Raw genomic sequence first — 57,671 nt, forward strand, 5'->3', positions numbered from 1 at the left:
GGGGGGGGGGGGCCCGCGGGGGGGCGGGCCCCCCCCCCGCCGGGGGGCGGCCCCCCCCCCCCCCCGGCCGGGTCACGGGGTGTAGGTCACGCCCGGGTAGTCGGCCTGCGCCTGGACGAACTGCGCCTGCCAGTCGGTGGGCCAACCGCCGAACGCGGTGGTGGCCAGAGGTTTGAGGTTCACGCCGGCCGCGCCGCTCCAGAAGTGCACGAACTCCCCCCAGTTGAGGTCCCGCGCGTAGACCCCGTCGAACTGGTGAAAATGCTGGGAGAGCAACTGGAAGAACTTGTTGAGCACGACCTTGCCACCGTAGTTCTGGTAGATCGGGTAGAACCAGTCCCGGAACCAGTAGGTGTTGGCGACCGGGAAATTGTCGGAGGTGAGCAGCTTGGCGTTCTTCCAGCGGGTGGCGTCGGTGGTCCGCCCGGTGCCGACGTAGCAGTCGTACTGGAATATCTCGGCCCACTTGCTGTCACCCCAGATGCCGTACGCGGGTGAGCCGTTCACGCCGAACGCGGTGAACTCGACTGTGTGGTTCATCTCGTGGGAGACGACGTCCTCGTTGAGGTCGGTGTTTCCCCAGCCGCCGCCGCTCATGTCGTTGACGTCGCGGAATGCCGTGTTGGGGTCGAACTGGCTCAGCGCGAACCCGCCCGATCCCGCGTCGTCGTGCAGCACCTCGTACAGCCGCTGGCCGCTGAGGTTGCCGTAGTTGGCCTGGACGTACTCCCAGATCTGTTTGGCGTAGTCCTTCACCCAGGTCAGGTCGGTCGAGGCCAGACCCGGATCGCGGTAGATGGCCACGTTGGCGTCGTAGTAGTAGCGGGTGAGCGTCTCGTTGGGGGCGTGCCAGGTCTCGGTCCAGGTGGTGGCCGGGGTGGCGCTGAGGGTGGTGGTGTCGGCGGTGGCGTAGCTGGAGTTGCCGGCCACCCCCTCGGCCCGCAGCCGGTAGTAGTAGTGGGTGCCCGCCGGCAGTTTCAGGTTGTGGTACTTGGTGGTGCTGGCCGGCAGCACGTACGCGGTGCTCCAGGTGGTGCCGTTGGTCGAGCGTTCCAGCCGGTAGGCCGTCTCCCACCGGGTGTTGTCGGTCCAGGTGAGCTGGATCTGGTCGGTGGCGGCGGTGGCGACCAGTCCGGTCGGCGCGGCCGGCGCCGGGGTGGTGGCGGTGGTGGTCCCGTAGATCTGCCACTCGCCGATCTGCATGTTGACCGACCCGTTGGTGGCGGTGACCCGCAGCCGGTAGTACCGGTAGGCGTTGGTGTTGCCGAACGAGTAGGTGTTGCGGTGGAAGCCGGTGATGAACGTCTGGTTGCTCTGGGTGTCCAGCGGCGTCCAGCTGCTGCCGGTGGTGGAGGCCTCGAAGACCCAGCTGCGTGGGTTACGGTCGGGCCAGTCGTTGGCGGAGGTGACGGCGTAGCTGGTCACCACGGCGGCCGTGGTCGCTTCGAACTGGATCCAGCCGGCGCCGCTGTAGGTGAAGTACTTGCGGTAGGGCGTGTTGTCGACGATCTTGTCGATGCCCTCGAGGCCGGTGGTCCCCCACTGGTCGGTGATGGTGCCGGGGGTGTCGGTGATGTCCACCGCGGCGGCGAGGTGGACACCGGCGAGGTGGCTCGGGGTCCCCGCGAGGAGCAGGACGATCGCGGCCACCGCGGCGAGCAGGGGCAGTGCCGTGCCCGGGGGGCGGCGGCGGATCGGGTCAGCGCGCATGGAGTGGGTTCCTCTCGGCGTGGTCGGTCCTGACCGGTGCGTGCCGGGAGTCGATGCCACCTCCCGGTGACCCCCACGCACGCGACACCACGACCCGCCCGGCGTTTCTCGGGATCGGTCGTGGAATAGGTGGCGGGGAATTGCTCCGGAATGCCTTCGCCAGAAGCTTGACGAATCGGCCGCGCGACACCGGAATAGCATTCGATGTGGATACCGCGACCGCTCCCCGTTGACCGCCTGCGCACCGAATACTAGTTGCGGCATAGCAAGTGGTCAATGAGATTTCCTTCTCATCGATAAGCGGGAAATGCATTTACATAGATATCCCACCCGTGGGAGGCAACCCGGGACGGCAGCCGGGGCCGGGGCACCCCCCGGCGACCCGGCCACCAGCCGGTCCGGGCGCGCGGCGGGCCTGGCCGGCCGTCGTTCACCCCTGCCCCGCGTGCCGTGCAGCGGCCGTTCATCCTCCTCTCGGAGGCTTCGTCACCGACACGGTCGACATCCGGATCACGTGGAGGGCTCCGCAGTGCAGCACAGGGATTCCGAGGACGCCACAGGCGGTCAGCTGTCACGCCGCCAACTGGTGAAATACGCGGGCGTCGGCGCGACGCTCGCCGCCGCCGGCCCGTTCGTGGGGGTCGAGGCGGCCCACGCCGACCCGGACCGGCAGGATCAGGCGCAGGCCGACCCGGGCCGGCCCGACAACCGGGTCTGGCGGGCCGGCGACCACCACATCCACTCCGAGTACAGCGGGGACTTCGACACCTCGACGAACCCGCCGACGTTCCGCAAGGGCGCCGACGCGGTCTACCCGATCGTCACCAACGCGATCATGGCGAAGAACTTCGGGCTGACCTGGGCGATGTGCACCGACCACGGCGGGCCGACGCACTCCAAGGTGAACCTGGAGCAGGCGTACCCCGATCTGCTGCGGTCGCGTCGCCTGGTGCCCGAGGTGTTGCAGTTCTGGGGGATGGAGTTCGACGCCCCGGCGATGGACCACCACACCCTGATGATCCCGCGGCACGCCGACGAGGCGAAGCAGCTCTTCGAGCTGGAGAGCCGGTTCGCCAAGCGGGACCCGTTCCCGGCCGACCCGGGCCGGGACACCGAGGCCAAGATGGTGGAGTTCCTCAAGGTGGCGCGGAACATGCCGCACAAGCCACTGGTGATCGCCCACCACACCTCCCGTTCGGCGACCGGGCTCGGGGTCTACGGCCAGGACCTGCCGCACGAGTTCCGCAACGGCAACGACGCGGCCCCGGACGTGTACGTCGGCTTCGAGGGTGCCCCGGGCCACCAGGCGGGCCCGCTCAACGGCAGCGCGCGCGGCGGCTACGGCAACCACCCCACCTACGGCGGCTACGACCAGGCGACCGCCCGGGTCGGTGGGCTGTGGGACGCGCTGCTCGGGGAGGGGCGGCACTGGTGGATCACCGCGACCTCCGACTCGCACGTGCACTGGACCCGGGGCGGCACCGACTTCTGGCCGGGTGAGTACAGCAAGACCTACGTGCTGGCCCGGCAGGAGTACCACGACATCATGGACGGCCTGCGGCACGGGCGGATCTTCGTCACCACCGGCGACCTGATCAACCGGCTCGACGTCACCGCCAGCAGCCAGGGGCACTCGGCCGGGGCGGGCGAGACCATCACCGTCAGCCGGCGCAACCGTACCGACGTGGACGTCGTGATCCGGTTCCGGCCGCCGGCCGGGACGAACGGCAACGGGGACCGCCCGCAGGTCCGGCGGGTGGACCTGATCGTCGGGCAGGTCACCGGACCGAGCGTCGACCGAGACGCCGACACCAACCCGACCACCGCCGTGGTGGCCCGGTTCGGCCCGCGCGACTGGCAGCAGCAGGGCGCGCAGTACGTCATCCGGCACACCCTGCGCGACGTCGGGACCGACAGCTACCTGCGGGTACGCGGCACCAGCACCGACGAGGCCGAGCCGCTCGCCGACGGGCTGGAGAGCCCGTGGAGCGACCTGTGGTTCTACTCCAACCCGGTGTTCGTCCGGGTGCGCTGACCGCCCGGTCCCGGCCCGCCGACGGCGGGCCGGGACCGCCCACACCCGGTCGACGACGGTGAATATGATCCGGCGTACGGCGCGGATCTTCCCGGGCGGACGAGAGTCCAGGGTGGACGCCGAGTCGCCATCAAACGTCCGTATTCGAGCGGGTGTGGGGCAATTGGCGAATCGCGTACCGGCCCCCGGTTGTGAATCTTGACCACCCGAAAGCGCAGGTCATACGCTCCGGGCACCCTTGGTTCATTTCCCGGGAAGGGAAACGAAACGCCTCATGCGAACGCCGATAATCCGCTCCGCATCGCTTTCCCGCCAGCGGTTGGCCAGCGCCGCCGCCATCGTCCTGCTGGCCGGCATCACCCCCCTGGTGGTCGGCCCGCCCGCCGCGGCGGCACCCCCGACGACCTGCAGTACCGATCCCACCGACCGGCTGGCCTCGGTGCCCAGCCCGGAGAGCTTCCTCGGCTTCCCGCTCGGCACCGGCCAGGAACGGGTGGTCACCAACGAGGAGGTGCGGGGTTACCTCACCGCCGTGGACACCGCGTCGAAGCGGGTCGTCACCGGCGTGATGGGCACCAGTGTGCTCGGCCAGCCGCTGCCGTACGCGATCGTGTCCAACGAGCGCAACGTGCGGCCGGCCGTGCTCAAGGGCATCGCCGAGGACGTCCGCTCGCTGCGCGACCCCCGGGTGCTCGGCCAGCAGCAGGCCGGTGAGATCGCCGAGGCGGCGCCGGCCATCGTCTGGGTGACGGCCAACGTGCACGGCGGCGAGAAGAGCGGCACCGACGCCGCCCTCAAGACCCTGTACGAGCTGGCCGCCGGCCTGTCCTGCGAGGTCCAGCAGCGCAACGACAACCTGGTCACCATCATCGTGCCGACGCAGAACCCGGACGGCCGCGACGCCAGCCGCCGGCAGAACGAGTACGGCTTCGACATGAACCGGGACTGGTTCGCCCGCACCCAGCAGGAAACCGACGGCAAGCTCGAACTGATGCGCAAGTATCCGCCGCAGGTCTTCATCGACGCGCACGAGATGGGCGGCCGGCAGTACTTCTTCCCGCCCAACGCCGACCCGATCCACCACGAGATCTCCGGCGAGGCGGTCGACTGGATCAACCGGATCGGCGAGGCCAACAAGGCCGGCTTCGGCTACAACGGCGCATGTGACGCCACGGTGACCACGGAGTGCTATTTCAACTACTCCACCTACGACCTGTTCTTCATGGGGTACGGCGACACGGTGCCGGCCGCCGGCTTCGGGGCCGCCGGGATGACCTTCGAGAAGGGCAGCTCGTCGGCGGTGGCCGACCGGGTGCAGCAGCAGTTCCACACCCAGTGGTCGACGCTGGGTTGGGCGGCGGCACACAAGGTCGAGGTGCTCACCGGCTGGTTCAAGATCTGGAAGGACGCCCTCGCCCAGGGCCGGGCCGGCACGTTGGAGCCCAACGAGGTGGTCCAGCCGACCAACACCGTGCAGTTCCCGGTGCCGGCGCAGACCGTCCGGTCGTACTTCCTGCTGCCCGACCGGCAGCTCGCCGACGCCCGCCAGCTCGTCGAGCGGCTGCGCCGGATGGACGTCGAGGTCTACCAGGTGAAGAAGGCCGTCAAGCTGCCCACCGCGAAGCTCTTCGGTGGCCGTTCGGCGACCAACCTGACCGTGCCGGTCGGGTCGTACTGGATCCCGATGAACCAGCCGCAGAAGCACTGGATCCAGGCGATCATGGGTGAGGACCCGTACACGCCGTTCCCGTACTTCTATGACGTGTCGTCGTGGAGCAACCCGCTGCTGATGGGTCTCAACGCCGTCTACACCGGCGCGGACGTCAAGCCCAACGCGGAGCTGATCGACAAGATCCAGAACACCGGTGGCGGCAAGATCCTCGCCGCGCCGCCGTTGAAGGGCTCCTACACCTACGCGCTGGACTCCGCCGCCGCGGCCGAGTTCACCTTCACCCTGCTGGGTCAGGACGTGCAGCTCGTCCGGGACCTCGACAGCGGCGAGGTGGGGATGCCGGCCGGCGCGTTGACGCCGGAACTGAACACCACGGCCAAGAAGCTGGGCGTCACGCTCACCCCGTACACCACGGCGGCCGTCGGCACCCCGATCAGCCGGCCGGACGTCGGCCTGTTCCAGGGCACCGGCATCTCCACCACCTCCGGCTCGCACGGCGAGGCCCGGTACGTGCTGGGCAAGCGGTGGGGCCTCGACCTCACCCCGGTCACCACCGCCGACATCAACGACAACACCCCCGCCTTCACCGGCCGCACGGTGCTGCTGGTGCCGGACGGCAGCAACGCGACAGGTGGGCTGACCGCGACCGGGCAGGCCAACCTGCGCGCCTGGATCGCCCAGGGCCACACCTACCTGGGCCTGCGCAACGAGGGCACCCGGATGGCCCGCGCCGCCGGTCTCACCTCCACCACCGAGAAGCCGAAGCCGACCGGCTACACGGTGATCGGCTCGCACCTGCGGGTCGACGTGGACCCGGACAGCCCGGTCGGGCTGGGCCGGCCGGCGGAGGACTTCGAGTTCAACAACAACGACCCGATCCTCACCCCGAGCAGCACCGGCCGCAACGTGCTGCGTTACCCCAGCGGGGACACCTTCTGGGCCAACGGCTACACCGTGCAGGGTGACGCGCTCAAGGGCACCGTGGCGGTGGTGGACGAGCCGACCGGCGCCGGTCGGGCGGTGCTGTTCGCGTTCAACCCGCTGTTCCGGGCGTACAACGAGAGTGGCCTGCACCTGGTGGCCAACGCGCTGCTCTACCCGGGTGGCGGCCCGGCGGCCCGGACCGCGTCGCCGGTCCCGGTCGACCCGGCCCGCGCCGCCGCGGCGGCGGCACCGGTGGCGGAGAACCTGGGCGGACAGTGGCGGCCGTTCACCCTCCAGGTGGCCGCCGGTGACCTGGCCCGCGCCGAGGCGGTCGTGCAGCGGTACACCGACACCGCGCGGGTCACCGTGGCGGGCGGCTCGGCGTACCTGGTGATCCCCAACCCGGCGGGTCTGCAGGTCGACGAGCACCCGTTCCTGGGTGACCTGGTGCGGACCCTGCGGGCCGAACAGGTCCCGCTGCGTTCCGTGGTGGGTTAGCACCCGTCAGGGTGGTGGCGACGCCGCACGGCGTCGCCACCACCCGCCCGGGCATCCCGGACGATCCGGCCCGGTGGCGAGCCGGCCACCCGCCCCGGGGCACTCCGCGGGATGCCCGGGCCGGTCACTCGCCCCCGGGCACCCCGCGCGGAGCCGGTGACCCGACATCGGCTAGGAACGGTGCATGCCCCGCTACCTGCTGTTTCCCGGCCGACATCACCTGCTGACCCGGTTCCAGGCCGACTATCTGCACCGGCTCGCCACCGGTGGTCACCACTACGCTGCCGCCGGCGACCACGCCGGTGCCGACGCCGGGCCGACCGGCACCGCCGGCCGGGTCACCGACGACGAGGCCACCGTGGTCTGGGCGGTCACCTCGGCCAACCACGAGAACACCCGCCGCAACCCGGTCCCCTACCACCGGCGGGAGGCGGCGATCGAGCGGTTCAGCGTGCTGGCCGGACTGCGGTCGGTGGTGGTGCCGGTCTTCGACACCGCCGAGACCGACCGGTTCGCCGAGGTGACCCTGAAGAACGTCGCGGCGACCGCCGGCCTGGAGCTGACCCCGGCGAACACCGTCGTCGCCTGCTCGACCCCGCAGGTCGCCGCCATGTACGCCCGGCTGGGGTTCCCGATCGCCGGGGTCGAGGCCGACGTCGACCCGACCCCCGCCCGGCCCTGGGACGTGCTGCTGGGGCTGGCCGCCGACGACCCGTCGTGGCGGGAGCTGGCCCACCCGGCGACCCTCGACGTCTACGCCCGCTACCGGCTCGACGACCTGGTCCGCTCGGTGGTCAACGATCCGGTGGTCGGGGACGAGGGCGGGTTGACCGCCACCCGCGACTACCGCACGTACGCCGAGGCGTTCGCCGACGCGGCGCAGCGTAAGTGGGCGGCGGTGCGCGAGCACGTACGGCCCGGCCGGATCGTCGACGTCGGCTGCGGCGCGGGCGCGGTGCTGGAGCTGGCCGACCGGGAGCCGACGCTGCGCGAGAGCGACCTGATCGGGGTCGAGGTGGCCCGGCACCTCTACGAGGAGTGCGTGCACAAGAAGGCGCAGGGCTTCTTCGCCAACCCGAACGTGTTCTTCTACCGCCGCAACGTGCTCGGCGGGGCGGTGTTCGCACCCCGCTCGGTCGACACCACGATGACCTTCGCGCTGACCCACGAGATCTGGTCGTACGGCGATCAGATGGCGTCGCTGCGCCGGTTCGTGCAGGCCATCTACGACCACACGGTGCCCGGCGGGGTGTGGATCAACAGTGACGTGTGCGGACCGGACGGCCGGGATCGGACGGTACGGCTGCGGCTGTCGACGACCGACGGGGCGAACCCGGCCCGGCCCCACCCCGACCTCGCGGCGCTGCCGGCCGACCAGGTGGCCGAGCGGCTCGCCGGGCTGTCGACGCGGGCCCGGTTGGACCAGTTCGCCGTCGACTACCGGTTCCCGTTCGGGTTCCGCCCGGTCGACGACGGCACCGGGGCGGTGGTCGAGCTGCCGCTCGGCTCGGCGATGGACTTCCTCACCCGCAAGGACTACACCGACAACTGGCTGTCGGAGACGCAGGAGGAGTTCTGCGGGCTGGAGTGGGCCGACTGGAAGGCGCTGCTGGCCGACGTGGGCTTCGAGGTCGACCCCGCCAGCGGCTCGTACCGCAACGACTGGATCGTCACCCACCGGCTCGCGCCGACCGCCGAGCTGTCCGCGCTGGACGGCAGCCCGCTGGACTGGCCGGTGACGCACGTGCTGCTGGTCGCCCGCCGGCCGGTCAACACCTGATCCGGCGGGAGACGGAAGGCCGGGGGCGGGGGGGAATCCCCCCCCGCCCCCGGCACCGCCGTCAGGAGCCGGTCAGGACAGGAACTTGTCCAGGGCGGCCTCGATGGTGCCGCTGTCCGGGGCCGCGTACGCCTTCATCGTCGTCTTGTTGTACGAGATGAAGCTCGGGCACCGGGTGGCCGGGGCGTTGACGACCCCGCCGTCGCCGATCTTCTCGGCCGTCTTCGCGGCGAAGAAGGTCAGCTGGTAGCGCGAGGAGATGTAGGAGACGCTGACGTTCTTGCCGTCGCTCGCCTTGTAGTCGCACTTCTTGGGCGCGCCCTCGCTGCCCGGGACCATCGACATGCAGCCGACCACCGACACGGTGGTGAAGTCGGCCGACTTGGCGTAGTACCGCTTGTCGGAGCCGACCAGCTTCGACGACCAGAACGTCGGCCGCTCCGGGTTGTTGGAGAAGACGTACGCCTTGGCGGTGGTCGGGCCGCTGTAGGTGGCGGCGTTGAGGATCGGGCTGCCGTCGCAGACCGACGACAGGTCGCTGGAGTAGCGCGCAGTCACCGCGTTGTTGTTGTTGTTCGGCTGTTCCGGCGACGACTCGGACGGCTGCGCGGTCGGCGGGGTGTCCGTGCCGCTGCCGGTCCCGGGCCCGGGAGCGGTGGTCGCGACCGGGTCCGGCGTCGGGTCGGCCTCGTCGTCACCGACCAGGGCGAGCCCGATCCCGGCGCCGCAGAGCGCGAGGATGAGGACCACCGCGCCGACGATGAGGCCGATGACCAGGCCCCGGTTCGACTTCTGCGGCGGCACGGGAACACCGAACTGCGGGGCCTGCCCGTACTGCGGGGCCTGGCCGTACTGCGGGGCCTGGCCCGGCTGGCCGTACGCCGGGTAACCGGCGGGCGGGGCCGGCGGCCCGCTCCACGGGGTGACGTTCGGATCCGGCTGTTCTCCGTACGGAGGGTGACTGTTGCTCATCTGAAGCCCTTATCGCTGTCGACGGTACCCAGGCACTGGATCATCGGTCAGGGTAGTGAGCGGCACAAACCGAGGCGCTCGTTGTCGGGTGGCAATCAACCCCGGTCGACCACGCGGGGTGAGACGAGGTAACGGTGTGTGTCCGGTGGTGTTTCGTCGGCGGGAACGCCGCCACCGAAACGGGAGCGCTGGGCGCCGAATGTAGGGCACGGAAAAGGGATTCGGCCCGGAACGTGCCTTCCGTGCCAGCCACTGCGAGAAGGGTTCACAATGTGACGTAGATCATTGCTCGCCATCTCGGTGATCGGCACCCGCCGGCCGCCCGGCCGACCGTTCGCCACGGCTCACCACCTCGGTGGCGGTCCGGACCACGGCCCGGTCGAGCAGCCGGCCGGCCGCGTCGGTGGCCACCCCTGAACCCTCCCGACCGGCCCGTTCCCACGCGTCGAGCACCGCTCTGGCGGCGGCCACCTCTGCCACCGTCGGGGTGAACGCCGCATTGATCGTCGCGAGCTGACCCGGGTGGATGGCGGTGCGGGCCCGGAACCCCTGCCGCAGCAGGATGCCGGTGGTGCGTTCCAGCAGCTGTGGATCACGCAGCGCCGTCTCCACCGGGCCGACCGGCGCGACGATCCCCACCGCCGCAGAGGCCACCACCACCTGCGACCGGATCGGCGCGAACTCGGCCCGGTCCGGCCCCGGTTGCAGACCCAGCTCCCCGGCCAGGTCCGCCTCGCCGAGCCCCAGCCGCAGCACCCGTGGCGCAGCCGCGACCTGCGCGACGGTCAGCACGCCACGGGCGCTCTCGACCAGGGCTACCACACCGAAGGTCCGCTCGGCGAGGCCGAGCCGACGTTCCGCCACGCCGAGCACCCGGTCCACCTCGCGCAGCAGCTCCGGCTCCGCCTTCGGCACCCACACGCCGGCCGCCGCCGCCGACAGCACCGCCACGTCCGCCTCGACCTGGTCGCTGTTGATCCGGACCCACCGCTGCCCGGTGTCGGGCACGTCGGCGAGGGCGTCGGCCACCGTGCGGCGGGCGTGTTCCTTGCGGGCCGGGGTGACCGCGTCCTCCAGGTCGAGCACGAGGGCGTCCGCCCCCCGGCCGGAGGCCTTGGCGATGAGGTCCGCCCGGTCACCCGGGACGTACAGGTAGCTGCGCGCGACGGGCCGCACCACGCCCCCTACCGCGCGGTCCGGGCCACGTAGCGGCCCTGCGGGTCGCCGGTGACCTTGCCGTCGACCAGGACGTGCGCGCCCCGGACGAACGTGTCGGTGACCCGGGCGGTAAGGTCGAACCCCTCGAACGGGGTGTACTCCTGGGTGGACTCGGAATCCTCCGCGCGGACCGTCCAGGCGCTGTCCGGATCGACCAGGCACAGGTCGGCGTCGTACCCCTCGGCGATCGCGCCCTTGCCGGCCAGGCCGAACCGCCGGGCCGGGTTCCACGAGGTCAGCGCCGCCACCCGGGACAGCGGCAGGCCACGCCGACGGCCCTCGGTCACGAGCCCCGGCAACAGGTACTCGGCCCCGCCGAAGCCCGACTTGGCCAGGAAGATGTCGTCGCGGGGCTGACCGAACTTGACCTCGTCCTTGCAGCAGGCGTGGTCGCTGACCACCCAGTCGACCCGACCGTCGAGCAGGTGCGCCCAGAGCGCCTCCACGTCCTCGCGGGGCCGCAGCGGCGGGTTCACCTTGCCACCGAGGCCGTGCGCGGTGGTGATGTCGGCCAGCAGGTGCCCGATGGTGACCTCCCGCCGGAAGTCGATGTGCGGGAACGCCTCGGCCATCCGCAGCGCGGCGTCGAGCGCCTTGGCCGAAGACAGGTGCAGCAGGTTGACGTTGGGCAGCCCGGTCTCGTGGGCCAGGTACGAGGCGATCGACACCGCCAGTCCCTCGGAGTGCGGCGGCCGGGAGGCGTGGTAAGCCTCCAGCCCGGTCAGCCGGCCCTCCTGCTCCACCTGCCGGGTGTAGGCGCTCATGATCTCGGCGGTCTCGCAGTGCAGCGACAGCGAGATCTGCGCCGCCAGGTCGGGGAAGCGTTCCCGGGCGGCCTGCACGCCGCGCATCACGAACTCGAAGTGGGCGTAGTCGTACCGCTCATCGTCGGGGATCATCAGGAAGGAGTTCTGATCGGCCGAACGACCGTGCAGGCCGTGCCCGCCGTAGAACATGAAAATCTTGAAGGAGGTCACCCCGAACCGCTCGACCAACTCCGGGATCTCCCCGATGTGCTCACGCATCATCGGGGCGAGATGGAAGCCGTAGTCGATGTGCGACCGGCCCTCGCAGGCGGCCAGCACCTCCGGGAAGAAGTCGGCATACCGGCCACCCCGGTTGAGGTAGTACTGCCCGGTGCGCATGTACGTCAGCGCCGTGGTGACGCCGCCCTGGGCCGACGCCCGGCTCTCCGAGGCGGTGTCCTCCCCCAGCGGGTTGTAGATGCCCCAGTGCTGGTGGGCGTCGACGACACCGGGGAAGGCCAGCCGGCCCTGCCCGTCGAGCACGGTGGCGGCCTCCCGCGCCTCGATCCCCGGGGCGACCCGGCTGATCCGGCCGTCGGTGATCGCCACGTCCACCGGTTCGGCGTCGGGCCGGTCGTGCCGGACCACCCGGACGTCGCGCAGCAGCAGGTCGTAGGTGCTCATGCTTTCACTCCTCGGGGTGTGTCGTGGGTGGCCACCGCGGTGGCCGCTGCCGGTCCGGCCGCCGCGAGCCGCCCGGTCAGTCGCCGGACGTCCGGGGCCCGGTCCAACCGGCCGATCTCCTGTTCGACCGACGCGGCGACCTCCTCGGGCAGCCGGCCGGCGACGTTGTGCCGGAACTTCACCGCCAGCTCCGCGCGGGACAGGGGGCGTTGCGGTCCGCCCCGGTTGGTCAGCACCTCCTCGGTCCACTCCCGCCCGTCGCGGGTGACCACCCGCAGGACGGCCGGGAACTGGTACGGGAAGATCCGGTCGCAGCGTGCGTCGGGCACCACCTCCACCCGGTCCATCACCGCCCGACGGGACTCCTCGACCGCGAGGGCGTCGGTGAAGTCGTCCGGGCCGACACCCAGCACGCCACCGCCGTGCAGCCCCGCCGCCACCGCGTACGGGCCGCTGAACTGCGCCTCGTAGCCGGTGGCGGGGCGGCGCTTACGGTCGATGGGCTGACCGATCGTGCGGATCACCGGGGTGGGCACCCCGAGGGTCACCTGCGCCACGTCCTGCGGGGTCACCCCCCGCGCCCGCAGGGCCAGGGCGGCGTCGATGGCCGCGTGGGTGAAGTGGTTCGCCGGGTACGGCTTGAAGAAGATGTCCGGCACCGCCCAGTCGACGCCCAACCCACGGACAATCTCCGCCGGGTCGTACTCGCCGCGCAGGAACGCCTCGAAGAAGCCGAAGCGCCCCTCCAGCACCGTCGGTGGGCCGGTGATGCCGTGCCGGGCCAGGCTGGCGGCGGTGACCGCCGAGTGGGCCGCCCACCCGCAGTGGATCCGCTTGACCGTGCCGCCGGTGCGGTTGGCCTCGATCAGGCCGGCGGCCATCGAGGCGGCCACCCCGAGCGCGTCGAGGGTCCGGTCGCCGTCCAGCCCGAACAGCCGGGCGGCGGCCACCGCGCCACCGAGGGTGCCGCAGATCGAGGTGGCGTGCTGACCATGTTCGAAGAAGACCGAGTTGCCGGCGGACCGGTCGTAACCGGCCATCCCGAGCCGGACGCAGACCTCCAGGCCGACGGCGATCGCGGCGACCGTCTCCGCGCCGGAGGCACCGGTGAGTTCGGCGGCGGCGAGCGCGGCGGGCACCACCGACGCGCTCGGATGCAGCACCGACGGCAGGTGGGTGTCGTCGTAGTCGAGGGAGTGCGCCAGCACCCCGTTGGCGAAGGCGGCCAGCGGGGCGGGCACCGGGGTGGGCAGTCCGATCGCCGTCGCCCGGCCCAGGCCACCCTGCTCCCGGACGTGCTCCAGGGCGGCCCGGCTGGTCGGCAGGTCGACCGCGGCCACGCAGAGGCCGACGACGTCGAGCACCCGGTTGCGGACGCTGTCGACCACCTCGGCGGGGAGGGCGGTGGCGGGGGTCTCGGCGGCGAAGACGGCGAGTTGCCGTCCGAGGGTCGACTCAGGCACGACCGACCACCGCCAGTGGCCGGACCGGGGAGCCGGTGGCGCCGTACAGGGCGAGCGGGGCCATCAGGAAGGTGAACTCGTGGACCCCGTCGCGGGCGATCTCCTCCAGCGCCATCGTCTCGATCAGATAGATGCCGTGCTCGACCAGCAGCACCCGGTGTGCCGGCAGGGCGCTGTGTCCCTGGCCGGGACGCAGGCACTCGAAGGCGATGGTGTCCGCACCGGCGGCGTGCACCCCCGCGGCGGCCAGCCATTGCGCGCCCGCCGTGCTGATGCCCGGCACACCCGACTCCCGGCCGACGTACCGGCCGGGGTCCTCGTCGTCGAAGTGCCGACCCCAGCCGCTGCGGATCAGCACCACGTCGCCCGCCTGCACCGGGGTTCCCTGGCGGCGTACGGCGGCGTCGAGGTCGGCCGGGGTGATCTCGTAGCCGGGCGGGCAGTCCGGCAGGTCGAGCGCGGCGGGGACGTCGAGCAGGACACCCCGGCGCACCATCGGCGCGACCGTGTGCACACCCAGCTCGGTGAACCGCCCACCGGCCTGGGCGGCGGCGGCGTCCGCGCCGCCGTGCAGCCGGCCGTCGTGGGAGACGTGGGCCAGCGCGTCGACGTGGGTGCCGACGTGGGTCCCCATCACCAGCAGGTCGTTGGCGGCGGACCCACCGTCGGCGCGGACCATGTCACCGTGCCGGCGGGGCATGCTGAGCCAGAACGGCGGATGGTTCGGCGACTGCGGCATGCCGATCGAGAGCTGCCGGCCGAGGTCGTAGATCGCTACGCCGGCGCGGACGGCGTCGAGCAGCCGGTCGGCGTGTCGGGCGGTGGTCGTCACGGTTCCTCACGTTTCAGCGGGTTACGGCCACACCGTCAGGCGACGATGTGGCGGGCTCGGAGGTCGGCGAGTTCGGCCGGATCGCAGCCGCACTCGTCGACCAGCAGGGAGTCGGTGTCCGCGCCGAGGGCGCGGCCGGTGAAGCGGACCCGTCCCGGGGTGCCGGACATCCGCCACATCACGTTGTGCATCCGCATCGGCCCGAGGTCGGGATCGTCCACGGTGGTCAGCATCTCGGTGGCTCGAACGTGCGGGTCCTCGACGATGTCCCGGGCGTCGTAGACCGGGGCGACGGCGGCGCCGGCCTCGGTGAACGCCCGGGTGACCTGGGCGCGGGTCCGCGCGGCGATCCACCCGCCGACGTGGGCGTCGAGTTCGTCGGCGTGCCCGGCCCGGCCGGCCCCGGTGCGGAACCACGGTTCGTCGATCACCTCGGGGTGCCCGACCAGCCGCAGCACCCGTTCGGCGATCGCCTGGGCGCTTGTCGACACGGCCACCCACGCGCCGTCACTGGTGCGGTACGTGTTGCGGGGCGCGTTGTTGACCGACCGGTTGCCGTTGCGCTGCTCGACGATCCCGAGCTGGTCGTAGACGGTGGGGCCGGGGCCGACGGCGGTCATGATGGGCTCCAGCAGGCTCATGTCGATCACCTGCCCCGCACCGCCGGTGCGGTCCCGGTGCCACAGCGCCATCATCACCGCCGAGGAGGCGGCGATCCCGCAGATGCTGTCGGCCAGCCCGAACGCCGGCAGTGAGGGTGGGCCGTCGGCGGCGCCGGTGAGGTGGGCGAAGCCGCTCATCGCCTCGGCGAGGGTGCCGAAACCGGCCCGCCCGGCGTACGGGCCGGTCTGCCCGAACCCGGTGATCCGGGCGATCACCAGGCCCGGGTTGACCCGGTGCAGCTCCTGCGGGCCGACCCCCCAGCGTTCCAACGTGCCGGGGCGGAAGTTCTCCACCAGCACGTCCGCGCGGGCGGCCAGCCGCAGCAGCAGGGCGGCACCCTCCGGGGCGGACAGGCTCAGCCCGACGGTGCGCTTGTTGCGGGAGATCTCCTTCCACCACAGCGGATGGCCGTCGCGGGACTTGCCGTGCCCGCGCATGCTGTCACCGGCGGTCGGATGCTCGATCTTGATCACCTCGGCGCCGAAGTCACCGAGGATCTGGCAGCACAGCGGACCGGCCAGGATCGTCGACACGTCCAGCACCCGCAGGCCGGTCAGCGGCCCGTCACCGGGTGGGGCGGCACCGGGCCGGTCGGCGGCGGACCGGGTCGGGTCGGGTCGGTCGTCGGTCGTCGTCATGACGTCCCCTCTCCCCCGCCGGAGCGCGGCATCGGCGGCCGGAAGCCGAGTTCGGCGGAGATCTCACCGGCGGCGGCGGCCACCAGCGCGCCGTGCGCGGCGCAGACCTGCGGGGTGAACCGGTCCTGCGGCCCGCACAGCGAGATGGAGCCGAAGACCTGACCGGTGCCGTACCGGACGGCGGCGGCGACACTGCCGGCCCCGTTCTGCCGCTCGCCCAGGCTCACCGCGTACCCCTGCCGGCGGATCCGGGCGAGTTCGGCCCGCAGCAGGTCCGGGTCGGTGATCGTCGACGGGGTGACCCGGTCCAGTGGCTGCCCGAGGTACTCGTCCAGCTCGACGGCCGGCAGCGCGGCCAGGATCGCCTTCGACGACGACCCCGAGTGCAGCGGGTGGCTGGTGCCGAGGGAGACCGACATGCGCACCTCGTGCGGGGAGAGCACCTGGTCGATGTAGACCCTGATCCAGCCCTGCCGCACCGACAGGGTGGCGGTCTCCCCGGTGCCCCGGACCAGCCGGACCAGGTACCGCCGGGCGATCTCCGGCACGTCCAGCGCCCGCAGCGCCGCCAGGCCCACCGCGAGCGCGCCGGTGCCCAGCCGGTAGCGCTTCGTCTCCTCGTTGAAGCTGAGGAAGTCGTCGGCCACCAGCTCCTTGAGGATGCGGTACGCGACCGCCTTCGGCAGCCCCAGCTCCCGGGCGATGGTCGACACGCCGAGGGTCTCCGGCGCCCGTCCGGCGATGATGTTGATGACGTCGAGCGCCCGCCCGAGACCGGAGCGGACCGGTCTGTCGTCCCGGGCGATGACGGGGGTGGTGGTCATGTCAGTCCTCACTGTCGACGTACGCGGGGTGGGCATGGACCGCCGCTCACGGTGGCGTCACGGGGGTGCCCGGCGGCAATCCTCGCAACTGTCGATGTCGTTCCACCGCCACCACGAGCGCCACCGAGGCGAGCACGACGACGCCGGCGAGCGCCTGCCGGCCGGTCAGCCGCTCGTCGACCACCACCATGCCGAGCAGGACCGCGATCACCGGGTTCACGTAGGCGTACGTGGCGACCAGTTGCAGCGGGGCACGGCGCAGCAGCCAGGTGTAGACGGTGAAACCGACGACGGTGCAGACCAGCATCAGGTACAGCCAGGCCAGCCAGGACCGGGTGGTCACCTCGGCGGGGCGCAGGTCGTGCCACTCGCCGGCGAACAGGCCGGCGACCGCCACGCAGGCGCCGCCGACCAGCATTTGCCACCCGGTGCCGACCAGGTGGTCGGCCGGCACGGCCAGCCGCTGGGTCAGCGTGGAGCCGAGCGCCCACACCACGGTCGACGCCACGATCGTCGCCATACCCGCCAGGTGCAACCCCTGGCCGGGGGCGGCGACCAGCAGCAACGCCAGCCCGGCCAGTCCACCCAGGACCCCGGCCACCGCCGCCGGCCGGGGGCGTTGACCGGAGCCGAGCCGGATCAGCAGCACCCACAGCGGCATGGCGGCGACCAGCAGGGAGGCCAGTCCGGAGGCGACGTACTGCTGACCGACGGCAAGCAGGGCACTGCCCGCGCCGACCATCAGGACTCCCCCGGCGGCGACCCCCGGCCACTGGGCCCGGGGCAGCCGCAGCCGGCCCGGCCCACGCCGGACCGCCACCACCGTGCACACCAGCACCCCGGCGGCCAGGAACCGGCCGGCGGTGGACACCATTGGCGACAGGCTCTCCAGGGTGATCCGGTTGCCGAGGTAGGTGGAGCCCCACAGCAGGTAGACCGCGCCCAGACCGGCAGCCGTGGCGGCGGGCTCACCCGGACGGCCGGGTGCCGCCGGTGGCCGGGCGGCCACGACGGTCGCCCGGTCAGCGCAGGCCATCGGCCCGGACCCCCGTCCGTGGGTCGGCCCACGGGGTGTAGGTGCACCCGGGCCGCCGGCCGGTCACGGGGTCGCCACCTCAACGTCGAGCTGCCCCGCGACCGCGTCGGCGAACGCCTCGGGCTGCTCGTCGGCGACGAAGTCGGTGCCACCGGGGATGGTGACCAGCGGCGCGTGCGGCAGGGCGGCGCGCACCACCGGGGTCATCCGGTCGACCAGGTCGTCGGCCCCGTGCAGCAGCACGGTGGGCACCGCCGCCAGGGCGGCGGTGTCGAGGGTGTGGTCGAAGACCGCCCGGTAGGCGGTGGCGTAGTCCGGCCCGGTCATCAGGTACTCGGCGACCTGCCGGTCCGCCTCGTCGGGCGTGAGCCGGGGATAGAGGCCGTACACCCGGTCCCAGATCACCCGCAGGTGTGACCCGTCGCGGTCCGGCCGGTAACCGGGGGCGTAGCCGGCCTTCTTCTCGGCCCGCTCGGCTGGGGCGTAGAGCGGCAGGCCCTGCAGGATCAGCCGACCGACCCTGTGCGGGGCCCGCAACGCCGCCTCGGCACCGATGGTCGCGCCGGTGTGCTGCCCGAGCAGGTGCACCCGGTCCAGCCCGAGGGAGTCGGCGGTCTGCCACAGCGCGGTGGCGTACTCGGGGATCGACCACGGGTGCGGTGGTGGGTCGGACATCCCGAAGCCGGGGGTGTCCACGGCGACGACGTGCAGGCCGCGCGCGGCCAGCGGGGCGAGCGCCGCATCGTAGGTGGCCGACGACAGCGGCGACTGGTGCACGATCAGCAGGGTCGGCCGGGCGGGCGGGCCGGCCTCGCGGTAGTGGACCTGACCCCAGGGCAGGTCGACGTAGCCCCGACGGGCGGTGCCACGGACCCGGCTCACCGGGTCACCGCCAGGGCGGCCATGACCTCGACGACGTGCTTGATGCCGGCCCGGTAGTCGTCGAGCCGGATGTTCTCGTTCGGCCCGTCCACCCCGGAGTCGGCCCGGGACACGCCGACGCCGACGATGGGCCGACCGGCCAGGGTGCCCTGGTTGCCGATCCACTGGGTGTACGGCTCGATCACCGGTTCGGTCCGGTAGACTCGCCGGGCCGCGTCGGCCACCAGGGCGACGAACGGGTCCCGGTGGTCGGTCATGTTCGGCCGGCTGGTCGCCATCACCTCGACGTCCAGATCCCCGAAACCGGTCGCATCCAGGTGGTCGCAGACCGCGGTCAGCACCCGCTGTGGGTCCTGACCGGGGACCAGCCGGATCTCCACCTTCGCCGTGGCGGTCGACGGGATGCCCAGGGTGACGTCGTCACGCATGTCACCGCCGGAGATCCCGGCCACCGTGAGCGTGGGGACGGTACGGATCGCCACCGCCGCCTGCCGGTCGTCGAGGCCACCGGCGAAGCTGGTGACCCCGGCCCGGCGGCGCAGGTAGTCCCCGTCGAACTCCACCTCGGCGAGCAGTTCCCGCTCCCGGTCGGTCAGCGGGCGGACGTCGTCGGCGAAGCCGGGGACGGTGACCGTGCCGTCGGGGCGTTGCAACCGGGCCAGGGCGGCGGCCAGCCGGGCGGTGGCCGCCGGCAGTAGCGCGGTGTTCTGGCTGGTCAGGTCGCGGGGCAGGGTGCGGGCGGTGAGCCGCAGGTAGAGCACGCCCTTCTCGGCCAGTTTGAGCAGCGGGCGGTCCTGCCCGTCCACCCAGGAGTTCTCCCACAGCGCGCCGTCGCTGGTCAGCCGGTCGGCGTGGGCGTCGACGAACGAGCCGAGGCCCGGGCTGTGCAGCCACTTCTTGCCCTCGAAGATGAACCGGCTGGTGACCGGGGCGGGCAGGCCGGCCAGCCGCCAGGCGGCCACCGCGTGGATGCGGGACATCAGGGCGCCCTTGTCGTCGGCCACCCCCCGGGCGTACAGCCGGCCGTCGTGGATCTCGGCGGCGTACGGCGGGCTGATCCAGTCGGCGTCGTCACCGGCCGGCTCCACCTCGACGTCGTAGTGGGTGAAGTGCAGCAGCGCCCGCTCCCCGTCGCCGGGCATCTCGGCCAGTACGTACGGGTAGGAGTGCTCCCAGTCGACGAGGTCGGCGTGGCCGCCCCAGCGGCGTACCGAGTCGGCGATGAACTCCGCCGTGGCGAGCATCTGGTCCGGTTCCTGTCGACGGCTGCGGATCCGGCAGAGCTGCTGGAGTTCGGCCACGAACTCGTCGAAGTGGGCGTCCACCGCCGCGAGCGCGGCTGCGGTGTCGGGGTGTGCCATGAGGGGTTCCTCCCACGGGGTGGTCCGGTCGGCGGTGCGGCTGCCGACCGTCAGTGGATGGTGACGCCGCCGTCGACGAAGAGCGTCTGGCCGGTGACCATGGCGGCGGCGTCACTGAGCAGGTAGGCGACCGCGTTGGCGACGTCGGCGGGCTCCGCCATCCGGCCCAGCGGGATGGTCGCCAGCTTGTCGGCGAGATAGCCGGCGTCGCCGCGTACGTCGGCGGTCATGTCGGTGGGCACGATGGTGGGGCCGACCGCGTTGACCCGGATCCGGTCGGGCGCCCACTCCAGTGCCAGCACCCGGGTCAGGTGCAGCACGCCGGCCTTGCTGACGCAGTAGCCGACGGTGTCGAGCACCGCGATGTGGCCGTTGGTGGAGCCGATGTTCACCACCGACCCGTGGGTGTCCCGCAGCGCCGGGTACGCGGCCTGGCAGACCCGGAACGTGCCGGTGAGGTTCACGTCGAGCACGGTGCTGAAGTCCTGCTCGCTCATCGTCGCGGCCGGCCCCCGCCGGACCACCCCGGCGTTGTTGACCAGCAGGTCCAGCCGGCCGTGCCGGTCGAGGACGTCGGCCACCAGGTCGACGCAGGACCGGCCCGACCGGACGTCCACCCGGTGCCGGCTGTGCGGCCCGTCGGAGGTGGGGGTGTCCCAGGTGTCGGCGACGTCGGCGTACGCCACGGTGGCCCCCCGGGCGGCCAGGGTGGCGGCGATCGTCGCGCCGATGCCCCGGGCCGCCCCGGTGACCAGCGCCACCCGGCCGTCGAACCGGTTCGGGTCGTCCGTCGGGACGCTCATGCCCCGATCACCTTGGTGTCCTCGGCCCAGAACGCGAGCCGTCGTTGCAGCAGCCGGATGACGAAGTGCGCGACCAGCCCCATCAGCGACAGCACCACCAGCACGGCGAACATGCCGGCGATGTCGAAGTTGTAGTTGGTCTGCAACAACAGGTAGCCCAGCCCCTCCTTGGCGCCGATGAACTCACCGACGACCGCGCCGAGGATGGCGAAGACGATGCCGATGTCGAGGCCGGCGAAGATGAACGGCAGCGCGCTGGGCAGCCGGACCATCCGGAAGATCTGCGACCGGCTCGCGCCGAACACGGTGAGCATCTGGATCCGGTCGGCGTCGGCGGCCCGCAGCCCCTCGATGACGTTGACCAGCATCGGGAAGAACGAGATGACCGCCGCCATCACCACCTTGCTGGTCAAGCCGAAACCGAACCAGAGCACGAACAGCGGGGCGAGGGCGACCTTCGGCACGGTCTGGAACGCCACGATGTACGGCATCAGGGTGGCCTCGACGACCCTGATCTGGGAGATGAAGGTGCCGAGCAGGACCGCCGCACCGACGCCGATGGCGAAGCCGAGCAGCGACTCCTGGGTGGTCACCCAGAAGTGCCCCCAGAACTGGTCGTCGGTGAGCTGCCGGTGCAGCGCCTCGGCGATCTGGGAGGGGCGGGGCAGCACGTACTCGTCGACGTCGAGCAGTTGGGTGCCGTACTCCCAAACGAGCACGACCACGACGAAGACCGTCGGGACGAGCCACAGCTGGGGACGGTCCCGCAGGTCGGACCGCCGCCGGGCCGGCTGCGGGCCCGGCGGTGCGCCGGGGGACGGCTTGTCGCGCACATCTGTCGTTGCCATGGCGGCACCTCGTCAGTCGATCACGCCGGCGGCGTGGAAGTGGCGGCGGATCCGGTCCACGTAGACCCCGGCCCGGTCGGAGGACATGACGCCCAGGTCGCGCGGGCGGTCCAGGTCGATGGGCAGCACCTCGGCGATGCGCCCCGGGCGGGAACTGAGCACGACGACCCGGTCGGAGAGGAAGACCGCCTCGGGGATCGAGTGCGTCACCAGCACCACCGTCTGGTTGCTCTCCCGCCAGATGCGCAGCAGCTCGACGTTCATGTACTCGCGGGTCATCGCGTCGAGCGCGCCGAACGGCTCGTCCATCAGCAGTACGGCCGGGTCGTGCACCAGCGCCCGGCAGATGCCGGCCCGCTGCTGCATGCCGCCGCTGAGTTCGTGCGGGTACTTCCGCTCGAACCCGGTCAGGCCCACCATCTCCAGCAGTTCCTGGGCGCGTTGCCGGTGCCGGGCGGGATCCAACTTCTGGATCTCCGCCGGCACCATGACGTTGTCGAAGATGGTGCGCCAGGGCAGCAGGGTGGGCGCCTGGAACACCATCCCGACCTCACGGAGGGGTCTGACCACCTCGGTGCCGGCGATCCGTACCGTGCCGCCGGTCTTCGGGCTCAACCCGGCCAGGATCTTGAGCAGGGTGGTCTTGCCGCAACCCGACGGACCGACGACCGAGATGAACTCGCCGCGCCGGACGGTCAGGTTGATGTCGCTGAGTGCCTGGGTGGGTGCCGACCGGCGGGGCTGGTACTGCTTGTCCAGGCCGGCCACCTCGATCCAGGAGTCCTCCGACACCGTGGCCGGCTGCTGCTCCCGGCGTCCCATCGCCTTGATGGCCATCGCGTTCCCTTCCGCGTCCGCCGCGCGCTACTGGGCGGGGTAGTTGGCGGCCTTGTCGAGCACCGCGGCCTTGTCGAACTGGTTTGCGCCGGAGAGCAGACCCGGCTCCCACACGTCGCCGAGGGGAACGTCACCGGTGATCTGGCCGGCCTCCTTGGTGTACGCCTGGGTCTTGGTCCACTCCTGGTCGCTGATCGCACCCCAGTCGCCGAACTGATCCGGGCTGCCGGACGCCGGGGTGGCGGTCTTCAGCCAGGCGGTGAGGCTCCTGGTGTCGGCGGGCAGCTGCGCCGCCGCGTCCTTACCGGCGAGGATCTGCGGGAACACCTTGTAGCCGATCCGCATGGCGGCCTCCGGGTTCTTCGCGGAGAAGAGCATCGCCTTGTACGCCGCCCGCAGGAACCGGGTGTAGACGTCCTTGTTGTCGTCGAGCTTGCGGGCGCCGACGGCGAAGCTCAGCGACCGGATGCCGTCGAAGGCGTCGGGGTTGTCGAGGTACTTCAGCGTGGTGCCGGAGTTCTCGATCACCGCGTACGCCTGGGTGTAGAGCGCCAGCACGTCGACCTTGCCGTCCTTGAGCGCGGCGGCGGCCTGCGCGCCGACCCCGACGGGCAGCAGCTCGACGTCCTTGGCCGGGTCGAGGCCGGCTGCCGCGACGTAGGCCCGGGCGTACGGGGCGGAGCCGGACGCCAGGCTGATCACCCCGATCTTCTTGCCCTTCAGGTCGGCGCCGCCGGTGAGGGTGCTGTCCGGCTTGACCGCCATCACCCAGGGCCAGTTCTGCACCAGGCCGCCGATGGCCTTGACCGGGACGTTCTTCTGTACCGCGCCGAGGATGGAGCCGGTGTCGGCGGCGGTGAGGTCACCACTTCCCGAGGCGACCGCCTGGAGCGCAGCGACCGAGCCGTCCGTGTTGATCGTCTCGACGGTCAGCTTCTCCTCGTCGAAGTAGCCCAGCTCCTTGGCCACCGCGTACACGGCGACCTCCTCCTTCGGGCCGATCACCGCCGAGGCGATGGCGAAGGTCAACTTCGCCGGTGCCCCCGCCTCGGTGCCCGACTCGTCACCGGAGCCCCCGCATCCGGCCAGCGTCACCGCGGCGACCAGCGCCGCCGGCAGCAAACCCCACTTGTGCTTCATGTCGATACCTCGTCCTCGTTCAGGGAAAGGGCTGGTCAGCCGCGCACAGCAGCGACGGCCGGGACGGATCGGTGCTGGTGTGGGTGGGTCGGACCGACGCCGCCACGGCGGGCGGGAGGCGAGGACCCGGGTCGGTGGATCAGCGGGACGGGTCCCGCCGCGCCACGGTGTCGGCGAGGTCGTTGTAGACGTGCTGCTCGACGATCAGCCCGTCGCGCAGCACGAACACGTCGGCGTAACGGATGTCGTCGAAGCCGGCGCCGTCGGGCCACTGCCCGTACAGCCGGCCCAGGGAGACCACCGAGACGGCGTCGCCGTCGGTGCCCACCAGGTAGCGGTCGCGGTGCTTGCGCACCCACCGGTAGGTGCCGGTCGCGCCGGCCACCAGTTCGTCGAGGTTGCGGTAGACCCGGCCGCCGGGAAAGACGATCCGGACCTCCGGTGCGAGCAGGCGACCGGCCCGGTCCAGCTCGCGGTCCTCGCACAGTTGCAGGTAGTGGTCGACCAGCCGGGCTGGTTCGTCGGCGAGGGTGCCGTCGGGGAGGTCCCCGGGCGGTCGCCCGCTGTCCATCAGCCGGCCCTGCCGTTCAGCGCCGCCTCCCACTGGTCGCGCAGCGGGTGCTCCGCGGGGCCCTGCTCGGTGAGGATGCGCATCAGCCGGTGCAGCAACTGGTCGCGGTCGCGGGCCAGGGCGAGCTGTTCGGCGTCGTCGGCGGTGAAGCCGTCGACGTCACCGGCACCGAGCACGTCCCGGCGGACCAGCAGCTGCTCCAGCACCCGCAGCCGCTGCCGGCTGACGTGCAGCTCGGTGGACAGTTGCAGCACCAGGTCGAGCAGCTTGCCGAGCCGGGGGTCGCCGAAGTAGTCGAACTCGGTGCTCATCACGCCTCCGGTTTGGTCGCGGACAGTACGGCCCAGGGGAAGTGCCACTCGGACCGGTCGCCCCAGCCCTCGGGCTGCATGCCTTTGCGGCGTTCGTCGAACGGTGTCCAGCCGGCGTCGGTGAGGCCGGCCTCGGCGCAGATCGCGAGCAGGTCGGAGCCGAACAGGGCGTGGAAGAACGGCTCGTTGTTCCGCTCGGCGTGCTCGTAGACGGTGGCGTCGCGCAGCGGGTCACCGGTGAGTTGGAACTCCAGGAAACGCAGCGCGCCGCCCGGCTTGAGCAGGCGGGCGGCCTCCTCGATCGTCTCCCGGATGGCCGTGGCCGGCATCTCGTGCAGCACCATCGTGCCGGTGACCACGTCGCAGGAGGCGTCGGCGAGGTCGGTGGCCCGGCCGTCGGCCTGCCGGTAGTCGATGGCCAGGTCGGCGGCCTCGGCCTCGGCGTGCGCCAGGCGCAGTCCGGGGGCGGCCAGGTCGAGTCCGATGACCTGGGCGGTCGGGTAGCGGCCCACCAGCGGCCGGGTGCTCTTGCCGAAGCCGCAGCCGATGTCGACGACCCGGGTCGCGGCGGGCCGGTCGGGCAGGGCGGTCCGGGTGAACAGCTGGTGGAACTTGTAGCCGTCGTTGTCGCGCAGCATGACGATCCGCGCGCCGAACTCGTAGACGTAGGCGGACATGTCGTCGGAGAAGAAGCCGCCCGGCTGGATGTGGATGTCGTAGTCGGTGTACCAGTCCGGCAGGGGCAGGTCGGGGTCGAGGGTGAGCGAGCCGGCCGGCTGCGCCGGGACGGCGGTCAGTTGCCGGGTCAGCTCCGCACGCCGGTCCAGTACGGCGTCGCCGGCCGCCTTCCACAGCATTTTCTGCTGCACCCGTTCGAGGTGGCTGAACCAGGGGTAGAGCGGCAGTTCGCGCAGGGTCCGGCCGGCCTCGTCGATGCTGGTGGCCGGCGCACCGGTGGCGGCGTACTCCCTGGTGAGTGCTGGGTACACGGTGTCGGCCCAGCGCTTGCGCAGGCCGAGGACGAAGTCCACGGCGGATCGTTCGTCCAGGGTCAGGCGGTCCTCGACGTCGAACATGGCTGATCTCCTTTGTCGCGTCCGGCTCCTCGCGGGCGGCGCCGGATCGGGAGGGGTGCTCGGGGCGGCTGCGACCGGGGTCGCCGCCGCCGGATCAGTAGGCGAGCGCCACCTGGGCGGCGGCGGGGGTGTCGTGGCGGCCGAGGAAGGCGCCGGCGAACCGGCCCTCGTAGACCGCTTCCAGGGTGGTGCGGGGCGCGTTTGCGTCGCCGACGAGATGGACCCGGGGTCCGTCGGGCGACGCGTCGAGCTGGCGGTAGAGGGAGTCGTCGGCGACCGACGGGCCGGCGTCGACGACCGCGGTGACGTCGTGAATCTCGAGGTCGGGGCCGGTGAGCGGCCCGGTCAGGGCCACCGTGGTCGGACCTGCGGCGCGGACGGTCCGCAGTGGATGGGCCACGACGCCCAGGTCCGCGAGGCGGCTGAACAGGGCCAGTCGTGAGTAGGTGGTGATCCGGGCGGCGATGCTGGCGGTCGGGGAGACCAGGTGCACCCGGCCGCCCCCTCGGGCCAGGGCCTCGGCGACGGAGGCGGCGGCCCAGCTCCCGTCCTCGTCGATCACCACGTAGCTGCCGGTGACGGGTGCGTCGAGGGCGGCGACCGCCTGCCAGAGGTCGAGCACCGGCGGCCCGCCCGGCAGCGGCCGGGGGCGGGGGCGGGACCCGGTGGCCAGCACTACGTCGTGGTAGGCGCCGGCCCGCACCTGCGCGGCGGTGATCCGCCTGCCGAGCAGCACCTCGACCCCGGTGGCGTACGCCTCGGCGGCGAGGTCCCGGGTGAGCAGGCCGAGCCGTTCCCGGCCGGGCACCCGGGCGGCGAGGCCGACCTGGCCGCCGAGCGCGTCACCCGCCTCGGCCAGGGTGACCCGGTGGCCGGCCCGTCGCGCGGCGGTGGCCGCGGCCAGGCCGGCCGGACCACCGCCGACGACGAGCACCCGGCGCGGCGGTGCCGGCCGCTGCGGGCGTCGCCAGGCCGCCGCCCACTCCCGCTCCGCCCCGACCTCGGGGTTGACCACACAGGTGATCGGCAGGCTGGCCTCGACCCGGGCGATGCAGCCCTGGTTGCAGGCCAGGCAGGCCCGGGTCTCGTGGTGTCGGCCCTGGGCCGCCTTGCGGACCAGGTGCGGGTCGGCGATGTGCGGACGGGCCAGACCGACCAGGTCCGCCTCCCCCGCCGCGACCAGTTCGGCCGCCTCGGGCAGGCTGTCTAGCCGGCAGACCGCCAGCACGGGCAGGTCCGGGAAGGCCCGCTTGAAGGTGGCCGCGTGGTGTCGGAACGGCGCGTGCCCGAAGCTCATGTCGGCCATCTGGGTGGCCAGGGTGTAGCTGCCGTGGTAGGCGGAGTGGCTCACGTGGACGTAGGCCAGCGGGAACTCCTCGCGCAGCCGGGCAACGATCTCCACCATCGCGTCGGGATCCAGGCCGCCGGGAAGGAACTCGTCGGCGCTGACCCGCAACCCGACCGGCAGGTCGGTGGCGGCCAGCACGGCGGTCAGCACCTCGCGGGTGAGCCGCAGCCGGTGGTCCAGGCTGCCGCCGTAGGCGTCGGTGCGCCGGTTGGTGTGCGGCGACAGGAACTGTTGGAGCAGGTGCCCGTGGCCGGCGTGCAGTTCCAGGCCGTCGAAATCGGCCCGCCGCATCCGCCCGGCGGCGGCGGCAAACGCGGCGACCACCACGGCGATGTCGTGGCGACCCATGGCGTGCGGGACGTGCGCGCCGGTGGCCCAGGCCACCGGGGAGGACGACCAGGCTGCGGTGCGGGTGGCGTCGCCGTTGGCCTGCCGGCCGGCGTGCATGAGCTGGGCGAAGATGCGCGTGCCGTGCCGGTGCACGGCCTCGGTGACCGCCCGGTAGGCGGGGATGCCGGCGTCGGTGAAGCTGCCCAGGCTGATGCTGCGTCCGGCGCTTGTCGGGTGCACCCGGATGGCCTCGGTGACGATCAGGCCGACGCCGCCGGCCGCCCGCTCGGCGTGGTAAGCGGCGAGTCGGGGGGTGGGCTCGTTGTGCAGGCCGAAGTTGGTGGTGTGGCCCGGGACGAAGACCCGGTTGCGCAGCGGGACGGAGGCGAGGCGGACTGGCGTGAAGAGGGTGTGCACCGTCCCGTCGGCCATGCTCGGGCCTCCCGTCTGGACGTACCACCACCGGACCGAAGACCGTTCGGGTGGACCGTACGCCGTTCGAATGGAGGGAACGCTAGAGCCGCCCCACGTTGACCGTCAATGACCTACCAGTCAGTAACTTGCTGGTTAACATAGCTTTGACCTGCTGTTTCTCTCAGGCGAACGGTCGACGGTCCGCCAATCCACCCTCCTGCCGCCAATCGGACACGTGCGGGGCGGCGGCGAATCGACCCCGACAACCGCGACCACCACGAACGGGCCGACCACCGGCCACACCCACGCCCGCGAACGCCCGACCGCAAACAAAATCGATACATGTACATAAATCGGTTCCACCGCATATCGTGAGGGTCGAGAAAAGGTTCCGCGCGTCCCCGCGGCACCTCGCGCCCACCGCAAGAGGAGGCGGCCATGCCTGCCGCGCACCACCCCACCACCCTCCGCCGGATCGTCACCGCCCTCACCCTCGCCGCCTGCGCGGTCCTGCTCGCCCCGCTCACCCTCACCACCCCGGCCGCGCGGGCCGCACCCGTCACCGTGGCCAACGGCACCCAGTTCACCGACACCAGCGGCGCCGGCGTGCACGCCCACGGCGGCGGCATGATCAAGGTGGGCGACTACTACTACTGGTTCGGCGAGAACCGCAACGCCAACAACACCTTCCGGTACGTGTCGGTCTACCGCTCCACCGACCTGCGCACCTGGGAGTTCCGCAACAACGTGCTCACCCAGTCCTCCGCCGGTGAGCTGGCGACGGCCAACATCGAACGCCCCAAGGTGATCTACAACGCCGGCACCGGCCAGTACGTGCTCTGGATGCACTGGGAGAACGGCGTCGACTACAACCAGGCCCGGGTCGCGGTGGCCACCTCCAGCACGGTCGACGGCAACTACCGCTACCTGGGCAGCTTCCGGCCGCTCGGCCACGACTCCCGGGACCAGACGGTGTTCCGCGACGACGACGGCACCGCGTACCTGATCTCCGCCACCCGCAACAACGCGGACCTGAACATCTACCGCCTCACCGCCGACTACACCGGGGTCGCGTCGCTGGTGCGGACGCTGTGGCCGGACAACTACCGGGAGGCCCCGGCGATGTTCAAACGCAACGGGGTCTACTTCCTGGTCACCTCGGGCGCCACCGGCTGGTCGCCCAACCAGGCCCGGTACGCCACCGCCAGCAGCGTCGGCGGCACCTGGACCAACCCGACGAACTTCGCCGACGGCACCACCTACGACTCCCAGTCGGCGTACGTGCTGCCGGTGCAGGGCAGCGCCGCCACCTCGTACCTCTACCTCGGCGACCGGTGGGCCGGCGCCACGGGCGGCCCGGTCAACCAGTCCCGCTACGTCTGGCTGCCGCTGAACTTCCCCACCGCCACCTCGTTGACCATGAGCTGGTATCCGCAGCTGACCATCGACACCGCCACCGGCGTGGTCTCCGGGGTCAACGGCGGCTACACCTTCGACACGCTGCGCGCCCGGCACAGCGGCAAGTGCCTGGACGTGCTCGACCGGTCCACCGCCGACGCCGCCGCCGTGGCCCAGTACGCCTGCAACAACGGCACCAACCAGCAGTGGCAGCTGCGCGACGCGGGCTCGGGGTACGTGCAGATCGTCGCCCGGCACAGCGACAAGTGCCTCACCGTGGCCGGCGGCTCCACCGCCGACAACGCACCGGTGCAGCAGTTCGGCTGCCAGGCGGGGCGCACCGACCAGCAGTGGCAGCTGCGCGACGCGGGCTCCGGCTACACCCAGCTCGTCGCCCGGCACAGCGGCAGGTGCCTGGACGTCACCGGCTACTCCACCGCCGACGGCGCACGGGTGATCCAGTACGCCTGCGGCAGCGCCGCCAACCAGCAGTGGCAGCGGGTCGGCACCTCCTGACCGGCCCCGTCCACCGTCCCGCCTCCCGCAGGCCGGGACGGCGGACGGCCACCACCGCGCGCCCCACCAGCCCCGGAACGCGGTGTGACGATGACCTCACCCCACGTGCCGCCCCGGCGACGTCTACTGGACCGGACAGCAGTCGTCCTGGCGGGGGTACGGGGTGCGGGACAACACGCAGGAACAGCTCCACCGGCTCAGGTCACTGCGGATGGCCGCCGGACTGACCATCGACGAACTCGCCGCCCGCTCCGGGGTGAGCGCCCGGACGATCGGCGGAATCGAACGGCACCGGATCCGCCGCCCGCACCACGGCACCCTGCAGGCGCTCGGCGCGGCCCTGGGCCTGGACGGGGTGGATGCCGGCCAACTGCGCCCAGCCGCCGGACAGGTCGCCGGGCTCACCGGTCTGCCCGGGGTGACCGCCCACTTCACCGGCCGCCACGACGACCTCACCTGGCTGGCCACCCGGCTGGAACACCGCCACGCGGTGCAGCTGATCGGCCTGCCCGGGGCGGGCAAGACGGCGTTGGCGGTGCAGGCCGCCACCGACCTCGCCGGGCGGTTCCCCGACGGGGTGCGGTTCCTCGGGCCGGTTGCGGACGCCACCGCCGCGACGATCGCCCGCCGGTTGCTGCCACCGTCCGACGTGTCCACGCACGGGCCCGACCCGGTGGTCATCGGGGCGTACCGGGACCTGCTGCGCAGCCAGCGGATCCTGGTCGTACTGGACGACGTGCGCGACGACCGCCAGGTCGGGCCGTTGCTGCCGCCCGACGCCCTCGGCGTCACCCTGATCACCGGCCGGCACCCGCTGGCGGACCTCCCGGTGACCGACCGGTGGCTGGTGCCGCCCCTGCCGGCGGCCGACGCCCGGGCCGCCCTCGACACGATGGTGGACGGCACCGCGCCCGCACCCGCGGTCGCAGCGCTCGCCGCCGGCTGCGGCGGACTGCCCCTTGCCCTGCGGGTGACCGCGAACCGGCTGCTGACCCGGCCGCAGTGGAGCGCGCAGTGGCTGATCGACCGGTTGGCCAGGCCGGAGCGGGTCCTGGACGCGCTGGTCGCCGGTGACCTGTCGGTGCGCGACGCGTTCGAGCGCACGTACGCGGGGCTGCCGGCCCGGGCCCGCCGGGCCGTCCGGCTGCTGACCCGGCCGGCCGGTCCGGTCCCCGCCGAGGCGGGCTTTCTCGACCTGGCCGAACGGGGCTGGGTCACGGCCGGCCGGGAGCACCGCTACGAGCCCCACCCGCTGGTACGCGCCTTCGCCCGCGTCGCCACCGGCACCTGACCCTCACCCCGGGTCCACGCCGTCGCGGGAGAGCTCGGCCAGCAGCGTCGCGGCCCGGGCGGCCAGGTCCGGATCGTCACAGTCCTCGGCCAGTTCGATCGCCCGCCGCAGGTACGCCGGGGCGTCCCGGGTCTCCCCCGTGCGGCGCAGCGCCTCGACCAGTTCCACCGACACCAGGGCCTCGAACGCCGGCATCGCGCTGACCCGCAACAGCGCGACCGCCTCCCGCAGGGCGGTGACCCGGTCCGGCCACCGGCCGAGGACGGCGAGATCGTCGGCGATCCGGCGGCAGTTCAACGCGTCGGTGGCGGCTCGGGCGAAAGCCGCGATGGGGTAGCCCGGATCGCGGAGCAGGCATCGCGTCCGCTGGTGCACCCGCAGCGCCTCGACGGGTCTGCCGAGGGCCAGCAGCGATGAGCCGAGCGAGGCCATCGCCTGCGGCAGGCCCTCCGGATCTGCGGCCCGTCGCAGCAGCACCCAGGCCCGCTGCCGCTGCCGCAGCGCCGCCGCGTGCTCGCCCAACCCGGTGTGGCCGCTGGCGGCGTAGAGCAGCGCCCAGCCCTGCTGGGCCGGGTCGCCCGCACGGACCGCCCGGTCCAGCGCCCGGGTGGCGGTGGCCACGCTGGCGGCGTACTCACGCTGACAGATCGCCTGCGCCCAGGACAGGTAGTTGAGGTGGACCGCCTCGATGCGGGGGTCGTCCAGCCGGGCGGCGGACTCGGCGGACAACCGGAAGACCTCCGGCCACAGGTCGAGGTGCACCCGGCTGTCGGAGAACCAGTGCAGCGCGTCGACGGTGTCGACCACCTGCTCGTGCAGCCCCTCGACGGCGGCCGACCGCAACGCCGCGAACCAGTTGCCCCGTTCGGCGTCGAGCCATGCCGTCGCCGCCTCGCGATCCCCGAACTCCGCCAGCGACGGCGGTCCGTCCGGCTCGAAGTGCCGCCCCGCCGCCGTGGTCCGCGCCAGCCACCAGCGCAGCGAGGACGCCCGCAACGGGCCGGCCGAGTCCGGCTCCTCGGCCGTCAGCCGGTCGACGGCGAAGTCACGTACCAGGTCGTGCAGCCCGTAGCGGTCCGCCGGCACGGCAGCCACCAGGCCGCTCTCCACCAAAGCTTCCAGCCGTTGCTCGGCGTCGGCGTCGGAGCCGTCGGTGACCACGGCGACCGGGTCCGGGCCGAAGTCCGGACCCGGCATCAGCGACAACCGCCGAAAGGTCCGCCGCAGGTCGTCCCCGAGCCGCCGGTACGACAGGCTCAGCGCGGTGTGGATGCCGGCGGTGTCGGCGTCGATGACCCGCAGGCGGGCCTGCTCGCCGGTGAACCGACGGTTCAGCTCCGCGACGGACAGCCCCGGCTCGGCCGACAGGCGTTGCCCGGTGACGCGCAACGCCAGGGGCATGTGACCGCAGTGTCGGGCCAGCTCGGTGAGTTCGGTCGGATCGACGGCGACCGGCCGGGCGATGGCCCGCAGCATCGCGGTGGAGTCCTCGGCCGGCAGCGGCTCCAGCGACAGCCACTGTGCGGTGTCGAGACCGCTGAGTCGCCGCCGGCTGGTGAACAGCACGAGACTGCGTCCGGCCCCGGGCAGCAACGGCCGGACCTGCGCCTCGTCGGCGGCGTTGTCCCACACCACCAGGGCCCGGCGCGCACACAACGCCGACCGGTATGCCGTCGCCCGCTCGTCGCGGCCGGCGGGGATCCGCTGTTCCGGCACGCCGAGCGCCCGCAGCAACCGGTGCAGCGCCTCGCCCGAAGTGGTCGGGACGTCGTCCATGCCGCGCAGGTCGACGAAGAACCGGCCGTCGGGGAAGTCCGTGGCCAGGTCGGCCGAGGCCCGCAGGGCGAGGCTGGTCTTGCCCACCCCGGCCGGTCCGGTGACGACGAGCACGGTGGCCTGCTGCCGGTCACCTGACGGGCGACGGGCGATGTCGCCCAGGGCCCGCAACTCCGCTGCCCGGCCGCTGAAGTAGCGGGGCGGATCGGGCAGTTCCGCGCCGGCCGGCCGCGCGGAGGTGGCCTCGACCAGGCGACGACGCTCGTCGTGCGGCACGGCGAGAACGTCGAACAGGACGGTCAGGGTGCGCCGCTGCGGGCGACGGACCCGGTCGCGTTCGATGTCGCTGATCGCCCGGGCACTGACTTCGCAGCGCTCGGCGAGCGCCTCGATCGACAGGCCCGCCGCCAGGCGGCACCCACGCAGGACGGCACCCAGCGTCAGCGGTTCGGGTACGCTCGGTATCGGCTTCACCGAGCACACCCTCACAGATCACCGCCCGAGATTCCAGGCATCGACGAGTGACGTAGCGCATGGTCGGATCACCGACCGTTCAACCGTCAGGTCTGGTAGCCGCCGTAGTTGCCCGCCCGGGCGCACGCGTCCGCGCTGCCGTGTGTGTCGACGCAGCCGTGGCGGGTGTCGACGTCGTTGAGCCGCAACGACACCTGGTTCCAGTTCGGACCGTAGCCTTCGATCTGCTGCTGCAGGACCCCCGGGTGACACGCGGAACGACAGGCAGGAAAAGACGACGACGCAGACCGGGCCGGGCAGCGCGACACGACCGAACGGTCGGGCCGCCCCGCGCAGGACACGAGGCGGCCGACCGGCCGGTTACGACGTGGCGGTCAGCTACGCAGGCTCCACTGCTGGTTCTGTTGCCCGTTGCAGGCCCAGAGAACGAGTTTGGTGCCGTTGGCCGTGGCCGCGTTGCTGGCGTCCAGGCAGCGACCCGACTGCACACCGGTGATGGTGCCGTCGGCATTGACGTTCCACTGCTGGTTGGCCCCGTCGTGACAGTCCCAGATGATCACCTGGGTGCCGTTGCCGGTGCCCTGCCCGGAGGCGTCGAGACACTTGCCGCCCGACACCTGGAGTTGCCGGCCCGCCGTACGGGTGAAGCGCTGCGCGTTGCCGCCCGTACAGTCCCACAGCTGGACCTGCGTGCCGTTGGTGGTGCTGCCGTTCGGCACGTCGACGCAGCGACCGGACTGGGTGCCCACGAGTTGGACGCCCTGTGTGGGGGTGCCGCCACCGGCCGGCGCGTATCCCGCCGCGGCGATGTTCGCCTGCACCGCGTCCTCGGTGGCCGGCGACGGGTAACCCGAGGTCAGCACGCCCTCGAAGAAGGTGCCCCGGCCGGAGACGCTGTTGTCGCCGCCGATGCCGAGCAGAATCGCACCCTCCTTCTTCATCGGGTGGTATCCGTTGGGACGCCGCCCGTCGAAATAGGTCGTCAGGCCCCCCGACTGGGCGTTGCCACCGCGGATCGCCCAGTGGTTCGGCTCACCTTTGACCATGGCCGTCACGAAACGGTGGTTGATGGACGCGATGTTGTTGTACCCCGCGTTCACCCCGGAGAACAGCCCCCACTCCAGATCGGCCATGACCCACGGGCCGGCGCCGGCACCGTATCCCCACTGCTTGTTGGCACCGAAGTAGACCGTCTCCATGATGGCCGGCGAGTCGGCCTGACCGTCGGTCTGCGCATTGCCGTAGTCGAAACAGCACCACTGGTTGTAGTGCGTGCCGTCGACGACGGCGTAGATGCCCTCGGGCTGGTCACCGGTGGCGACACCGTTGGTGTTGTTGTTGCGGTAGCCGGTGCCGGGCGAGACGTAGACGCCGTACGCCTTCTGGCCGCCGATCGTGACCGGTGCGGCCTTCGCGTCGGCCAGGTTGTCCCAGCCGCCCGGCGCGGGGCCGGGCCAGTAGCCGCCGGGCGCCTGGGTGAGGCGGTTGTTGCGGCCCGACTGGTCGTAGATGATCGTGATCACGCAGCTCGTGTTCGCGCAGAAGGAGTCCTGGGTCGCGGCGTTCACGACACCACCCACGCTCAGCACGCCGACGTCCCGGGTGGTGTTGTCCGACGTCCGGCGCACCTGGTACAACGGCCCGTTGTACGCACCGTACAGGGCGCGGGTGGTGCTGTGCGCGGCCACGCACGGCGTACCGCCCGCGGCGTAGATGTCACACGGGCCGGTGGTCGCGGCCCGCGCGCCCGGCGCGTCCGCCAGTACGGAGCCGCCGCTGACGACGGCCAGGGTCGCCATCGTCGCCACGGCGATCGTCATACGACTGGGCCTTCTCAACACATTCATCGAATCCTCTCCGGAACGGTACGGGTGCGGTGGTGGCTGCCTCTGGCGCGGCTGTGCCTCGTGTCCGAACGACGGGGTTGCGGGACCGATCCGTCAGCCGCGCCCACTCCTGACATAAGACGTCAGATCTTTAACATTAACTCCTGTCGATATATTGCGCCACCCTGCGTTCCCTGTCCGCCCCGCCCTGCGCACCACGCACCGCCGGACATCGGCGGATTGCCCCCGGCGGACGGCGACAGAACTGTTCCTGCCCCGATGGGGAATTGCGGGGCGGTTATGCTCCACGGCAAACACGGCGCATTCCCGCGTCGGTGGCGGAATTCGGCTTGAGGGCGGGCATGAACATCGGGGAGATCGCCCGGCGGGCCGGAGTGTCCCGCAGCACCGTGTCCTATGTGTTGAGCGGGAAGCGGGCCGTGTCGGCGACGACCCGGCAACGGATCCAGGCGGTCATCGACGAGCTGGGCTACCGGCCGAACGCCAGCGCCCGCGCGTTGAAGGAGGGACGTACCCGCACCCTCGGGCTGGTGATCCCCCCGGCCAACCAGCGTCTGACCGACATGCAGCTGGGCTTCGTCGCCAGCGTCGTCGAGGCGGCGGCCCGACACGACCTGGACGTGCTGCTGTCCCCGTCCGGCGGCGACCACGACCGGTCGTTCGAGCGGATCGTCACCGGGCGGCGGGTGGACGGGGTGGTGCTGATGGAGATCCGGCTGACCGACGACCGGGTGACCCGGCTGGCGACGGCCGGTGTGCCGTTCGTGACGATCGGTCGGACGGCCGAGCCGCACGGGATGAGTTGGATCGACGTCGACTACGCGGCCCTGATCTCCCGTTGCGTGCACCACCTGGCCGACCTGGGGCACCGGCAGGTGGCTCTGGTGAACCGCTCCGCCGAGCTGGTCGCGGCGGGTTACGGCCCGAGCCACCGTGCCCTGGCCGGCTTCCGGGCGGCCACCGCCGAGCGGGGCCTGACCGGCATCGACGTCTGCTGCGGCGACGACACCGCCTCGGGCGAGGCGGGCATGACGCAGCTGCTGGCGACGCATCCGCAGGTCACGGCGGTGGCCACCATCAACGAGGCGGCACTGCCCGGGATGCAGCGCGCGTTGCACGCCGCCGGCCTGTCGGTGCCGGGTGACTTCTCCGTCACCGGCGTGGCCGCCCAGCACTGGGCGGAGGATTTCCGCCCCCCGTTGACCGCCGCCGACGTGCCGACCCGGGACATGGGCGCCGAGGCGGTGTCGCTGCTGCTGGAGCTGATCGCCGCACCCGGCGGCACCCCCCGCCACCGGCTCTACGCGCCGCCCATCTCGTTGCGCGAGAGCACCGGCCCGGCCCGGACCCGCTGACCCGCCCCGACCCGGGGCGGCGACGTGCCACCACCGGGTGGGCGGCGGCACGACGTTCACCGGGTCGGCCCCGCCGGTGACCCGGTGCGCCCCTGCTGGGCGGCGGCGAGGATGAGGTAGCTGCTGGCCGTCCAGGTGTACGCCCGGTCGCGCAGCCCCGCGCCGGTCTCGGCGTCGAAGTTCTCCGCGAAGCCGGACTTCTCGCACAGCACCAGGAATCGCCGGCTGATCTCGTCGGCGAGCACGGTGTGCCCGGCCCGGCGCAGGCCGTCCTCCACCAGCACCGTGGAGGGGGCCCAGATCGGGCCACGCCAGTAGCCGTCGGCGAGGTAGTGGGCCGAGTCCGTCGGTTCGGTGGCCAGCCCATGGGTGGTCAGGTGGGCCTCGACCCGCCGGGCCAGCACCCGGGTGACCGGCTCGGGGAGGTCGTCGCCGAGGGTGACGGGCAACAGGTCGAGCAGGCTGCGGCTGACCCGTCGCCGACCGGTGTGCGGGCTGCGGGCGGTGAAACGCTCGCCGTCCCACAGGTCCCGCAGCAGGGCGGCGCGTACCCGGTCGGCCTCGGCGGACCACCGGTCGGCGGGCTCACCCAGCTCGGTGGCGAGGTCGGCCAGGCAGCGCAGTTGGCTGACCAGGAAGGCGGCGAGGTCGGCGGTCTCCAGCACCCGGTCGTGGTCGAAGGTGGTGGCGTTGTCCCAGCCGCTGTCGTTACCGTGCTGGTAGTGCGGCAGGTCGTGGCCGGGGGCGCGGCGGGCGTCCAGCCAGAACCGGGTCCACCGACCCAACCGGTCGTACGTCCGGGCCAGTTCCGCCCGGTCCGGCGGCGTGGGCAGCCGGCGGCGCAGCTGCCGCAGGGCCCACCCGTGCACGGGTGGCTTGACGTAGTTGTGCAGCACCTCCGAGTGGGTGACCGAGTCCGGCAGGGCACCGGCGGCGTCCTGATGGTCGAAGGGCAGCTGGAACTGGTGCCAGGCAAGCTCCGGCTCGCCGGACGCCAGGGCGATCGCGTTGAAGCAGTGGTCCCAGCTCCACACCTTGTCCATCCAGTGCTTGGACATCAGCACGGCCGGACGGGTGACGAAACCCGCCGGCTCGACGGTGGCCGACCACAGCACGTACGCGGCCAGCTCGGCGGCGGGGGTGTCGACACCGCGCCAGGGCGCGACCGCGTCGACGAACGCGGCGAACTCGACGCCGCGGTCGCGGCACAGCTGGTCGAACGTGCCGGACCGGACATAGGGGCGGCGGGCCGTGCGGTACTCCTCGATCGCGATCTCCCAGGGCTGGTCGGCGGGCAGGTGCAGCCAGCGGTCGGCGGTGCCGAGCGCCTCCGCTCCCCCGAGCCCGCCCGGCGGGCCGGACAACACGGTGACCCGGTAGCGGCGGCCCGTCTCGTACGAGGTGAACACAGCCGACCCGTCGACCGGGTCGCGGTAGAGGTAGGTGCCGCTGAACGGGGTGAGGGTCCCGGCTGCGGCGGCGATCCGCAGTCCGAGCCCTCGGCCCCGCAGCCGTAGGGTGTCCGGCCCCTCGTAGCCGGCCTCGACCAGGCCCGTGCCGCTGCGCCAGGTGAGCAGGATGGGCGTCGCCACGACCGTGCTGGCGGCGGTCGGGGCGAGGCGGAGCACCGGGTGCAGCCCGGTCTGGTGGGAGACCAGGTGCAGATCGTCGGCGTACGTCTTCTCGGCCACCACCGGGGAGATGTTGAGCCAGGAGCCTCGGTAGCTGAACGGGATGTCCTGGAGGGAGAACTCCGGACCGGACGGTGCGACGGTCATGGCAGGTGACGCCCTTTCTGTCGTACGGGTGGTCGGTCCTTGCGCATCCGACGTCCCGGCCGGGCCCGGGCGGCGCGAACCGGCCCCCCGGCGGTCGCCACGAGGTTGGCAGCGGTCGGTCACCGCCGACGGCTGGTTGCCGTCGTCTGCTGCCTCGATTCGCGGGCGACGTCCGGTGGCGAGGGGGACGAGCGCCGCGCGGGTGGGGGCGCGACCCGACCGTCAGGCGAATCGGTTCGGCTCCTCGTTCGGACGAACATAGGTCTGGCGAGGCGACACGGTCAAGAGGGGACACCACAGCCGTGATCGACAGCGGAAACCTCGACTTCACCGCCCTGTCATCTTATTGACATCCTTCACTGCCTCACCCTACGATCCCTGCGAATCGATTCGCATGCGAAGCCCTCCGGAGAGCGTCCCCGCGCCCCACCAAGGAGCCGCCCTGTGAAAACCCCGCTGCGCAGCCGGCCCGGACGAATCCGCGTGATCGTCACCCGACTCACCGTCGGCCTGCTCGCCATCGCCGCCACCGCCGTCGCCGCCACCCCGGCCCAGGCCGCCGACGAGTCGATCAGCGTCAACTTCTCCGCCACCGACGGCACGCCGACCTACCGCGCCTCCGGCTGGATCTACGGCATGACCGAGAACGCCAGCGGCCCGGCCGACCACTTCTACCGCGACGTCAAGTTCCAGTACATGCGGGCCGGTGGCGCGCAGCTGCCCGGCAGCGGTTGGGTCGGCGGCAACTACGACCGCCGGTGGAACTCCACCCTCGCCCAGGCCCGCCGGACCGCCACCCTGGGCGGTCAGTTCATCATCCTGCCGCACGACCTGTGGGGCGCCGACGGCGCGGGGATCTCCCGATTTCCCGGTGACAACGGCAACTGGACCGACTACGACAACTTCCTGACCCGGCTCATCGGCGACGTCCGGGCGGCCGGGCTGACCGTGCAGTGGGACATCTGGAACGAACCCAACATCACCATCTTCTGGAACCGCCCGATCTCCCAGTACCTCGAACTGTGGCGACGCACCTACCAGCGGCTGCGGGCCGAGTTCCCCACCCAGCTCATCGTCGGGCCGAGCTGCGCCTGCGTGCCGTCGACCAACCACGCCTTCTGGAACCAGTACCTCGACTTCGTCCGCTCCACCAACACGGTGCCGGACATCGTCAGCTGGCACTCGCTGCCCGGCGACCCGGTCGCCAACGTCGCCGCCGCCAACGCCACCCTCGACGCGCGCGGCATCGCCCACCCCCGGCCCTACCAGATCAACGAGTACGGCGCGTCCAACGAGCAGAACCCGGCGGACGGGGCCTGGTACGTCGCTCGGCTGGAGCGGGCCCACGCGGACGGCCTGCGGGCGAACTGGGCCAGCGCCGGCAACCTGCACAACGATCTGGGCAACCTGCTGGTCCGCAACGCCGCCGGCCAGCACCAGCCCAAGGGCGAGTGGTGGGTCTACCGCTACTACGCCGCGCAGACCGGGCAGATCGTCGCGGTGACCCCCAGCCAGTCCTACGACGCCTTCGCCACCCGGACGCCCGGGGCGGCGAGGGTGCTGGTCGGCGGCGGCCGGACCACCGGCAACCTGACCGTCAACCTGCAACGGCTGGACGCCACCAGCGGCATCGTGCAGAACAACCAGGTGCGGGTGCTCACCCAACGCATCCCCTACAACAACGGCGGCGCGGTGCAGGGGCCGGTCACGGTGTCGAACACCGTGGTCACGCTGACCAACAACGCCGCCTCGGTGACCCTGCCGTACGGCAACCAGAACGACACGTACACCGTCACCGTGCTGCCGCCCACGGAGACCGGCTTCACCTCGGTCGCGGTGGCCCAGCACTCCCAGCAGTGCCTGGACAACACCGGCCTGGGCACCGCCGACGGCAACCCCCAGCAGCAGTTCCCCTGCGAGGGCGGCGACCAGCAGCTGTGGAACTTCCGCCCGGTCGCCGGGGTGGCCGACACGTACACCGTGGTCAACCAGCAGAGCGGCAAGTGCCTGGACGTCAGCGGGGCGTCCACCGCCGACGGCGCGGCCGTGCAGCAGTGGACCTGCCAGAACGGCACCAGCCAGCAGTTCACCCTGCGCCGGGTGACCTACGGGGGCAACGACCCCCACGACTACCAGCTCGTCGCCCGGCACAGCAACAAGTGCGTCGACGTCAACGGGGTCTCCACCGCCGCCCAGGCGCGGATCCTGCAGTGGACCTGCAAGCCGGTGGGCCAGAGCAGCCCGCTCAACCAGACCTGGCGGCTCTGGGGCCGGTAGGAGCGACGGTCGGGTGCCGGTCGACCGGCACCCGGTCGCGCGGACGTCGACCCCACCCCACCACAGACGACCCAACGAATTGATTTCTATCGTTCTTTTGGTGATCCTGAGGGGGTCCCGAACCGATTCGCCACCACCACCCGAGGGCGGGTCCGCCAGGGCCGCGCCGCCGACGAACCAAGGAGCCGCCTCGTGCGTACCCCGTCCCCGAGCGGATCAGGACCGGTCCGCGATCCCCTCCCCCACCGCCGCCGACACCGGCTGACCATGCTGGTCGGTGCGCTGGCCGGCGTCCTCGTCGTCGCCGGGGCCGTGCCCGGCGTCACCTCGCCGGTCGCCGAGGCCGCCGCCGCGCCCGCCCTGGCCGCCATCGAGCCGGGGCAGAGCACCCGGATCGTCGGCACCGCCTCCGGACGCTGCCTCGAGGTCCCCAACGCCAGCACCACCAACGGCACCCAGACCCAGCTGTGGGACTGCCAGGGTGGTGCCGGACAGACCTGGACCTGGACGACCAGCCGCCAGCTCACCGTGTACGGCAACAAGTGCCTGGACGCCTCCGGCCGGGGCACCACCGCCGGCACGGCGGCGATCATCTGGGACTGCAACGGTCAGACCAACCAGCAGTGGAACGTCAACGCCAACGGCACCATCGTCGGCGTGCAGTCCGGCCTGTGCCTGGACGCGAACGGCAACGGCACCGCCAACGGCACCAAGATCCTGCTGTGGACCTGCAACGGTCAGGCCAACCAGCAGTGGACCTCGCCGACCACCCCGCCCACCACCACCCCGCCGACCACGCCGCCGCCGACCACTCCCCCGCCCGCAGGCGCCCTGCCGTGTGACATCTACGCCGCCGGTGGCACCCCGTGCGTGGCCGCGCACAGCACCACCCGGGCGCTCTACGCCGCGTACACCGGCAACCTCTACCAGGTACGCCGCTCCTCGGACAACACCACCCGCAACATCGGGCTGACCGGCACCGGCGGCACCGCCAACGCTGCGACCCAGGACTCCTTCTGCACCGGCACCACCTGCGTGGTGACCGTCGTGTTCGACCAGTCCGGTCGCGGCAACGACCTGTGGTACCAGGGCTCCAGCGTGGTTCCCGGGTCGCCGCAGAGCCGGCCGGCGGTCGCGACTTCGGAGTCGCTGACGGTGGGCGGTGCCAAGGCGTACTCGCTCTACATCAACCCGGGCAACAGCTACTGGCGTGACGGTCACCTGACGGGCATCCCGACCGGCGCGGCCCCCGAGGGCATGTACATGGTCACCAGCGGCACCCACGTCAACAACGGCTGCTGCTTCGACTACGGCAACAGCGAGACCACCCGCAAGGCCGACGCCGCCGGGGCGATGGACGCGATCAACTTCAGCAAGCAGTGCTGGTTCGGCGGCTGCTCCGGCTCCGGCCCGTGGGTTCAGGCCGACCTGGAGTGGGGCCTGTTCCCCGGCGGCAGCAGCTCCTGGAACCCGAACCAGCGGGCCTTCACCAGCAAGTTCGTCACCGCCACCCTGAAGAACAACGGCACCTCGCGCTTCGCCATCAAGGGCAGCGACGCCCAGTCCGGCAGCCTCTACACCCTCTACGACGGGTCGCTGCCGCCCGGCTACAGCCCGATGAAGAAGCAGGGCGCGATCATCCTGGGCAGCGGCGGCGACTGCTGCAAGCCCGACGGTGGCGCGAACCTCAGCGCCGGCACGTTCTACGAGGGCGCGATGGTCGCCGGCTACCCGTCGGACGCCACCGAGAACGCGGTACAGGCCAACATCACCGCAGCCGGCTACCGCTGACCCCGGTACCCGCCGCCTGACCGCTCCCGCCCGCCCGTCACCGTCCCGCACGGTGACCGGCGGGCGGGTCCCCGTGCCCGCGCCGAGGGGCCGGAGGGCGGGTCACCCCCGCTGCCCGGTCGGCCCGCCGAGGCGGTGGTCCAGCGCGGTGTGGCGGCGGCCCGCGCCGACCGTACGCACGGCGGCGGCCAGCGCACGACGGGAACCGACCAGGACGACGAGGTGCCGGGCCCGGGTGACGGCGGTGTAGAGCAGGTTGCGTTGCAGCATCATCCAGGCGCTGGTGGTCAGGGGCACCACCACGGCGGGATACTCCGAGCCCTGCGAGCGGTGGATGGTCATCGCGTACGCGTGGGCCAACTCGTCCAGCTCGTCGAACTCGTAGTCGAGGTTCTCGTCCTCGTCGGTGCGGACGGTGAGGGTCTGCTCCTCGGGGGTGATCGCGGTGACGATGCCGAGGGTGCCGTTGAAGACGCCCGACTGGCCCTTGTCGTAGTTGTTGCGGATCTGGGTGACCTTGTCGCCGACACGGAAGACCCGCCCGCCCATCCGCCGCTCCGGTTGCCCCTCGCGGTGCGGGGTGAGCCGCTGTTGCAGCAGGGTGTTGAGGGCGGCGGCACCGGCCGGCCCCCGGTGCATGGGGGCGAGGACCTGCACGTCGCGGCGCGGGTCGAGACCGAACCGGGTGGGGATCCGGGTGCAGGCGACGTCGACGGTCAACGCGGCGGTGGCCTCGGTGTCGTCGCAGGCGAACAGGAAGAAGTCCGGCAGCCCGTCGAGCAGGGGTGGCCGACCGGCATTGATCCGGTGCGCGTTGGTGATCACACCCGACTGGGCGGCCTGGCGGAACACCCGGGTCAGCCGCACCCGGGGGACCGCCGACGCGGTGAGCAGGTCGCGCAGCACCTCCCCGGCACCGACGCTGGGCAACTGGTCGACGTCGCCGACCAGGAGCAGGTGCGCCCCCGGCGGCACCGCCTTGACGAGCTTGTTGGCCAGGATCAGGTCGAGCATGGACGCCTCGTCGACGACGAGCAGGTCGACGTCGAGCGGGTTGTCCCGGTCGTGCACGGCCTCCCCGCCGGGACGCAGTTGCAGCAGCCGGTGCACGGTGGCGGCGGGGTGCCCGGTCAGCTCCGACAACCGCTTCGCGGCCCGCCCGGTCGGCGCGACCAGGGTGATTCGGGCCTTCTTCGCGGCGGCCAGCGCGACGATGGACCGCACGGTGAAGCTCTTGCCGCAGCCCGGCCCGCCGGTGAGCACCGCGACCTTCGAGGTGAGCGCCAGCCGGACGGCGTGCTCCTGTTCGGGGGCGAGGTCGTTGCCGGTGACCGCGCGCAGCCAGGTCAGCGCCCGGGGCCAGTCGACGTCGGTGAAGTGGGGCAGCCGGTCGACCCGGTCGTGCAGCAGCCGCAGCAACGAGGTGGCCAGCGACTGCTCGGCGCGGTGGAACGGCACCAGGTAGACCGCCGGCACCGGCTCGCCGTCGTCGCCGGGCAGCAGCTCCCGGACCACGCCCTCCTCGGCGATCAGGTCGTCCAGGCAGCGGGTGACGAGTTCACCGGGGACGTCGAGGATCGTCGTGGCGTCGGCGACGAGCGCCGGGGCGGGCAGGTAGCAGTGGCCCGAGTCGGTGGCCTCGGACAGGGTGAACCGCAGGCCCGCCATCACCCGCTGCGGGCTGTCGTGCGGGATACCCACCGCCTGGGCGATGGTGTCGGCGGTCTTGAAGCCGATGCCCCACACGTCGGCCGCCAGCCGGTACGGCTCCTTCGTCACCACCTCGATCGACGCGTCGCCGTACTGCTTGAAGATGCGTACCGCCAGCGACGTGGACACCCCGACGCCCTGGAGGAAGACCATCACCTCCTTGATGGCCTTCTGCTCCTCCCACGCGGCGGTGATCTTCGCGGTGCGTTTCGGCCCCAGGCCGGCGACCTCGACCAGCCGGGCCGGCTCCTCCTCGATGATCCGCAGGGTGTCCAGGCCGAAGTGCGCCACGATCCGCTCGGCGAACACCGGCCCGATCCCCTTGACCAGGCCGGAACCCAGGTAACGCTGGATGCCCTGGACGGTCGCCGGCAGCACGGTGGTGTACGAGTCGACCTCGAACTGCCGGCCGTACTTCGGGTGCGACGACCAGCGTCCCGACAGCCGCAGGCTCTCCCCGGGCTGCGCACCCAGCAACGCGCCGACCACGGTCAGCAGGTCGGAGCCCCGGTCGGTGGCGACCCGGGCGACGGTGTAGCCGGTCTCCTCGTTGACGTAGGTCAGCCGTTCGAGGACCGCGTCCAGGGTGGCGAGCGGTGCGCGGGCGGGGGCGGTCACCCCCTCATCGTGCCGGGTGCCCGACGCGCCCCGTCCACCGCCCGGACGCAGACCGGCGTCCTCCCCCGCCGGATGGGCGGGGAAGGACGCCGGGTGTCGCGGTGCGCCTGGTCAGCCGATGGTGAGGTTGCCACCGGAGGCGGTCAGGGTGCCCTCCCGGGTCGACGCGCCGGTCCAGTCCGAGGAGAAGAGCAACCGGTCACCGTCCCAGACGGTGATGCCGATCCCGTCGCGGCGGCCCGGCTCGCCCCGGTCGGTGGCGGTCACCCGCATGGTCAGCCCGGTCGCCACCGCCACCGGGTCCTGGGCGGTGGAGATGTCGTACAGGGTGACCTGGTAGCGCAGGTCGGCGACCGCTTCCCCGGCGACCGTGACACCGAACGACTCCAGCGCGGTGCTCTGGAACTTGTACCGCTTGCCGCCCGACTTGTAGCCGACCTTCGCGCTGCCGACCAGCTTCTTGCCGTTGTTGATCCGGCCGTCCAGGGTCACCTCGATGCGCCGGTCGTCGTCGAGCGGGTAACCACCGGCGGTGGCCCCGCCCTTCAGGTAGCCCGAGCCGGCGACCGACCGGCCGTACCCGCCGGCCACCGTGACGGTGGCCGTCGCACTGCCGGTGTACGCCCCCGACACCGTGGCGGTGACCGGGTGCGCGCCGTGCGGCAGCACGGCACGGCAACTGGCCGAGCCGTCGTCCGCCGCCGCGCCGAACGGCGTCGCGACCGCCGTGCAGAGGGTCTCGTCGCCCTCGGTGAAGGTCACCGTGGCATTGCGGACGTCACCGCCGCCACCGAGGACGGTGGCCCGCAGCAGCACACCGGTCGTGTCGGCGTCGTCCACCGGGGCGGCCAGGGTGTCACCGGTGTAGGTGACCGTGGCCGCGCGGACCTGGGTGATGGTGAGGTCGGCGTCGCTGAGGTCGAAGAAGACGTTGCCGACCGCCTCGATCTTCAGCCGGCCCCGGGCGGTGTCCACGTTCGGCAGGGTCACCGTCGCGGACCCGGTGTTCGGCACGCTCTCCGCCAGCACGTGCGGGAAGGTCGCCCCGCCGTCGGTGGACAGCGAGATCTTCACCTCGCCCACGTTGACCGGCGCGGTGTCCGTGCCGGCCACGTCCCAGGTGACGGGCATGGTGCCGCCGCCCAGGTGGGCCGCCGGCGTGGCCTGCGAGGTGACCAGGAACGGGCCGGCCGCCGGGGCGAGGGTCAACGCCACGTCGGCGCTGCCGATGCCGCCGCCACCGGGGTGGTGGTCCCGTCCGGTGAGCCGGAAGTGCAGGGTCCGGTCGTTGGTGACGCCGACCCAGTCGGCGGTGGGCAGGAACTCCGAGTAGCAGTCCACCGTCGCGGCGGGCACGTTGCTCGCCCCGCCGGTGGCCGGTGGGGCCGGCGCGGCCGGGCAGGCCCCGGTGGCGGCGTTGGTGTTGTTCGCCGCGATCTGGGTCAGGTCGGGGAAGTGCCGGGTCGGGTCGGTGGTCACCGCGTTCTCGCCCGGCGAGTGGTACTCCAGGGTGTCGGTCGGGCTGACCGCCGCCGCCTCGCCGAACTGGCGGAACAGCGGCCCGTTGGTCTTGGTGTTGTTGACCAGCGCGGTGCCGGTGCTGCCGCCCCGGTCGTTCTGCTCCCACAGGTAGCTGACGGTGTCCCCGTCGGCGTCGGTGGCGCCACCGGTCAGGGCGAACGGGGTCCGCGCCGGGATGGTGTACGCCGCCGCCGGCACGGTGACCACGGGGGCCCGGTTGCCGGTCTGCGCGGTCTGGAAGCCGTTGTTGCCGGCCGCGCCGCCCCGGGCGGTCTCGCCGACGAAGCCGGACGCGCCCACGACGCCCGTCAGTTCGAGCGCCGGCACGTCGACCCCGGCCAGCGACCCACCGTTGAAGGTGACCTGGAAGCCGGTGTCGTTCGGTGCGCCGAGCCCGCCGAAGGCCGACACGGTGACGGTGGCCCCGGCCGGCCAGCCGGCGATCGCCTCGATGGCCGCCTTGATCCCGGCGGCGGTGTAGTTGCCGCCGCGCACCACCGGCACGGACGACTGCCCCGCGTAGCTGATGCTGAACGCGTCGCCGTCGGTGTCGAAGCCGGACAGCGAGACGGTCTGCACCTCGTTGAGCGCCGGGCGGGTGCCGGAGACGAACGTGCTGATCTCGGTGTAGCTGCGCTGCGACCAGTACGGGTCGCTGTGCGGCTGGAGGTTGTCCTGCTGGCAGATGCCCGCGTACGCCATGATCGACGAACCGCTGCCCGGCTCGTAGGAGTTGGCGGCGCTACGGTTGCTGCCGGAGCAGTTGTACTGGGTGCCGTTGAAGGTGTGGTTGCCGGCGAACTGGTGGCCGATCTCGTGCGCCACGTAGTCGACGGCGTAGAAGTCACCGACCGGGGTGGGCAGGCCCGTGCAGCCGCGCGCCTTGCCGTCCAGGCCGACCACGCCGAGGCCGGCGACACCGCCACCGGGCAGGCCGAGGCCGATGTGCCCGACGTCGTAGTTGCCCGCGCCGACGAGCTGGCCGAGCACGATCCGGTTGCGGTTGAGCAGCGAACTGGTGCACGACGAGATCTGCGTCGGGGTGTAGCAGGCCGCCGCGCCACAGGGCCCGTTCGCCTCGGTGGCCAGGGCTGCGGTGTTCAGGTTGGTCTTGTCGGTGTCGTTGACCAGCACCAACCGGATCGCCGTCTCGTCCTCGTAGATCTGGGTGACCCGGTTGATCAGGGTCACCTTCGCCGCGGTGACGTTCTCCGCGCCGAAGAAGGTGGCGTACGACGGGTCGGTGACCAGGGCCAGCCGGTAGGTGCGCAGGGTGACCGGCGGACCTGCCGGCTCGTCCGCGGTCACCTCCGGCGACAGCGCCCCGGCCGCCACGGCGACGTCCTCCCGCTCCACCATGGCCGGGTCGGTGTCGAGCAGGTCGCGGGCGTAGTAGCTGGCGTAGACGCTCTGGTCGCCGTGGTAGTACGGGTCGAGGTACCAGCTGCCGCCGGTCGACCGGACCGAGGCGTGGAAGCCCAGCGGGGTCAGGTCGGCGCGGATGGTCGCCGTCGGGTCGTCCAGGCCCCGGCCGACGTACGTGCTGATCTCGGGATGCCGGGCGGCGAGCCCCGGCTCCATCACCGGCGAGTCGACCAGGGCGAACCGCTGGAAGCCCCCGGTGGGGGTGGGCAACGCGACGGTCAGCGCCGACTGCGACCGTCGGGCCGTACCGGCCCGCTCGGCCGGCACGTCGGCCAGGGTGTCGGCCAACGCGGCCCGGTCCAGGGTGTACGCGGTGAACCGCTCCGCGCGGATGTCGGGGGTACGCCCGTCGCGGGCGTTGGCCGACGGCTCGCTCGGCAGCTGCCGCCAGGGGCCGGAGTCGGCCGGCGCGGCGACCGCCGCGGTGCCACCGGTCAACGGCAGCGCGGTGGCGACCAGCACCGCAGCGCACAGCCCGGCCAGTCGGCGGCGGCCGCGACCAGCGGGATCGGGGGGTGGAACCGTCATCGAGTGGGCCTCACTTCACCAGGTAAGAGGAACCGGCCGGATGGCGTGGCGTTCGTGGGCCACGCCGGGCTGTCCCGGAGAAGCACACGCTATGACGGGTCCCCTGTCGACAGACATCATCCGTAAAGTCGACGCGGCGACACAGGCCGGCGGTGTAGATGCTCCCCAGTGGACCGCGCGGCACGCGCCGGGCAGGACCGGACGGGCCGCCGGGTGGGTCGGTCGCCCACCGGGTGCCGGGGTCAGCCGGCTGGTCGATCGCCCCGGATGCGGGCGTGCAGGTGCATGTCGTGCCGGCCGTCGGCGTGCACGGCGTCGCTGCGCTTGGTGCCCTCCAGCCGGAATCCGGCGCGCAGCGCGGTCCGGCAGGAGGCGAGGTTGCGGGTCGAGTGGTCCAGGTGCAGCCGGTGGAAGCCCGCCCCGTCCAGCGCCCACCCGCCCAGTGCCGTCAACGCCCGGGAGGCCACCCCTGCCCGGCGGGCGGCGGGAAGCACCCAGTACGCGCACCCGGCGACGCCGTCATCGAGATCCATGCCGGTCAGGGCGATCCGGCCGAGCACCTCGACGCCGTCGCGGGTCACCGCCCAACTGGCACCGGTCTCCCGCACCCAGGCCTGCTGGTATTCCACGAACCACTCACGGACCTGACTCTCGGAGGCCGGATGACGGGTGTGCCAGTGCCGGATCTCCGGATCCCGGTAGGCGGCCAGGAACACCGGGGCGTCGGACGGCTCCCAGGGACGCAGGACCAGACCCCCCGGCGCGGCGAGGGTCGGCTGCGCACCGGCGGCGAGGGCCCCGGCCGGGATGGCCGGTGGCGTGGAGAGCGGGACCCGCACGCCGCATCCTCCCCCGACGCCGTGGGCCGGTGTCAAACTCCGCCCGGGTCGACGTCGACGTCGACCCGGGCGAGGCCCCGGTGGGCCGCGAGGCGTTGCGCCTGCGCGACGATGTCGTCGTGGACGGCGGCGGACAACTTCCGCCACGGCTGGACGGCGAGCGTCAGCGCCCGGCCGGCCTTACGGGGCCGCCAGGTGCCGACGATCTCACCGCCGGCCAGGACGGCCCCGGGGCGGCCCAGCACCGGCCACAACTGCTTGGCGTGGGCCGCGTCCGGCACCAGGGTCGACCGGTCCCGCGCCTGCAGGAACAGGTCGAACGGGCCGAGCAGGCGCACGGCCGTGGTGTCGGCGGCACCGGCGAGCGCCGGCTCGTCGGCGGCGAGCAGCGAACGGGCCTCCCCGTCGACCCGTACCTCGACCACGTCCTGCGGCCAGCGGGCCCGCACCTCCCTGACCGGGGCGTCGAGGTAGTCGGCGACCTGCTTGGGGGTGGCCGGGCCGAGCAGCCGCAGGTAGGCGCGGACCAGGTCGAACCGGTCGCCGGGCGGCGCGGCCCGGGTGAACCCGGGGATGCGGTGCAGGACCGGTGGCGAGGTGCCGGGGCGCAACTCCAGCCCGGCCCGCACAGCGGCCAGCCGGAACGGCATCTCGTAGAGGTGGGTGGCGGCGCACGGACGGCAGAACCGCAGGTAGGGCTCGGGCAGCAGCTCGGCCAACCGCCCGGAGACGTCGCCCTTGACCGTCGGGGTGGTGACCACCGCCCGCATCCGCGCCGCCACCTCGTCGAGGGCGGCCAGGTTGCCGATGCCGGCGGCCTTCAGCGGCCGGGCCGCGTCGTAGATGCGTTTGCCCGCGTCCGCGTCGGAGTACGGCGCGACCGCCCCCGCCACCTCGGCCACGTCGGCGCGACGGTAGAGATGCGGCGCGCCGCGAACGGTCCAGAGCAGGATCAGGTCGTCCGCGACCGGTGCCGTCACCTCGACACCGCGCAGCGCCAGGGCCCACCGGCCGCCGTCCGGGCCGGTGTCCTGCACCCCGATGTCGAGTACGGCGGTGTCCGCCGGGGTGCCCTCGACCCGGTCGAGCTGCTGCGCCCCGACCCGGAACTGCATCACCTGACGGCGGTCGATCATCCGACCAGCCTAGGTGCTACCCCCGACAATGCCTGTCCGTAGCTTCCCGACACGGAACGACGCCGGGACCCGAGCGTTGATCAAACTCTGTCCCGGGCCCTGGGTTTCAGGAACCGGGCCGGGGTTGGTCCCGTCTACCACCGGTTCGGCGGCCCTACGAGCAGACGATGCCCTCAACGTGGACCATCCGGCGGATCTGCCGGCGGGTGACCCCGACCAACGCAGCAGCGCCAGGCCGGGGACCGCCGACGCTACCGTCGACCGCCGTCGAGGTAGCGCAGCACTGCGGTGACCCGGCGGTCGGCCCGGTCGTCGGGGGGCAGCTGGAGCTTGGCGAAGATGCTGCGGATGTGTTTGTGCACCGCGCCTTCGGTGACGTACAACCGCTCGGCGATCGCCGTGTTGCCGAGCCCCTCGGCCATCAGCCCCAGCACCTCGCGCTCACGCGGCGACAGCTCTCCCAGTGCCGCGTCCGGCCTGCGGTGGCGGGCCAGAAACTGCCCCACCACCTCCGGGTCGATCACACTGCCGCCGTCGGCGACCCGGTGCAGCGCGGCGAGGAACTCCTCGACCCGACCCACCCGCTCCTTCAACAGGTAGCCGAGCCCGACCGCGCCGACCGAGAACAGGTCGGTGGCGAACGCCTGCTCCACGTACGCCGAAAGGACCAGCACCGCGAGGCCGGGCTGCCGGCGACGGGCCTCCACCGCGGCCACGATGCCCTCGTTGGTGTGCGTCGGCGGCATCCGCACGTCCACGATCGCCACGTCCGGCGCGTACGCGTCGACCGCGGCCAGGAACTCACCCGGGTTGCCCGCGGTGGCGACCACGTCCAGGTCCTCCGCCCGCAGCAGCAGCGCCAACCCCTCCCGCAGCAGCGGGTCGTCCTCGGCGATCACGATCCGCACGGCAACTCCACCTCCAGTCTCGTCGGCCCACCCTTGGTGCTGGTCAGGGTCATCCGGCCGTCGTACGCCCCGACCCTCCGACGGATGCCGGTCAGCCCCGAGCCGCGCGTCTCGTCGACGTCGCCGCGCCCGTCGTCCTCGACGGTCACCGACAACCGGCCCTGCTCGCGGCGTACGGTCACGTCGACCCGGCCCGCGCCGCTGTGCCGGACCACGTTGGTCAACGCCTCGGCCACCACGAAGTAGGCGGTGGCCTCCACCGAGACGGCGCAGCGTACCGGCACGTCGACCGTGAGCCGGCAGGGCACCGCGCAACTGCCGGCCAGCCCGGCCAGGGCACCGGCGAGGCCCCGGTCGTCCAGCACGGGCGGCAGGATGCCCCGGACCACGGTACGCAACTCGCCGAGCGCCTGTTCCGCCGCGTCCTGCGCCCGCCCGAGGATCTCGTCGGCCCGGTCCGGGTCCCGCCGTACCGCCCGGCGGGCCGCCCCCAGCAGCACGTTGACCGCGACCAGCCGGTTCTGGGTGCCGTCGTGCAGGGCACGTTCGATGCGACGCAGTTCCACCGCGTGGGCGTCCAGCGCCGCAGCCCGGGTGGCGGTCAGCTCGGCGACCCGCAACGACAGGTCGATGCCCGGCGGCGGAGGCAGCAACCACCGTCCCGGCCGGGCCTGGAGGCGGGCCAACGGCGGACCGAGCGCGACCACGGCGACCAGCCAGCCCAACCCGAGCAACCCGACCAGGAGTGCCTCGGCCGGCCCGTCGATGCGCCACCAGACGATCCCCGGCGCCCCCGCCCCGGGCGGCAGCAGCCGGTACCACAGCGGGAACGTGAGGTCCTGCACGGCGTAGAGCGGCAGAGCGAGGCCGAGCAGCCCGCTGGCCAGGCCGGTGACCGCGTGCAGCGCGACCCAGCCGAGTTCCCGCCGGACGAACGGGTCGCGCACCGCCACCCGCAGCTCGGCCGGCACCGGGCCCGGGGCGGGGAGCTGCGTGCCCCAGCGGGACAGCCGGGCACGCTCGCGGTCGGCCACCGAGCGTACCGCCCGCAGCGCGCCGGGTGCCGCCGGCAGCCCCACCCAGACCAGGCAGGCCGTCGCGACGAGCAACACCCACAGCAGCGCAGCCAACGCCAACAGTGCGGTGGCCAACCCGCCGACGAGGTGTTCGAGGGCGTCGACCGAGGCACGAGCCCGGTCCCGCAGGTGTGTCATCGGAAGACCTCCCGCGCCAACATAGGCCACCGGGCGGGCGGCCCGGCACCGTCGGCGCGGAAAGTAGCGCCTGCTGTACCGCCGCCGGTCGCGCTGGCGGGATCGTGCCCGACCCACCGCCACGCCTAGCGTCAACCTGGTCGAACACCCGCCGCCCGAGGAGGCAGCCATGACCGATCCGTACCGCATCGCCGACGCTCCGACCAAGCCGGAAGCCGACCTGCTCCGCCCGCTGCTGTGGCTGGTGCTGGTGGTCAGCCTCGCCGCCAACGCGGCGCTGACGACCGTGTTGGACAACCAGTGGGCCGGCTCCGCCTGCGGCCTGCTGGCGGTGCTCTGCGCCGGGACGCTGCTCGCCCGGCACCGCCGTGCCCGGTGACCGGCGCACGGGACGCGGGCCCGCCCCTCCCCGGCCACGGGGCAGGGGAGGGGCCGGCCGTCGCCTCTCCGCCGACCGGCGCTCAGCGGCCGTCGGCGGCGGCGCGGAGGGTGAGCACGTAGCTAGCGGTGAGCGCGACGACCCGGTCGTCGTCCCCGGTCAGCCCGGCCAGGGCCCGGGACGCCGTGTCCCCCGGGATGTCCGCGAGCGCCTGGGTCAGCCGACGCCGTGCCGACGCCCCGAGATCTGCCCGGGTGAGCAGGCCGATCAGGCGCGCGGCGATCCGCTCCGCCGTGGCGGGATCGGTCGCCAGCGCGCTCAGCGCGTCGGCGGCGTCGACGTCGTTCACCTCGGCGACGACCATGTCGACGAGCGTCGGCACGGCGTCGGGCTCGCCACGGACGCCGAGCGCCAGCGCCGCGTACCTGCCGACCACGGGGTCCGGGTGGCGCAGGGCGTCGCGGAGCAACGTGGTGGCGTCCCCACCCGGGATCTCGACGATGGCCCGGACGGCACGTTCCCGCACCCCGGCCTCGGGTGCGTCGAGCCCCTCCGCCAGCAGGGGCAACCCGTCGACGCCCAGGTGCGCGAGCGCCCAGCGCAGCGCCCCGGCGACGTTCGGGTCGGACTCGTCCAGCACCGCCGTGACCAGTGCCTCCACCGGCACCGGTACCTCACCGACCGAGGCCAGCGCCGCGCGTTGACGCTGCTCCGCGCGCGGTGAGCCCAGGTCGCGCAGGAGCGCGACCACCTGCAGGACGTCCTGCCAGTCGGCGGGCCCGGCGGCGTCGATCCGCCGGAGACGGGTGAGCAGCTCCCGCTCCGCGGTGATGCGCGCCCGGGTCTGCCGGATGAGGTCGTCGACGAGTTCCGCAGGGGTGAAGGCCGGGTCGTCGAGTGCCCGTCCCACCGCCCGCAGCGACAACCCCAGCGAGCGCAGGCTCTCGATGTGGAAGATCCGGCGAAGGTCCGCGCCGGAGTACTCGCGGTAACCGACGCCACTACGACCGGTCGGTCGTAGCAGTCCGAGCGACTCGTAGTGCCTGAGCATCCGGGCGCTGACCCCGCAGCGTCGCGACACGTCACCGATCAGCACCGCCTCACCCCGGCCCGCCGGTCCCGCCGAGCGCCACGATGCGCGTCGCCTCCCCGAGGGAGAACTCGAATCCGGCGTCCGGGTCGCGCAACAGCCGCTGCGTGGCGACCGCGTGCGCGCGTACCCGGGGATCCGGATGCGTCCCGGCGGCGTGCAGGACCGGCGGGACGACCTCGCCGAGCGCGGACAACGCCCTGCTGAGGCTCAGCCACGTCGCCCGGTCGCCCCGCCCGAGCTGGGTGGCCAGCACCTCGGCCAGGCCGGACTCCGCGCCGTCGGGCACCAGCGCGACCGCCGCCCGCCAGGCGCTGCGTGCCACCTCGTCGTCGGGGTCGGTCAGCAGGGCCCGGGTGATCGCCGGCCAGGCCCGCCGGTCCCCGATCTTGGACAGCGTGTGCAACGCCTGACTGCGGGCCTGCGCCCGGGTCGACCCCAGGGCGGCGACGAGCCGGGGCACCGTCACCTCCGGCGGGTGACGGGTGAGCGCCCAGGTCAACATCTCGCGGACGGAGAAGTCCGGTTCGGTCCCGCAGCGGGCGACGAGCGGGTCGACGAAAGCCGGGTCGGGGGTGGTGCCGACCGCCAGCGCGGCCCGCAGCCGCACCGACGGGTCACCACTCGCCAACCCCCGCAGCGCCCGCGTCGGGTCCACTTCCGATCTGGTCATCCGGACCACCTCCCCGACGCAGTGTCGACCCTGACACCGTGTCAGGGTCAACCGGTGCTCCGCTGCGTCCGCCCGATCCGGTGGGCGTCCGCCGGGTCACCGGGGCCGGCGCAGGACGACCGGTGGACCGAACCGGACCGGCACGCCGGGTGAGTACAGCACGCTGACCGGCGGTCCGGTCGGCGCCGGCAGCCCGGCGGCGGTGACCAGTTCGTCGTCCAGGTGCAGCAGCTCGGCCCGGCGCAACGGCCACTGCGGATGCCAGTTCGGCAGGTGCAGGGTGCGCCCGTACGCCCGGGTGTGCAGGCCCCACCGGGCGGTGAGGAAGTGCTCCAGCGGGGTCGGCCGGTGGATCGGCGCACCCACCCGGACCACCATCCGGCTGGTCGTCCCGGCCGGCCCTGGCCAGCGCCGACGACACCGGTAGCTGCGCAGGTCACCGTCGTGGTCCAGGCGCATCGCCGACCACAGGTACGGCAGCCCCAGGGTGATCCGGGCGACCAGCACCGGGATCAGCCGGGACGCGTCGAGGGACCGGAACACCACGGCCCGCCGACCGGCCTGGTCCACCGAGTAGAGCCGCACGTTGGTCTCCCAGAAGGTCCCCAGGTACGGCACGGCGGGCCCCCGGCCGAAACCGAGGCCGACCATCCGGAAGCCGATCAGTCCGACGTGGGTGGTTCCGTCGACGGTGTCCGGACGGGTACCGGCCGGCAGCAGCGGCGCGACGAGTTCCGGGGCGACCGCCCAGTGCAGGAAGGTCAGGTCCGCCCACCGCTGGCGCAGCAGCGTACGGGGGAACGTCTGGACGGGTGCGGCGACGACCGGTTCGATCTGCACGCACCCATCCTGCTCCACCGCCCCCGGCCGGTGGGACGGGTCAGTGCAGGGTCCGTCGGGCCGTCTGCCCGGCGACGGTGGACGAGGGGGCGGCGGAGCGACGGGTGACGACGAGCCCGAAGGCGGCGGCGGTGAAGAACATGAGGCTGCCGTAGACCACCGACGGCATGGCCATCGTGGCGTTGTCGAGCAGGGTCGGACTCATCCCGATGGTGATGGCCAGGGTGGCGTTGTGCAGGCCGATCTCGAAGGAGGAGGCGACCGAGTCCCGGTGCCCGGCCCGCAGCAGCCGGGGCGCGAGGTAGCCGACGGCGAGGCTGGTCAGGTTGAACAGCACCACGACCCCGATGAGCTCCCCGAGGGTGGCCAGCACGTCGTCCTTGATGCCGGCCACCGCCCCCACGATGATCACCGCCAGGACGAGCACGGAAATGATCTTCACCGGGCGTTCCATCCGCAGGGCGAAGGCGGTGAACCGACGCCGCAGCAACATCCCGATGGCGATCGGGATCAGGACCAGCGCGAAGACCTGCACCACCTTGCCGAACTGGAGGCCGATCGTACTGTCCGCACCGACGAAACCGGCCACCGACAGGTTGACGATCAACGGGAGGGTGAACAGGGCCAGCACCGAGTTGATCGCGGTCAACGACACGTTGAGCGCGACGTTGCCCCGGAACAGGTGGCTGTAGAGACCGGCGGTGCTGCCGCCCGGTGAGGCGGCGAGCAGCATCATCCCCACCGCCAGCTCCGGGCGCAGATCGAAGGCGGCCACCAGGCCCAGGCAGATCGCCGGCAGGACCAGCATCTGACAGCCCAGGCAGATCAGCACCACCCGGGGCTGGCGGGCCACCCGGCGGAAGTCCTCGACGGTCAGGCTGAGACCGATGCCCAGCATGACGATGCCGAGGGCGACCGGAAAGAGGGCGAGCGACAACCCGGAACCCATGACCCACCACCCTGCCCGACGGGATTGACGTCTTTCACTGCATCCTGGCAGCGGCCGGCCCGTCGGTCATCTCGCCGAGTGCTCATCCACTCCCGACGGCCGGTGTCGAGTAGCGGACGGTCGCCCGGGGTGAACGGATGCGTAGGCCTGACATGATTACTCCATGTCAGCGTCTGACCACACCGAAGACGCCGCCGTCGACCCGGCGCGTCGCACGCAGGACCGCCCCACCGACCAGGAGCACCCCGCCGACCAGGAGCGCAGCGCGCAACAGCAACGGGCAGTCGACGCCGAACCCGCCCACCCCGACGACCGGGACGGCAACTCCGGTCCCCCTGGCAGCAGCGCGGACGAGCCGCCGGCCGACGCCCGACCGACGCGCCGACAGCGACTGGTCCGGTCCATTCCGACCGTCGTCGCCGTCCTCGCCGGGGCGGTGGGGGTGGTGGGCGGTGTCGTGACGTTGATCCCGCACCGGCCCCCGTCCTCGCCTTTCGCCGAGTCGGCCTTCTCCGAGTCGTTCAACTCGCCGCTGGCCGACCCGCAGGAAGCCGACCGGTACTACGCGAGTTGGACCGACCCCGACGGCGACCGCGATCCGGATGACGCCTGGACCACCCAGGTGGACACCGGCAACGGCCTGTTCCGGCTCACCAACCGGGCCGACCGCAACGCCGTGCGCTACCACTGGGTCAGCGTCCGGGACCACCGCACCGGCACGGCGCTCGACGCCGCCGACAGACCGGTCACCGTCGACGTCCGGATTCCCGAGCACGGCACCCCGGCAAGCTCGGCGGGCCTGCTCTACCGGGCCACCGAGCAACCCCGGGCGTACTACGCCTTCCTGGTCTCGCCCGACGGCACCTACTCGTTCGCCGTCCGTCGGCCGAGCGGCGACGGCGGACTGTCCTACCGGTTCACCGAGGCCTCGGACCGGATCCGGCCCGGCGGCTGGAACCGGATCGGGATCGTCGGCCACGGCGACCGGCTCGACCTCTACCTCGACGACACCCGGGTCAAGACGGTGTCGGCGGAGGAGCTGACCGACGGGCAGAGCGGCGTCATCGCGACGAGCACCGGCGTCTTCGAATTCGACAACTTCCAGCTCTACCGGTGACCGGCGGGGCCGGCGGGCCACGTGCCGGAGGGGACCGGGGGCCGGCGCACCGACGACTCGTCTGCGTGAACCGGTGACGGCACCGGGTGTCGGGTAGCTGACGCGGCGTAGTCGGGTGCCCGCTAGAGGTGGGTACGGCATGAGCGGAGGGTGACAACAGCCGACCCGCCACTGCGAGACGAGGTAGTCATGCCCGTCACTCCGAGCTATCCCGGCGTGTACATCGAGGAAGTCGCGAGTTCCGTCCGCCCCGTCATCGGCGTGGCGACCGGGGTGACCGCCTTCGTGGGATACGTCCGGACCGGACCGGAGCACCGGGCCGTCCGGGTGAACACCTTCGGCGAGTTCGAACGCCGGTTCGGCGGGGCCGACCGGGACTCCGAACTCAGCCTGGCCGTGCAGCAGTTCTTCCGCAACGGCGGGGCCGCCGCCCTGGTCGTGCGGGTGCCCCGCGCCGACGCCCGGGCCGCCTCGGTGACCCTGCTGGACAAGGTCGGCGCCGGGGCGAAGTCCGCGCTGCTGCTGGACGCGACGAGCACCGGTGCGTGGGGCAGCGGACTCCTCGTCGACGTCGACCACGACGGGGCCGCCGACGCCACGTCGTT

General features: G+C 72.4%; 43 protein-coding genes (1 of these 43 running past the window's edge). 11 read left to right on the forward strand and 32 right to left on the reverse strand.

The features are described 5' to 3' along the window. Positions 1 to 72: 72 nt before the first annotated feature. Positions 73 to 1,710 carry a fibronectin type III domain-containing protein gene (locus tag AB0B63_RS11515; RefSeq protein WP_357017143.1) on the reverse strand — a complete coding sequence of 546 codons (1,638 nt, stop codon included), beginning with the start codon at positions 1,708 to 1,710 and terminating at the stop codon, positions 73 to 75. 529 nt (positions 1,711 to 2,239) lie between these two features. Here AB0B63_RS11515 and AB0B63_RS11520 point away from each other — a divergent pair. The 3 genes from AB0B63_RS11520 (at position 2,240) to AB0B63_RS11530 (ending at position 8,619) form a co-directional block, all read left to right on the forward strand. Then, entirely contained in the window at positions 2,240 to 3,745 is a 1,506-nt protein-coding gene (locus tag AB0B63_RS11520; RefSeq protein ID WP_357017146.1) for a phosphoesterase, read from the forward strand. 274 nt (positions 3,746 to 4,019) lie between these two features. After that, positions 4,020 to 6,839 carry a M14 family zinc carboxypeptidase gene (locus AB0B63_RS11525; protein ID WP_357017149.1) on the forward strand — a complete coding sequence of 940 codons (2,820 nt, stop codon included), beginning with the start codon at positions 4,020 to 4,022 and terminating at the stop codon, positions 6,837 to 6,839. Positions 6,840 to 7,023: 184 nt separating this feature from the next. Beyond that, complete coding sequence (locus AB0B63_RS11530; protein WP_357017152.1) at positions 7,024 to 8,619, forward strand: class I SAM-dependent methyltransferase; 1,596 nt, start codon at positions 7,024 to 7,026, stop codon at positions 8,617 to 8,619. 72 nt (positions 8,620 to 8,691) lie between these two features. Here the strand turns inward: AB0B63_RS11530 and AB0B63_RS11535 are convergent, their stop codons facing one another. The 18 genes from AB0B63_RS11535 to AB0B63_RS11620 form a co-directional block, all read right to left on the reverse strand. Beyond that, positions 8,692 to 9,591: a hypothetical protein gene (locus AB0B63_RS11535; RefSeq protein ID WP_357017155.1), complete on the reverse strand. Its 900-nt coding sequence runs from the start codon at positions 9,589 to 9,591 to the stop codon at positions 8,692 to 8,694. 282 nt (positions 9,592 to 9,873) lie between these two features. Then, positions 9,874 to 10,767, reverse strand: a complete 894-nt coding sequence (locus tag AB0B63_RS11540; protein WP_357017158.1) for a CoA ester lyase — start codon at positions 10,765 to 10,767, stop codon at positions 9,874 to 9,876. 8 nt (positions 10,768 to 10,775) lie between these two features. After that, positions 10,776 to 12,239, reverse strand: a complete 1,464-nt coding sequence (locus AB0B63_RS11545) for a dihydroorotase family protein (protein ID WP_357017161.1) — start codon at positions 12,237 to 12,239, stop codon at positions 10,776 to 10,778. Beyond that, positions 12,236 to 13,702 (reverse strand): MmgE/PrpD family protein, encoded by a 1,467-nt coding sequence (locus AB0B63_RS11550; RefSeq protein ID WP_357017164.1) that lies wholly within the window; start codon positions 13,700 to 13,702, stop codon positions 12,236 to 12,238. Before AB0B63_RS11550 ends, AB0B63_RS11545 begins: the two co-directional genes overlap by 4 nt. Continuing rightward, positions 13,695 to 14,534: a cyclase family protein gene (locus AB0B63_RS11555; RefSeq protein WP_208566044.1), complete on the reverse strand. Its 840-nt coding sequence runs from the start codon at positions 14,532 to 14,534 to the stop codon at positions 13,695 to 13,697. Before AB0B63_RS11555 ends, AB0B63_RS11550 begins: the two co-directional genes overlap by 8 nt. 35 nt (positions 14,535 to 14,569) lie before the next feature. Continuing rightward, positions 14,570 to 15,835, reverse strand: a complete 1,266-nt coding sequence (locus AB0B63_RS11560; protein WP_357017168.1) for a CoA transferase — start codon at positions 15,833 to 15,835, stop codon at positions 14,570 to 14,572. Then, on the reverse strand, positions 15,832 to 16,659 hold the full coding sequence (locus AB0B63_RS11565) for an IclR family transcriptional regulator (protein ID WP_357017171.1): 828 nt from the start codon (positions 16,657 to 16,659) through the stop codon (positions 15,832 to 15,834). The genes AB0B63_RS11560 and AB0B63_RS11565 overlap by 4 nt, the downstream gene beginning before the upstream one ends. 46 nt (positions 16,660 to 16,705) lie before the next feature. Then, entirely contained in the window at positions 16,706 to 17,695 is a 990-nt protein-coding gene (locus tag AB0B63_RS11570; protein WP_357017174.1) for an EamA family transporter, read from the reverse strand. A 63-nt stretch (positions 17,696 to 17,758) separates the two neighbouring features. Further along, positions 17,759 to 18,577 carry an alpha/beta fold hydrolase gene (locus tag AB0B63_RS11575; protein ID WP_357017177.1) on the reverse strand — a complete coding sequence of 273 codons (819 nt, stop codon included), beginning with the start codon at positions 18,575 to 18,577 and terminating at the stop codon, positions 17,759 to 17,761. Further along, positions 18,574 to 19,938 (reverse strand): M20/M25/M40 family metallo-hydrolase, encoded by a 1,365-nt coding sequence (locus AB0B63_RS11580; protein WP_357017180.1) that lies wholly within the window; start codon positions 19,936 to 19,938, stop codon positions 18,574 to 18,576. Before AB0B63_RS11580 ends, AB0B63_RS11575 begins: the two co-directional genes overlap by 4 nt. A 50-nt stretch (positions 19,939 to 19,988) precedes the next feature. Then, complete coding sequence (locus tag AB0B63_RS11585) at positions 19,989 to 20,741, reverse strand: SDR family NAD(P)-dependent oxidoreductase (RefSeq protein WP_357017183.1); 753 nt, start codon at positions 20,739 to 20,741, stop codon at positions 19,989 to 19,991. After that, entirely contained in the window at positions 20,738 to 21,589 is an 852-nt protein-coding gene (locus tag AB0B63_RS11590; protein WP_357017186.1) for an ABC transporter permease, read from the reverse strand. The genes AB0B63_RS11585 and AB0B63_RS11590 overlap by 4 nt, the downstream gene beginning before the upstream one ends. A 12-nt stretch (positions 21,590 to 21,601) precedes the next feature. Next, positions 21,602 to 22,426: an ABC transporter ATP-binding protein gene (locus AB0B63_RS11595; protein ID WP_208566052.1), complete on the reverse strand. Its 825-nt coding sequence runs from the start codon at positions 22,424 to 22,426 to the stop codon at positions 21,602 to 21,604. A 27-nt stretch (positions 22,427 to 22,453) separates the two neighbouring features. After that, on the reverse strand, positions 22,454 to 23,566 hold the full coding sequence (locus AB0B63_RS11600; RefSeq protein ID WP_357017191.1) for an ABC transporter substrate-binding protein: 1,113 nt from the start codon (positions 23,564 to 23,566) through the stop codon (positions 22,454 to 22,456). Between the two features lie 139 nt (positions 23,567 to 23,705). Continuing rightward, the gene (locus AB0B63_RS11605) at positions 23,706 to 24,137 is read right to left on the reverse strand and encodes a nuclear transport factor 2 family protein (protein WP_357017194.1); all 432 of its coding nucleotides are present in this window, start codon (positions 24,135 to 24,137) and stop codon (positions 23,706 to 23,708) included. After that, entirely contained in the window at positions 24,137 to 24,448 is a 312-nt protein-coding gene (locus AB0B63_RS11610) for a hypothetical protein (protein ID WP_208566055.1), read from the reverse strand. Before AB0B63_RS11610 ends, AB0B63_RS11605 begins: the two co-directional genes overlap by 1 nt. Continuing rightward, complete coding sequence (locus AB0B63_RS11615; protein ID WP_357017197.1) at positions 24,448 to 25,524, reverse strand: class I SAM-dependent methyltransferase; 1,077 nt, start codon at positions 25,522 to 25,524, stop codon at positions 24,448 to 24,450. The genes AB0B63_RS11610 and AB0B63_RS11615 overlap by 1 nt, the downstream gene beginning before the upstream one ends. A 94-nt stretch (positions 25,525 to 25,618) precedes the next feature. Then, a complete protein-coding gene (locus AB0B63_RS11620; RefSeq protein WP_357017200.1) occupies positions 25,619 to 27,634 on the reverse strand; it encodes an FAD-dependent oxidoreductase in 2,016 nt (671 codons plus the stop codon). Between the two features lie 420 nt (positions 27,635 to 28,054). Here AB0B63_RS11620 and AB0B63_RS11625 point away from each other — a divergent pair, with 420 nt between their 5' ends. Together AB0B63_RS11625 and AB0B63_RS11630 are read left to right on the forward strand one after the other, a co-directional pair. After that, positions 28,055 to 29,530, forward strand: coding sequence for an RICIN domain-containing protein (locus AB0B63_RS11625; RefSeq protein WP_357017203.1), 1,476 nt, complete (start codon positions 28,055 to 28,057; stop codon positions 29,528 to 29,530). Between the two features lie 163 nt (positions 29,531 to 29,693). Next, a complete protein-coding gene (locus tag AB0B63_RS11630) occupies positions 29,694 to 30,821 on the forward strand; it encodes a helix-turn-helix domain-containing protein (protein WP_357017207.1) in 1,128 nt (375 codons plus the stop codon). Positions 30,822 to 30,824: 3 nt separating this feature from the next. Here the strand turns inward: AB0B63_RS11630 and AB0B63_RS11635 are convergent, their stop codons facing one another. Next, positions 30,825 to 33,071 (reverse strand): helix-turn-helix domain-containing protein, encoded by a 2,247-nt coding sequence (locus AB0B63_RS11635; protein WP_357017210.1) that lies wholly within the window; start codon positions 33,069 to 33,071, stop codon positions 30,825 to 30,827. 374 nt (positions 33,072 to 33,445) lie between these two features. Further along, positions 33,446 to 34,891, reverse strand: coding sequence for an arabinofuranosidase catalytic domain-containing protein (locus AB0B63_RS11640; protein WP_357017213.1), 1,446 nt, complete (start codon positions 34,889 to 34,891; stop codon positions 33,446 to 33,448). A gap of 368 nt (positions 34,892 to 35,259) precedes the next feature. Here AB0B63_RS11640 and AB0B63_RS11645 point away from each other — a divergent pair, with 368 nt between their 5' ends. After that, entirely contained in the window at positions 35,260 to 36,273 is a 1,014-nt protein-coding gene (locus tag AB0B63_RS11645) for a LacI family DNA-binding transcriptional regulator (protein WP_357017216.1), read from the forward strand. A gap of 56 nt (positions 36,274 to 36,329) precedes the next feature. Here AB0B63_RS11645 and AB0B63_RS11650 read toward each other — a convergent pair whose 3' ends face one another. Then, on the reverse strand, positions 36,330 to 38,051 hold the full coding sequence (locus AB0B63_RS11650; RefSeq protein ID WP_357017219.1) for a trehalase family glycosidase: 1,722 nt from the start codon (positions 38,049 to 38,051) through the stop codon (positions 36,330 to 36,332). A 444-nt stretch (positions 38,052 to 38,495) separates the two neighbouring features. Here AB0B63_RS11650 and AB0B63_RS11655 point away from each other — a divergent pair, with 444 nt between their 5' ends. Both AB0B63_RS11655 and AB0B63_RS11660 read left to right on the forward strand, forming a co-directional pair. Further along, entirely contained in the window at positions 38,496 to 40,328 is a 1,833-nt protein-coding gene (locus AB0B63_RS11655) for an RICIN domain-containing protein (RefSeq protein ID WP_357017222.1), read from the forward strand. Positions 40,329 to 40,520: 192 nt separating this feature from the next. Next, positions 40,521 to 42,119 (forward strand): arabinofuranosidase catalytic domain-containing protein, encoded by a 1,599-nt coding sequence (locus AB0B63_RS11660; RefSeq protein ID WP_357017225.1) that lies wholly within the window; start codon positions 40,521 to 40,523, stop codon positions 42,117 to 42,119. A gap of 102 nt (positions 42,120 to 42,221) precedes the next feature. Here the strand turns inward: AB0B63_RS11660 and AB0B63_RS11665 are convergent, their stop codons facing one another. The 6 genes from AB0B63_RS11665 to AB0B63_RS11690 all read right to left on the reverse strand — a co-directional run bounded on the left by AB0B63_RS11665 (position 42,222) and on the right by AB0B63_RS11690 (position 52,018). Continuing rightward, positions 42,222 to 44,447: an ATP-dependent RecD-like DNA helicase gene (locus AB0B63_RS11665; RefSeq protein ID WP_357017228.1), complete on the reverse strand. Its 2,226-nt coding sequence runs from the start codon at positions 44,445 to 44,447 to the stop codon at positions 42,222 to 42,224. A 111-nt stretch (positions 44,448 to 44,558) separates the two neighbouring features. Continuing rightward, entirely contained in the window at positions 44,559 to 47,921 is a 3,363-nt protein-coding gene (locus AB0B63_RS11670) for a M12 family metallo-peptidase (protein ID WP_357017231.1), read from the reverse strand. Positions 47,922 to 48,163: 242 nt separating this feature from the next. Then, the gene (locus AB0B63_RS11675; protein WP_357017234.1) at positions 48,164 to 48,760 is read right to left on the reverse strand and encodes a GNAT family N-acetyltransferase; all 597 of its coding nucleotides are present in this window, start codon (positions 48,758 to 48,760) and stop codon (positions 48,164 to 48,166) included. A gap of 32 nt (positions 48,761 to 48,792) precedes the next feature. Continuing rightward, positions 48,793 to 49,896 (reverse strand): winged helix DNA-binding domain-containing protein, encoded by a 1,104-nt coding sequence (locus AB0B63_RS11680; protein ID WP_357017237.1) that lies wholly within the window; start codon positions 49,894 to 49,896, stop codon positions 48,793 to 48,795. A gap of 251 nt (positions 49,897 to 50,147) precedes the next feature. Then, positions 50,148 to 50,804, reverse strand: a complete 657-nt coding sequence (locus AB0B63_RS11685) for a response regulator transcription factor (protein ID WP_208566070.1) — start codon at positions 50,802 to 50,804, stop codon at positions 50,148 to 50,150. Continuing rightward, a complete protein-coding gene (locus AB0B63_RS11690) occupies positions 50,792 to 52,018 on the reverse strand; it encodes a sensor domain-containing protein (RefSeq protein ID WP_357017242.1) in 1,227 nt (408 codons plus the stop codon). The genes AB0B63_RS11685 and AB0B63_RS11690 overlap by 13 nt, the downstream gene beginning before the upstream one ends. Before the next feature lie 169 nt (positions 52,019 to 52,187). On the opposite strand from AB0B63_RS11690, the gene AB0B63_RS11695 reads away from it, so the two are divergent. Further along, positions 52,188 to 52,397, forward strand: coding sequence for a hypothetical protein (locus AB0B63_RS11695; RefSeq protein WP_208566072.1), 210 nt, complete (start codon positions 52,188 to 52,190; stop codon positions 52,395 to 52,397). Between the two features lie 82 nt (positions 52,398 to 52,479). Here the strand turns inward: AB0B63_RS11695 and AB0B63_RS11700 are convergent, their stop codons facing one another. The 4 genes from AB0B63_RS11700 to AB0B63_RS11715 all read right to left on the reverse strand — a co-directional run bounded on the left by AB0B63_RS11700 (position 52,480) and on the right by AB0B63_RS11715 (position 55,949). Then, positions 52,480 to 53,493: a HEAT repeat domain-containing protein gene (locus AB0B63_RS11700; protein WP_357017246.1), complete on the reverse strand. Its 1,014-nt coding sequence runs from the start codon at positions 53,491 to 53,493 to the stop codon at positions 52,480 to 52,482. A 4-nt stretch (positions 53,494 to 53,497) separates the two neighbouring features. Next, complete coding sequence (locus AB0B63_RS11705) at positions 53,498 to 54,160, reverse strand: HEAT repeat domain-containing protein (RefSeq protein ID WP_357017249.1); 663 nt, start codon at positions 54,158 to 54,160, stop codon at positions 53,498 to 53,500. Positions 54,161 to 54,256: 96 nt separating this feature from the next. Further along, positions 54,257 to 55,000: a DUF2071 domain-containing protein gene (locus AB0B63_RS11710; RefSeq protein WP_357017252.1), complete on the reverse strand. Its 744-nt coding sequence runs from the start codon at positions 54,998 to 55,000 to the stop codon at positions 54,257 to 54,259. 40 nt (positions 55,001 to 55,040) lie between these two features. Further along, positions 55,041 to 55,949, reverse strand: a complete 909-nt coding sequence (locus tag AB0B63_RS11715) for a bile acid:sodium symporter family protein (protein ID WP_357017256.1) — start codon at positions 55,947 to 55,949, stop codon at positions 55,041 to 55,043. 163 nt (positions 55,950 to 56,112) lie between these two features. Between AB0B63_RS11715 and AB0B63_RS11720 the strand changes: the two genes are divergently transcribed. Both AB0B63_RS11720 and AB0B63_RS11725 read left to right on the forward strand, forming a co-directional pair. After that, complete coding sequence (locus tag AB0B63_RS11720; protein ID WP_357017259.1) at positions 56,113 to 57,066, forward strand: hypothetical protein; 954 nt, start codon at positions 56,113 to 56,115, stop codon at positions 57,064 to 57,066. A 189-nt stretch (positions 57,067 to 57,255) separates the two neighbouring features. After that, a protein-coding gene (locus AB0B63_RS11725; protein WP_357017262.1) for a phage tail sheath C-terminal domain-containing protein crosses the window boundary here: on the forward strand, positions 57,256 to 57,671 show its beginning. Its footprint extends 1,600 nt past the window's final position; the window shows 416 of its 2,016 coding nt (coding positions 1-416); its start codon is at positions 57,256 to 57,258; the stop codon falls past the right edge of the window.

Origin of the sequence: Micromonospora sp. NPDC049081, assembly GCF_040648835.1 — a bacterium.
GTDB classification, from domain to species: Bacteria; Actinomycetota; Actinomycetes; order Mycobacteriales; family Micromonosporaceae; genus Micromonospora; species Micromonospora antibiotica.

Bases quoted from the DNA above. Each gene is read 5' to 3' on its own strand.
- AB0B63_RS11515 (WP_357017143.1), bottom strand. From the start codon at position 1,710: ATGCGCGCTGACCCGATCCGCCGCCGCCCCCCGGGCACGGCACTGCCC.
- AB0B63_RS11525 (WP_357017149.1), top strand. From the start codon at position 4,020: ATGCGAACGCCGATAATCCGCTCCGCATCGCTTTCCCGCCAGCGGTTG.
- AB0B63_RS11530 (WP_357017152.1), top strand. From the start codon at position 7,024: ATGCCCCGCTACCTGCTGTTTCCCGGCCGACATCACCTGCTGACCCGG.
- AB0B63_RS11535 (WP_357017155.1), bottom strand. From the start codon at position 9,591: ATGAGCAACAGTCACCCTCCGTACGGAGAACAGCCGGATCCGAACGTC.
- AB0B63_RS11545 (WP_357017161.1), bottom strand. From the start codon at position 12,239: ATGAGCACCTACGACCTGCTGCTGCGCGACGTCCGGGTGGTCCGGCAC.
- AB0B63_RS11560 (WP_357017168.1), bottom strand. From the start codon at position 15,835: ATGACGACGACCGACGACCGACCCGACCCGACCCGGTCCGCCGCCGAC.
- AB0B63_RS11565 (WP_357017171.1), bottom strand. From the start codon at position 16,659: ATGACCACCACCCCCGTCATCGCCCGGGACGACAGACCGGTCCGCTCC.
- AB0B63_RS11570 (WP_357017174.1), bottom strand. From the start codon at position 17,695: ATGGCCTGCGCTGACCGGGCGACCGTCGTGGCCGCCCGGCCACCGGCG.
- AB0B63_RS11580 (WP_357017180.1), bottom strand. From the start codon at position 19,938: ATGGCACACCCCGACACCGCAGCCGCGCTCGCGGCGGTGGACGCCCAC.
- AB0B63_RS11585 (WP_357017183.1), bottom strand. From the start codon at position 20,741: ATGAGCGTCCCGACGGACGACCCGAACCGGTTCGACGGCCGGGTGGCG.
- AB0B63_RS11590 (WP_357017186.1), bottom strand. From the start codon at position 21,589: ATGGCAACGACAGATGTGCGCGACAAGCCGTCCCCCGGCGCACCGCCG.
- AB0B63_RS11595 (WP_208566052.1), bottom strand. From the start codon at position 22,426: ATGGCCATCAAGGCGATGGGACGCCGGGAGCAGCAGCCGGCCACGGTG.
- AB0B63_RS11600 (WP_357017191.1), bottom strand. From the start codon at position 23,566: ATGAAGCACAAGTGGGGTTTGCTGCCGGCGGCGCTGGTCGCCGCGGTG.
- AB0B63_RS11605 (WP_357017194.1), bottom strand. From the start codon at position 24,137: ATGGACAGCGGGCGACCGCCCGGGGACCTCCCCGACGGCACCCTCGCC.
- AB0B63_RS11610 (WP_208566055.1), bottom strand. From the start codon at position 24,448: ATGAGCACCGAGTTCGACTACTTCGGCGACCCCCGGCTCGGCAAGCTG.
- AB0B63_RS11615 (WP_357017197.1), bottom strand. From the start codon at position 25,524: ATGTTCGACGTCGAGGACCGCCTGACCCTGGACGAACGATCCGCCGTG.
- AB0B63_RS11620 (WP_357017200.1), bottom strand. From the start codon at position 27,634: ATGGCCGACGGGACGGTGCACACCCTCTTCACGCCAGTCCGCCTCGCC.
- AB0B63_RS11625 (WP_357017203.1), top strand. From the start codon at position 28,055: ATGCCTGCCGCGCACCACCCCACCACCCTCCGCCGGATCGTCACCGCC.
- AB0B63_RS11640 (WP_357017213.1), bottom strand. From the start codon at position 34,891: ATGACGATCGCCGTGGCGACGATGGCGACCCTGGCCGTCGTCAGCGGC.
- AB0B63_RS11645 (WP_357017216.1), top strand. From the start codon at position 35,260: ATGAACATCGGGGAGATCGCCCGGCGGGCCGGAGTGTCCCGCAGCACC.
- AB0B63_RS11650 (WP_357017219.1), bottom strand. From the start codon at position 38,051: ATGACCGTCGCACCGTCCGGTCCGGAGTTCTCCCTCCAGGACATCCCG.
- AB0B63_RS11670 (WP_357017231.1), bottom strand. From the start codon at position 47,921: ATGACGGTTCCACCCCCCGATCCCGCTGGTCGCGGCCGCCGCCGACTG.
- AB0B63_RS11680 (WP_357017237.1), bottom strand. From the start codon at position 49,896: ATGATCGACCGCCGTCAGGTGATGCAGTTCCGGGTCGGGGCGCAGCAG.
- AB0B63_RS11690 (WP_357017242.1), bottom strand. From the start codon at position 52,018: ATGACACACCTGCGGGACCGGGCTCGTGCCTCGGTCGACGCCCTCGAA.
- AB0B63_RS11695 (WP_208566072.1), top strand. From the start codon at position 52,188: ATGACCGATCCGTACCGCATCGCCGACGCTCCGACCAAGCCGGAAGCC.
- AB0B63_RS11705 (WP_357017249.1), bottom strand. From the start codon at position 54,160: ATGACCAGATCGGAAGTGGACCCGACGCGGGCGCTGCGGGGGTTGGCG.
- AB0B63_RS11715 (WP_357017256.1), bottom strand. From the start codon at position 55,949: ATGGGTTCCGGGTTGTCGCTCGCCCTCTTTCCGGTCGCCCTCGGCATC.
- AB0B63_RS11720 (WP_357017259.1), top strand. From the start codon at position 56,113: ATGTCAGCGTCTGACCACACCGAAGACGCCGCCGTCGACCCGGCGCGT.